The sequence below is a fragment of the Pseudonocardia sp. NPDC049154 genome (assembly GCF_040648315.1).
Lineage (GTDB): Bacteria > Actinomycetota > Actinomycetes > Mycobacteriales > Pseudonocardiaceae > Pseudonocardia.
In genome coordinates, this window is record NZ_JBEZDN010000050.1 from 1 (window position 1) to 53041 (window position 53041).

At 73.4% G+C, this 53041-nt stretch carries 60 protein-coding genes and 2 pseudogenes; 38 read left to right on the forward strand and 24 right to left on the reverse strand.

Features of this window, described 5'->3' with window-relative positions; genetic code table 11:
- Positions 1-387: 387 nt before the first annotated feature.
- Positions 388-879, forward strand: a complete 492-nt coding sequence (locus tag AB0B41_RS22635; RefSeq protein ID WP_358206384.1) for a methyltransferase domain-containing protein — start codon at positions 388-390, stop codon at positions 877-879.
- On the opposite strand, the gene AB0B41_RS22640 is transcribed toward AB0B41_RS22635, so the two are convergent.
- Positions 837-1184 (reverse strand): DUF3303 family protein, encoded by a 348-nt coding sequence (locus AB0B41_RS22640; RefSeq protein ID WP_358206386.1) that lies wholly within the window; start codon positions 1182-1184, stop codon positions 837-839. The two genes, AB0B41_RS22635 and AB0B41_RS22640, sit on opposite strands and share 43 nt — an antisense overlap.
- A gap of 121 nt (positions 1185-1305) precedes the next feature.
- Here AB0B41_RS22640 and AB0B41_RS22645 point away from each other — a divergent pair, with 121 nt between their 5' ends.
- Positions 1306-1659 (forward strand): nuclear transport factor 2 family protein, encoded by a 354-nt coding sequence (locus AB0B41_RS22645; RefSeq protein ID WP_358206388.1) that lies wholly within the window; start codon positions 1306-1308, stop codon positions 1657-1659.
- A 292-nt stretch (positions 1660-1951) separates the two neighbouring features.
- Here AB0B41_RS22645 and AB0B41_RS22650 read toward each other — a convergent pair whose 3' ends face one another.
- A complete protein-coding gene (locus AB0B41_RS22650; RefSeq protein ID WP_358206390.1) occupies positions 1952-2155 on the reverse strand; it encodes a hypothetical protein in 204 nt (67 codons plus the stop codon).
- Between the two features lie 45 nt (positions 2156-2200).
- Positions 2201-2387: pseudogene (locus AB0B41_RS22655) on the reverse strand (F420-dependent glucose-6-phosphate dehydrogenase); the annotation flags it as partial.
- Between the two features lie 114 nt (positions 2388-2501).
- On the opposite strand from AB0B41_RS22655, the gene AB0B41_RS22660 reads away from it, so the two are divergent.
- From AB0B41_RS22660 to AB0B41_RS22670, 3 genes are read left to right on the forward strand one after another with little or no spacing between them, the layout of a single operon-like run.
- Positions 2502-2789 (forward strand): hypothetical protein, encoded by a 288-nt coding sequence (locus AB0B41_RS22660; RefSeq protein ID WP_358206392.1) that lies wholly within the window; start codon positions 2502-2504, stop codon positions 2787-2789.
- Positions 2762-2908, forward strand: coding sequence for a hypothetical protein (locus tag AB0B41_RS22665; RefSeq protein ID WP_358206394.1), 147 nt, complete (start codon positions 2762-2764; stop codon positions 2906-2908). Before AB0B41_RS22660 ends, AB0B41_RS22665 begins: the two co-directional genes overlap by 28 nt.
- Positions 2908-3291, forward strand: a complete 384-nt coding sequence (locus AB0B41_RS22670) for a hypothetical protein (RefSeq protein ID WP_358206396.1) — start codon at positions 2908-2910, stop codon at positions 3289-3291. Before AB0B41_RS22665 ends, AB0B41_RS22670 begins: the two co-directional genes overlap by 1 nt.
- A gap of 295 nt (positions 3292-3586) precedes the next feature.
- Here AB0B41_RS22670 and AB0B41_RS22675 read toward each other — a convergent pair whose 3' ends face one another.
- Together AB0B41_RS22675 and AB0B41_RS22680 are read right to left on the reverse strand one after the other, a co-directional pair.
- A complete protein-coding gene (locus AB0B41_RS22675) occupies positions 3587-4993 on the reverse strand; it encodes an MFS transporter (RefSeq protein ID WP_358206397.1) in 1407 nt (468 codons plus the stop codon).
- A gap of 68 nt (positions 4994-5061) precedes the next feature.
- Complete coding sequence (locus AB0B41_RS22680; protein WP_358206399.1) at positions 5062-5232, reverse strand: hypothetical protein; 171 nt, start codon at positions 5230-5232, stop codon at positions 5062-5064.
- A 1062-nt stretch (positions 5233-6294) separates the two neighbouring features.
- Here AB0B41_RS22680 and AB0B41_RS22685 point away from each other — a divergent pair.
- From AB0B41_RS22685 to AB0B41_RS22705, 5 genes are all read left to right on the forward strand, one after another.
- The gene (locus AB0B41_RS22685) at positions 6295-7524 is read left to right on the forward strand and encodes an NAD(P)-dependent oxidoreductase (protein ID WP_358206402.1); all 1230 of its coding nucleotides are present in this window, start codon (positions 6295-6297) and stop codon (positions 7522-7524) included.
- Complete coding sequence (locus AB0B41_RS22690) at positions 7521-8648, forward strand: DUF1015 family protein (RefSeq protein ID WP_358206404.1); 1128 nt, start codon at positions 7521-7523, stop codon at positions 8646-8648. The genes AB0B41_RS22685 and AB0B41_RS22690 overlap by 4 nt, the downstream gene beginning before the upstream one ends.
- A gap of 581 nt (positions 8649-9229) precedes the next feature.
- Positions 9230-10036, forward strand: a complete 807-nt coding sequence (locus AB0B41_RS22695) for a hypothetical protein (RefSeq protein ID WP_358206406.1) — start codon at positions 9230-9232, stop codon at positions 10034-10036.
- A gap of 472 nt (positions 10037-10508) precedes the next feature.
- Positions 10509-10946 (forward strand): hypothetical protein, encoded by a 438-nt coding sequence (locus AB0B41_RS22700; protein ID WP_358206408.1) that lies wholly within the window; start codon positions 10509-10511, stop codon positions 10944-10946.
- A 9-nt stretch (positions 10947-10955) separates the two neighbouring features.
- Entirely contained in the window at positions 10956-11348 is a 393-nt protein-coding gene (locus AB0B41_RS22705; RefSeq protein ID WP_358206410.1) for a hypothetical protein, read from the forward strand.
- Between the two features lie 468 nt (positions 11349-11816).
- Here the strand turns inward: AB0B41_RS22705 and AB0B41_RS22710 are convergent, their stop codons facing one another.
- A complete protein-coding gene (locus tag AB0B41_RS22710) occupies positions 11817-12812 on the reverse strand; it encodes an HAD-IC family P-type ATPase (RefSeq protein ID WP_358206506.1) in 996 nt (331 codons plus the stop codon).
- Here AB0B41_RS22710 and AB0B41_RS22715 point away from each other — a divergent pair.
- A pseudogene (locus AB0B41_RS22715) lies at positions 12711-13139 on the forward strand (response regulator transcription factor); the annotation flags it as partial. The gene AB0B41_RS22710 and the pseudogene AB0B41_RS22715 overlap by 102 nt on opposite strands.
- Positions 13140-13145: 6 nt before the next feature.
- Here the strand turns inward: AB0B41_RS22715 and AB0B41_RS22720 are convergent.
- Positions 13146-14903 carry a GAF domain-containing protein gene (locus AB0B41_RS22720; RefSeq protein WP_358206412.1) on the reverse strand — a complete coding sequence of 586 codons (1758 nt, stop codon included), beginning with the start codon at positions 14901-14903 and terminating at the stop codon, positions 13146-13148.
- Between the two features lie 160 nt (positions 14904-15063).
- Between AB0B41_RS22720 and AB0B41_RS22725 the strand changes: the two genes are divergently transcribed.
- The 6 genes from AB0B41_RS22725 (at position 15064) to AB0B41_RS22750 (ending at position 20197) form a co-directional block, all read left to right on the forward strand.
- Entirely contained in the window at positions 15064-16068 is a 1005-nt protein-coding gene (locus tag AB0B41_RS22725) for a nitroreductase (RefSeq protein WP_358206414.1), read from the forward strand.
- Positions 16065-16925, forward strand: a complete 861-nt coding sequence (locus AB0B41_RS22730) for a universal stress protein (protein WP_358206416.1) — start codon at positions 16065-16067, stop codon at positions 16923-16925. The genes AB0B41_RS22725 and AB0B41_RS22730 overlap by 4 nt, the downstream gene beginning before the upstream one ends.
- Positions 16922-18376 carry an AAA family ATPase gene (locus AB0B41_RS22735; RefSeq protein ID WP_358206417.1) on the forward strand — a complete coding sequence of 485 codons (1455 nt, stop codon included), beginning with the start codon at positions 16922-16924 and terminating at the stop codon, positions 18374-18376. Before AB0B41_RS22730 ends, AB0B41_RS22735 begins: the two co-directional genes overlap by 4 nt.
- A 137-nt stretch (positions 18377-18513) precedes the next feature.
- Positions 18514-19512: a nitroreductase family protein gene (locus AB0B41_RS22740; protein WP_358206419.1), complete on the forward strand. Its 999-nt coding sequence runs from the start codon at positions 18514-18516 to the stop codon at positions 19510-19512.
- Positions 19509-20018, forward strand: coding sequence for a CBS domain-containing protein (locus AB0B41_RS22745; protein WP_358206421.1), 510 nt, complete (start codon positions 19509-19511; stop codon positions 20016-20018). Before AB0B41_RS22740 ends, AB0B41_RS22745 begins: the two co-directional genes overlap by 4 nt.
- Positions 20015-20197 carry a hypothetical protein gene (locus AB0B41_RS22750; RefSeq protein ID WP_358206423.1) on the forward strand — a complete coding sequence of 61 codons (183 nt, stop codon included), beginning with the start codon at positions 20015-20017 and terminating at the stop codon, positions 20195-20197. Before AB0B41_RS22745 ends, AB0B41_RS22750 begins: the two co-directional genes overlap by 4 nt.
- Before the next feature lie 15 nt (positions 20198-20212).
- Here the strand turns inward: AB0B41_RS22750 and AB0B41_RS22755 are convergent, their stop codons facing one another.
- The 4 genes from AB0B41_RS22755 to AB0B41_RS22770 all read right to left on the reverse strand — a co-directional run bounded on the left by AB0B41_RS22755 (position 20213) and on the right by AB0B41_RS22770 (position 23227).
- Positions 20213-20335, reverse strand: coding sequence for a hypothetical protein (locus AB0B41_RS22755; RefSeq protein ID WP_358206425.1), 123 nt, complete (start codon positions 20333-20335; stop codon positions 20213-20215).
- A gap of 128 nt (positions 20336-20463) precedes the next feature.
- Positions 20464-21378 (reverse strand): universal stress protein, encoded by a 915-nt coding sequence (locus AB0B41_RS22760; protein ID WP_358206427.1) that lies wholly within the window; start codon positions 21376-21378, stop codon positions 20464-20466.
- Entirely contained in the window at positions 21375-22295 is a 921-nt protein-coding gene (locus AB0B41_RS22765) for a universal stress protein (protein WP_358206429.1), read from the reverse strand. Before AB0B41_RS22765 ends, AB0B41_RS22760 begins: the two co-directional genes overlap by 4 nt.
- A gap of 41 nt (positions 22296-22336) precedes the next feature.
- Positions 22337-23227, reverse strand: a complete 891-nt coding sequence (locus tag AB0B41_RS22770; RefSeq protein ID WP_358206431.1) for a universal stress protein — start codon at positions 23225-23227, stop codon at positions 22337-22339.
- Between the two features lie 300 nt (positions 23228-23527).
- Between AB0B41_RS22770 and AB0B41_RS22775 the strand changes: the two genes are divergently transcribed.
- The 3 genes from AB0B41_RS22775 to AB0B41_RS22785 are packed head-to-tail and all read left to right on the forward strand — an operon-like array spanning position 23528 to position 26030.
- Positions 23528-23653: a hypothetical protein gene (locus tag AB0B41_RS22775; protein ID WP_358206433.1), complete on the forward strand. Its 126-nt coding sequence runs from the start codon at positions 23528-23530 to the stop codon at positions 23651-23653.
- A gap of 14 nt (positions 23654-23667) precedes the next feature.
- Positions 23668-24633, forward strand: a complete 966-nt coding sequence (locus tag AB0B41_RS22780) for an NAD(P)H nitroreductase (RefSeq protein WP_358206435.1) — start codon at positions 23668-23670, stop codon at positions 24631-24633.
- A gap of 5 nt (positions 24634-24638) precedes the next feature.
- Complete coding sequence (locus AB0B41_RS22785; RefSeq protein WP_358206436.1) at positions 24639-26030, forward strand: SulP family inorganic anion transporter; 1392 nt, start codon at positions 24639-24641, stop codon at positions 26028-26030.
- A gap of 20 nt (positions 26031-26050) precedes the next feature.
- Here AB0B41_RS22785 and AB0B41_RS22790 read toward each other — a convergent pair whose 3' ends face one another.
- Positions 26051-26920, reverse strand: a complete 870-nt coding sequence (locus tag AB0B41_RS22790; protein ID WP_358206438.1) for a universal stress protein — start codon at positions 26918-26920, stop codon at positions 26051-26053.
- A gap of 382 nt (positions 26921-27302) precedes the next feature.
- Here AB0B41_RS22790 and AB0B41_RS22795 point away from each other — a divergent pair, with 382 nt between their 5' ends.
- Positions 27303-27770, forward strand: coding sequence for an Hsp20/alpha crystallin family protein (locus AB0B41_RS22795; RefSeq protein ID WP_358206440.1), 468 nt, complete (start codon positions 27303-27305; stop codon positions 27768-27770).
- 78 nt (positions 27771-27848) lie between these two features.
- Positions 27849-28154 carry a glyceraldehyde 3-phosphate dehydrogenase NAD-binding domain-containing protein gene (locus tag AB0B41_RS22800; protein ID WP_358206442.1) on the forward strand — a complete coding sequence of 102 codons (306 nt, stop codon included), beginning with the start codon at positions 27849-27851 and terminating at the stop codon, positions 28152-28154.
- A 43-nt stretch (positions 28155-28197) separates the two neighbouring features.
- Here AB0B41_RS22800 and AB0B41_RS22805 read toward each other — a convergent pair whose 3' ends face one another.
- Genes AB0B41_RS22805 through AB0B41_RS22820 form a run of 4 tightly spaced genes read right to left on the reverse strand, consistent with a single transcriptional unit; the run spans position 28198 to position 30617 of the window.
- Positions 28198-28902 (reverse strand): CBS domain-containing protein, encoded by a 705-nt coding sequence (locus AB0B41_RS22805; RefSeq protein WP_358206444.1) that lies wholly within the window; start codon positions 28900-28902, stop codon positions 28198-28200.
- Positions 28902-29882 (reverse strand): CBS domain-containing protein, encoded by a 981-nt coding sequence (locus AB0B41_RS22810; RefSeq protein WP_358206446.1) that lies wholly within the window; start codon positions 29880-29882, stop codon positions 28902-28904. Before AB0B41_RS22810 ends, AB0B41_RS22805 begins: the two co-directional genes overlap by 1 nt.
- Positions 29879-30457, reverse strand: coding sequence for a hypothetical protein (locus tag AB0B41_RS22815; protein ID WP_358206448.1), 579 nt, complete (start codon positions 30455-30457; stop codon positions 29879-29881). The genes AB0B41_RS22810 and AB0B41_RS22815 overlap by 4 nt, the downstream gene beginning before the upstream one ends.
- Positions 30444-30617, reverse strand: coding sequence for a hypothetical protein (locus AB0B41_RS22820; RefSeq protein ID WP_358206450.1), 174 nt, complete (start codon positions 30615-30617; stop codon positions 30444-30446). Before AB0B41_RS22820 ends, AB0B41_RS22815 begins: the two co-directional genes overlap by 14 nt.
- A 427-nt stretch (positions 30618-31044) precedes the next feature.
- Here AB0B41_RS22820 and AB0B41_RS22825 point away from each other — a divergent pair, with 427 nt between their 5' ends.
- Positions 31045-31377, forward strand: a complete 333-nt coding sequence (locus tag AB0B41_RS22825) for a CBS domain-containing protein (protein ID WP_358206452.1) — start codon at positions 31045-31047, stop codon at positions 31375-31377.
- Entirely contained in the window at positions 31377-31718 is a 342-nt protein-coding gene (locus AB0B41_RS22830; RefSeq protein ID WP_358206454.1) for a BON domain-containing protein, read from the forward strand. The genes AB0B41_RS22825 and AB0B41_RS22830 overlap by 1 nt, the downstream gene beginning before the upstream one ends.
- A 16-nt stretch (positions 31719-31734) precedes the next feature.
- Here AB0B41_RS22830 and AB0B41_RS22835 read toward each other — a convergent pair whose 3' ends face one another.
- Entirely contained in the window at positions 31735-34275 is a 2541-nt protein-coding gene (locus AB0B41_RS22835) for a glycosyl hydrolase family 65 protein (RefSeq protein ID WP_358206457.1), read from the reverse strand.
- Positions 34272-35483: a site-2 protease family protein gene (locus AB0B41_RS22840; protein WP_358206459.1), complete on the reverse strand. Its 1212-nt coding sequence runs from the start codon at positions 35481-35483 to the stop codon at positions 34272-34274. The genes AB0B41_RS22835 and AB0B41_RS22840 overlap by 4 nt, the downstream gene beginning before the upstream one ends.
- Positions 35484-35830: 347 nt before the next feature.
- Between AB0B41_RS22840 and AB0B41_RS22845 the strand changes: the two genes are divergently transcribed.
- Positions 35831-36085, forward strand: a complete 255-nt coding sequence (locus AB0B41_RS22845; protein WP_358206461.1) for an acyl carrier protein — start codon at positions 35831-35833, stop codon at positions 36083-36085.
- Between the two features lie 35 nt (positions 36086-36120).
- Here the strand turns inward: AB0B41_RS22845 and AB0B41_RS22850 are convergent, their stop codons facing one another.
- Both AB0B41_RS22850 and AB0B41_RS22855 read right to left on the reverse strand, forming a co-directional pair.
- Entirely contained in the window at positions 36121-36303 is a 183-nt protein-coding gene (locus AB0B41_RS22850; protein ID WP_358206463.1) for a hypothetical protein, read from the reverse strand.
- Positions 36304-36343: 40 nt separating this feature from the next.
- A complete protein-coding gene (locus AB0B41_RS22855; protein WP_358206465.1) occupies positions 36344-37324 on the reverse strand; it encodes a universal stress protein in 981 nt (326 codons plus the stop codon).
- A gap of 200 nt (positions 37325-37524) precedes the next feature.
- On the opposite strand from AB0B41_RS22855, the gene AB0B41_RS22860 reads away from it, so the two are divergent.
- The 5 genes from AB0B41_RS22860 (at position 37525) to AB0B41_RS22880 (ending at position 42165) form a co-directional block, all read left to right on the forward strand.
- The gene (locus tag AB0B41_RS22860; protein WP_358206467.1) at positions 37525-38145 is read left to right on the forward strand and encodes a universal stress protein; all 621 of its coding nucleotides are present in this window, start codon (positions 37525-37527) and stop codon (positions 38143-38145) included.
- 60 nt (positions 38146-38205) lie between these two features.
- A complete protein-coding gene (locus AB0B41_RS22865; protein ID WP_358206469.1) occupies positions 38206-38472 on the forward strand; it encodes a metal-sensitive transcriptional regulator in 267 nt (88 codons plus the stop codon).
- A gap of 71 nt (positions 38473-38543) precedes the next feature.
- Positions 38544-39959, forward strand: a complete 1416-nt coding sequence (locus AB0B41_RS22870) for a rhodanese-like domain-containing protein (protein WP_358206471.1) — start codon at positions 38544-38546, stop codon at positions 39957-39959.
- Positions 39960-40001: 42 nt separating this feature from the next.
- Positions 40002-40622: a rhodanese-like domain-containing protein gene (locus AB0B41_RS22875; RefSeq protein WP_358206473.1), complete on the forward strand. Its 621-nt coding sequence runs from the start codon at positions 40002-40004 to the stop codon at positions 40620-40622.
- 85 nt (positions 40623-40707) lie between these two features.
- The gene (locus AB0B41_RS22880; protein ID WP_358206475.1) at positions 40708-42165 is read left to right on the forward strand and encodes a multicopper oxidase family protein; all 1458 of its coding nucleotides are present in this window, start codon (positions 40708-40710) and stop codon (positions 42163-42165) included.
- A 35-nt stretch (positions 42166-42200) separates the two neighbouring features.
- Here AB0B41_RS22880 and AB0B41_RS22885 read toward each other — a convergent pair whose 3' ends face one another.
- Complete coding sequence (locus AB0B41_RS22885) at positions 42201-42389, reverse strand: hypothetical protein (RefSeq protein ID WP_358206477.1); 189 nt, start codon at positions 42387-42389, stop codon at positions 42201-42203.
- A gap of 361 nt (positions 42390-42750) precedes the next feature.
- On the opposite strand from AB0B41_RS22885, the gene AB0B41_RS22890 reads away from it, so the two are divergent.
- From AB0B41_RS22890 to AB0B41_RS22905, 4 genes are all read left to right on the forward strand, one after another.
- On the forward strand, positions 42751-43164 hold the full coding sequence (locus AB0B41_RS22890; protein WP_358206480.1) for a carboxymuconolactone decarboxylase family protein: 414 nt from the start codon (positions 42751-42753) through the stop codon (positions 43162-43164).
- 101 nt (positions 43165-43265) lie between these two features.
- Complete coding sequence (locus AB0B41_RS22895) at positions 43266-43607, forward strand: rhodanese-like domain-containing protein (protein WP_358206482.1); 342 nt, start codon at positions 43266-43268, stop codon at positions 43605-43607.
- The gene (locus AB0B41_RS22900) at positions 43607-44479 is read left to right on the forward strand and encodes a sulfite exporter TauE/SafE family protein (protein ID WP_358206485.1); all 873 of its coding nucleotides are present in this window, start codon (positions 43607-43609) and stop codon (positions 44477-44479) included. Before AB0B41_RS22895 ends, AB0B41_RS22900 begins: the two co-directional genes overlap by 1 nt.
- Positions 44480-44668: 189 nt before the next feature.
- Positions 44669-46048: a rhodanese-like domain-containing protein gene (locus AB0B41_RS22905; RefSeq protein ID WP_358206487.1), complete on the forward strand. Its 1380-nt coding sequence runs from the start codon at positions 44669-44671 to the stop codon at positions 46046-46048.
- Positions 46049-46120: 72 nt separating this feature from the next.
- Here AB0B41_RS22905 and AB0B41_RS22910 read toward each other — a convergent pair whose 3' ends face one another.
- The gene (locus tag AB0B41_RS22910; RefSeq protein WP_358206490.1) at positions 46121-46537 is read right to left on the reverse strand and encodes a hypothetical protein; all 417 of its coding nucleotides are present in this window, start codon (positions 46535-46537) and stop codon (positions 46121-46123) included.
- A gap of 149 nt (positions 46538-46686) precedes the next feature.
- Here AB0B41_RS22910 and acsA point away from each other — a divergent pair, with 149 nt between their 5' ends.
- Genes acsA through AB0B41_RS22930 form a run of 4 tightly spaced genes read left to right on the forward strand, consistent with a single transcriptional unit; the run spans position 46687 to position 51806 of the window.
- On the forward strand, positions 46687-48477 hold the full coding sequence (gene acsA / locus AB0B41_RS22915; protein ID WP_358206492.1) for an acetate--CoA ligase: 1791 nt from the start codon (positions 46687-46689) through the stop codon (positions 48475-48477).
- Entirely contained in the window at positions 48474-49451 is a 978-nt protein-coding gene (gene pdhA, locus AB0B41_RS22920) for a pyruvate dehydrogenase (acetyl-transferring) E1 component subunit alpha (protein WP_358206494.1), read from the forward strand. The genes acsA and pdhA overlap by 4 nt, the downstream gene beginning before the upstream one ends.
- Complete coding sequence (locus tag AB0B41_RS22925; RefSeq protein ID WP_358206496.1) at positions 49448-50440, forward strand: alpha-ketoacid dehydrogenase subunit beta; 993 nt, start codon at positions 49448-49450, stop codon at positions 50438-50440. The genes pdhA and AB0B41_RS22925 overlap by 4 nt, the downstream gene beginning before the upstream one ends.
- 1 nt (position 50441) lies before the next feature.
- The gene (locus tag AB0B41_RS22930; RefSeq protein ID WP_358206499.1) at positions 50442-51806 is read left to right on the forward strand and encodes a dihydrolipoamide acetyltransferase family protein; all 1365 of its coding nucleotides are present in this window, start codon (positions 50442-50444) and stop codon (positions 51804-51806) included.
- A 25-nt stretch (positions 51807-51831) separates the two neighbouring features.
- Here AB0B41_RS22930 and AB0B41_RS22935 read toward each other — a convergent pair whose 3' ends face one another.
- Together AB0B41_RS22935 and AB0B41_RS22940 are read right to left on the reverse strand one after the other, a co-directional pair.
- Positions 51832-52098 carry a DUF1876 domain-containing protein gene (locus tag AB0B41_RS22935; RefSeq protein WP_358206501.1) on the reverse strand — a complete coding sequence of 89 codons (267 nt, stop codon included), beginning with the start codon at positions 52096-52098 and terminating at the stop codon, positions 51832-51834.
- Between the two features lie 220 nt (positions 52099-52318).
- Positions 52319-52876, reverse strand: a complete 558-nt coding sequence (locus tag AB0B41_RS22940) for a hypothetical protein (protein ID WP_358206503.1) — start codon at positions 52874-52876, stop codon at positions 52319-52321.
- Positions 52877-53041 lie beyond the last annotated feature (165 nt).

A 53041-nucleotide genomic window follows, 5' to 3' on the forward strand; every position in this document is an offset into this window, starting at 1 on the left:
GCTGTCCCCCGTGGACTACGAAGCAGCCCACACCCCGCCTGACCACGATCACTGACCCCACACCGTCAGTGTCCGGCGCAGGGGGCCAAGCTCAACACGACTGCAACCACCGTTGCGCCCCGCACGTCTGCAGACCCCTCGGCGCCTCCTACCTGCGCCAGATGCACGTGCTCCTCAACGGTCGCCTTCGCACGCGCCGTGAAGTGGCGATGGATCCGCGTCAACCCGGTGGCTCAGGCGGACGCCCGTCGCAGCCGGCGCCGGATCCGCATCCCCCGACACCCGAGCAAGCCGCGCGCATCGTCGCCCAGGCCTTCAAAGACCCGGACTGGGGGATGCTCATCTGGCCCGCTATGACAACCGGCGCCCGCCGCGGATGCCGAACGCTTGGAGCTCGCGGACGGTACTTTCGATGTCGCCCTCTCCCGCCTGGGCATCATCTACTGCCCCGATCGGGGCCAGGCACTCGCCGAGATGCGGCGCGTTCTACGGCCAGGCGGCCGGGCAGTTGTCGCTAGCTTCACCACGCCGGATCACAACCGCTTCTTCGCGATCCCGATCGGCGTCATCAGGCGTCGTGCCCACCTCCCACCACCGGCACCCGATCAGCCCGGCCCTTTCAGCTTGGGCAGCCCGGGCGTGATGGCCGAAGCGCTGCGGCAAGCCGGTCTTGATGACGTCGAGATCAGGATCGTTTCAGCCCGGTTGCGCCTCCCGTCGGCGGCAGAGTGCGTTCGGTTCCAGCGTGAGGCGTTCGGTGCGCTCAGTCAGATGCTCGCCGGTGCGTCGGATGTGGAACGAACGGCGGCATGGGCTGAGATTGAACAGGGGCTCGGTCAATCGAGGGGTCGGAGGGCCTCGTCGCGCCCTCCGAGTTGATCCTCGGGGTTGGAATCAAAGTCAGGTGACAGAGTCGACCAGGCGTATGCATTCAGTGCGATCTGCACGCGCTCACTCAATTCCACGACCGGCGTGATCTCTAGCTCGTCGTTGAGATCTTTGAACTTTGCGGAGAACTCCAGCAGGGTTGCCACGTCAACGACGACCAACAGCAGGAAGCCACCATCATCGCTCGCAGACGTCCACCCGGCCTTGCTCTCGAAGCCCTTCGACGGTGTCCACTTAGCGAAGCGCTCGTAAGCTTCGCGCCCGGCCCCACCGCCCCTGAAGCGGTACTTCATCATCACGAGCAGGCCAGCCTCCCCATTTCAACAGTCGCGCGAGACGCGGCCATGGGGCACCCTCATCTCGATCAATAGTGCCGTTACGTTGCACACTGACCGCACCGCAACCTCAGGGGACAGCGTGGACGACGAGACGACCCGCGCAACTATCGAGGCCGTCAAGCGGCTCGATGCCGCCTTTGACCGCGGTGACCTCGACGCCTTCATGGCAGCCATGACCGACGACTGCGTCTGGGAGTCCTTCGCGCCGGCCCCTGACGGGCAACGCTACGAGGGCCAGGCGGCGGTGCGGCAGGCGATGGTGAACTTTCTCGGCTCCTCCCCGGTCTTCGACGGCGAGGAGATGCTCGCCTGTGGTGATCGCGCAACGGTGCGGTGGACCTGTCGCTTCGACGGCGGACATTTCCGAGGAGTCGACGTCGTGCGAGTCCGCGACGGGAGGGTCGCCGAGATTCTCTCCTACGTGAAGGGTTGAGGCGGTGCCAGCGTCCCGCGGCGAGGGCAGGCGTCGACGGGCAAGCCAGCATCGAGATCGACACCGCGATAGGTACGCCTCGACCTGCAGCCCGAGGACGTCGCGCAGGCCAGCGCAACCTGACCGGCTGCGACAGGATGCCGCGGCCCCCGCGACGGAAGCCGGCGACGGCCGTCACGAGCATCGTCAGGAAGGGTCGTAGAGCTGGCAGCGCTATCTGCTGACCGGCAGCCGTGGTCGTGCACTGCTGGCCGTGGGTCGCGCTGCCTAGCCGAGGAGACCATGCGATTGCCTACGAGATTGCCGTGGCCGTGACTTCGAGAACTCGGATCTCGATCAGCTCGATGCCGTGGTCGGCCCGGCCTTGATGGTTGCGTCCAACGTTGGTGCGAAAGGAATCGGCGGCCTCACGGGAGGTGAAGAGCACCATGGCCGTGAGACCAAGCCGTATCTCGACGCCGGGCTCAATCACCTGGTCGTCCACGGCCCCGGCCACGACCAGGAGCGTTCCTCACCCAGTTCGCCGAGGACGCGCAACCGCCGCCTCGCCCGGGTCGCTCGCGACCCGGCGCTTGGCGACCTGCTCGATCGGTAGCTCGTCGGCCAGCCGCTCCATCGCCTCCGCCGAGTCAACCGTGTTGCTTCTGCTCGGCGGTCAGCGACAGCGGCGCCCAGGAGCGGGTGTTCTCGAGGGCCGCGTCGGCGTCGCGGTCGTGGGAGGGCTTGATAATGGGATCATCGAGCGGCTGCCGAGGTCCGTCCACTTGAGCGGCGCGCGGTCGCCGATGCCGTCGTCGCGTTGGCCTCAGCTTGCTGCTCCTCGAGTGCCGCAGCCGCGGCGGGTGCAGCTGCCCCCGCCGGGCGGCAACTACCGGCCGTCGATGCTGCCCGGTGCGCCGGGGCTCGTCGCCGCCGCCGCCGCACTGCTCGCCTTCATCGCGATCCAGGCCAAGATCGCCCACCCGATGGTGCCGCTCGGGCTGTTCGGCAGCCGCACGGTGCGGGTGGCCGTGACCATCGGCTTCGCCTTCATGATCGGCTTCTATGGCTGCCCCCTCTGTTCAGCCTCTACTTCCAGCAAGAGCGGAGGCTGTCCCCGTCGATGGCCGGAGTGGCGTTCCTGCCGATGATGGTGCTCAGCGCCGCCGTCATGCCCTTCACCGCTCGGATCGTCGAGCGGGTCGGCCCCCGGTTCCCGATCATCACCGGGCTGGTCCTGCTCGGGCCGGATCGGTCGCCCTGGCTGTGATGCCTGCTACGGCGCCGATCTGGGTCCTGGCGCTGCTGCTTATCCCGGTCGGCCTCACCGGACCGTTGATCATGCCGCCGACCTCGGCCGTGCTGCTCGACCACGCCCCCGCCGGCGGGACGGGTGTGGCCTCCGGGGTGTTCGACACCAGCCAACTCGGCGGAGCACTTGCCGTCGCGGTGTTCGGGGCGCTGACCGCCACCTCGGCCGGATGCCTGCACGGTCAGCGGATCAGCCTCATCCTCACCGCCGTCGTCGCCATGGCGACCGCCCTGGCCGCCATCGGCCTCACCGGTGCCCGTCCGGCCGCCGAAGCTGCGGTCACCGACGTCGCGCGCGACGGCGGTCAACGGCACCAAGATCGCCGACCGTCCAGCTCATGAGCGGCGTCACGGCATGTGGGCGCCCTCGAGGAGGTAGTCCGACGGACACCGGTCGAGCCGAGGTCCACGACCGTGCTGTCGAACGTGACCCCTTGGAACGGCCCGAGAACGCCCGCCCGGCACCGGTGACCTCCGCCGCCGCGCGGGCGTTCGCGCGGCAGGCTCTGGTGGCCGTCGGTGACGTGGCCGGAGAGGTGCGGGCGCAGGAGCGCGAGATGGAGCGCGACGTCTCGCTCGTCAGAGGGGCGAGCGGATCTTCAGCACGTTTCTCCGGGTGTCCACTGGCAGCGGCTGATCAGCCTGCCAGTGGCCTGCCCCCGAGCACATGGGATGATGTGGCTGACGGTTCTGCGTCGTCAAGGCTCTCCAGCTGCTGCATGCCGGTCCGCGGACCGAACACGGCGACGGTGAGAGCGACGATTACCCAGCAGCCGGCGATGTAGACGAATACCGGGCTGTAGCCGAAGGTGCCGAAGACGGCGGCGACGACCATCGGTCCGAGGATGTTGGACAGCCGGCCAATGCCGTATACCAGGCCGTTGCCGGAGCTGCGCAGCTCGGTGGGGAACAGCTCCGGGGTGTAGGCGTACAGCAGCGCGGCGAAGGTCTGCATGAGCGCGTTGACCAGGAAGCCGAAGACGACGATCGCAATCGGGTCGAACGTCAGGCCGTAGACCAGGCCGCAGGCGGCGATGCCGATGGCGATCAGCGCGATGGGCGTCTTGCGGCCGAAGCGGTCCGACAGCGGCCAGGCCAGCAGCGCTCCGGGCACGGCGCCCAAGGTGGTCAGCGCCGAGAAGGTGAGGCTGTGCACCAGGTCGAAGCCGTGCGCGGCGAGCAAGGTGGGCACCCAGGCGACGAAGCCGTAGAACCCGAGGGTCTGGAAGACCCAGACGACGGCGAGCATCAGCGTGCGGCGGCCGAGGTACCCGCGGAACAGGGCGCGGTAGTCGGCGCGCGGCGCGTGCGACGTGCACGGGGCCGCCACCTCCGGGAGCGCGGACAGCGGCGGTAGCGAGCCGGGATCGGCGACGGTGGCCTTCTCGATCCGGTCGACCGCGGCGGCGGCCCGCTCTTCCATGCCGTGCTGGTGCAGCCAGCGGGGGCTCTCCGGCAGCCGGGCGATGAGAGGCAGGGCGAGCAGCCCCAGGGCGCCGAAGACGAAGACCCAGCGCCACGTGTCGGTGCCGAGCGGGACGATCCCGCGCGCGGCGAAGGACATGAGCGGGATACCGATCAGCCCGATGGCCATCACGGCCGACTGCATCCGGCCGCGCAGCCGCGCCGGCATGACCTCGCAGAGGTACGCGAGCGCGGCGACCGCCATCGCCGCCAGCCCGATGCCGGTGAGCAGCCGCGCCACCGCGAGGGCCGGCACGGTGGACACCAGCGCGTTGAGCAGCGAGCTGACCGAGAAGAAGGCCACCGAGAACAACAGCGCGCGCCGGCGGCCGACGGCGTCGGCGAAGCGGCCTCCGACGACCGCCCCGACGAACATGCCGAGGAAGGAGGCGGAAGTGACGAAGGCGATGTCGCCCACCGTCAGGTGCAGGTGCTGCTGCAGCGCCGGCGCGGCGTAGGCGAAGGTGTTGAGGTCGCCCAACTCGAAGACGAAGGCGACGGCGAGAGCGAGCAGGACCCGGAGGTGGAACCGGCCCATCGGCAGGCGGTCCAGGCGGGCGGACAGCTGAATCGAACTCAACGTGAAACTCCTGGGGTTGGCGTCAGTGAGTGGTGAGTGCCGTCGATCACGGGCACGTCCGTCCGAGGTCATCGCCGCTCGACCTGCCAGGAGGCGGTGGGGCGCGTGTCGTCGGACCAGTGCGCGACCAGGCGGGCGCTCGAGGAGGCTGCGACGCACGGCAGGGCGTCGTCGAAGTCGCGGAGGCGACGGTCCTGAGGCTGGGTGGTCGGGACGGCGAGGGTGTCGGACATGCTCATCGCTGTTCTCCTGACGAATGGCCTGGCGTGGTCTCTGATGGGGGAACTCTGCTGCCGATCCCGGCCCCCCACCGTCGACCCGACGCCCGATACGCAGGGTGAACCGACCATCGGGCGATCGGAGGACGGGGCGTCCGGAAGCAGGGAAGCGCTCTGGCCGGCGCCCGCCAGCTTGCTCTGGGCCGCAGTCTCGTGGCCTCGCTCGAGGCGTCGACCGTGACTCCCTGATCTGCCTCGAGGTCGCGCCGTCCTTGGACCCATTCGTCGTGCTGCTCGGCCAGTCGGCGCCTCGACGTCCTTGCCCGAGCCCGCATCAGTTCGTCCCGACACCGACCCCACCGCCGACTCCGGCGCTGTGGAGGTGGTCACCACAGACACCATCCCGGCGCTCAGCGCCTGACACCGGGATGGACCTGCCAACGCGGCGAGCCGGGACGCCCACCCGTCGGCGCGGCGGGGCCTCGGCGCGGATGTAGCCGTGGTCTTCGAGCACCCGCAGAGCGGGGTCGAGGTCGGCGACCTTGCGGAACCGGGCCCGGGAGACCTGGAGAACAGCTCGCGGCGGGTGAACCGCTCGGCCCCGGTGCGCCGGATCCAGTCGAGCAGGGCGCTGGCGTCGTCGGTGACCGGACGGTGTCGGCCGGGTTGCGGGCCTGCACGTCGAGGGATCGGTGATCGTCCACGACCGGGTCGAGGATGAGCCAGGGACCCTGCCGGTCCGCGTCGTTCTCGACCTTCTACCCGACTTGCCCAAAGAAGCCCGGCGTCGACGCCCAGCCGAATCGCCTTCGATCTCCGTGACCGACCGCCGCCGGCACTCGTCGGGGGTCGGAATCGGCGCACGGCCGTGCCGGGCAAGCGCGCTCCCTCTCCTCTTGACATGGTGCTCGACCGCCGTCACCCTAACCGCGATACCCGGAACGTGGGTTCCATTATATGAAACTCATGTGGATCTCGTGTCGCCATTCATAGGGACTGGCCTTCGAGCGCGGTGCCTGTTCAGCCTTTATGGCGGCCCGATCGGGGCCCGGTTTGCGAACACGTCGTGAAGGGTGTCCGCCCATGTTTCTGCTGTTCGCCGATTCGGTGTCCGCCCAGACCATTGCCGAACTCGAGTCGCGGGGACATCGGTGTGCGCTGGAGCCTGCTTTGACCACGACGGACCTGCCGGGTCGGATCGCAGGCGTCGACGGACTGGTGGTCCGCAGCACGAAGGTCGACCGCGCGGTGTTCGAGGCCGCGGACAAGCTCGCCCTGGTGATCCGGGCCGGTGCCGGCACGAACACCATCGACATCGAGGTCGCGGCCCGCAACGGTGTTCTGGTCTGCAACGTGCCCGGCCGCAACGCGGTCGCGGTCGCCGAGCTCACGATGGGGTTGATCCTCGCGCTGGACCGCAGGATCGCCGACAACGTTGCCGACGCGCGTCAGGGCCGTTGGGCGAAATCGACCTACACCGAGGCCAACGGGCTGCTCGGCAGCACCCTGGGCATCCTCGGCCTGGGCTCGATCGGCCTCGCCGTGGCCGAGCGGGCGGCCGGGTTCGGGATGCGGATCGGCTGTCTGGACCGTCCCGGCCGCAGCCAGGCCACCCGCGACCAGCTGGCCGAGCTCGACGTCGCGTGCTACCGCTCGCTGCCGGACCTGCTCGCCGCCTCCGACGTGGTGAGCCTCCACGTACCGTTGTCGCCAGAGACCAAGAACCTCGTGGACGCCGAGTTCCTGGCCGCCATGAAACCTTGCGCGGTCCTGGTCAACACCTCACGCGGTGAGGTGGTCGACGAGGCGGCGCTGCTCGCGGCGCTGGATGCTGGCCGCGTCCGCGCAGGTCTCGACGTATTCGCCGACGAGCCCAGCTCGGGCACCGCCGAGTGGGACTCGCCGCTGGCCAGACATCCCCGGGTGGTCGCCACTCACCATATCGGCGCTTCCACCGCACAGGCCCAGGCCGCGATCGCCGCGGGGGTTGTGGAGATCGTCGACGCGTTCGCGGCCGGCGAGGCGCGCAACTGCGTCAACCTCTCATCCCGCGGACTGGGCAGCGCCACCCTCACCGTGCGTCACCTCGACAAGGTCGGCGTGCTGGCCAGCGTGCTGGAGTTGCTGCGTGAGGCGAGGCTCAACGTTGAACACATGCAGAACCGGATCTTCGCAGGCGGCGTGGCGGCCGTCGCCACCATCGATGTCGCAGGCATCGTGCCCACGGACCTGCTGGCAGGCCTCGATGCGCTCCCCGAGGTGCTGGGCAGCTCGCTGATCACCCTCGACTCCACCGGCACGGAGCTCGGATGACCCGCGGATACGCCCCAGAAGCCAGCGCAGATACGCCGGCCGCGTCAGCCGGAGGGGCGACGACCTGCGGCGCGCAGGCCGTACGCACCTTCGCGGGCTGGCTGGTCCGCGCCGAAGCCGCCGCCGACGAGGTGCGCCCGATGGTGGAGATCGCCATCGCCTCGCGGTTGGCGCCCCGCGCGGTACGCCCCGACTCCTACGAGCCGATGCCCCCGGCGCTCTACGTCTACCGGCAGAGCACGCCGCACGGCCAGCACATCGGCATCGTCTGCGACATCATGCCGGAGGCGTTCCTCGACGGCAGGGTGTTGGGTCACGAGTCGGTGCAGCCGCAGCGGGTCGATGGGCTGACACGGTACCTGGCGACAACGCCCCAACGGGTGGAGCTGGTCAGCACCCTGCACCGGGCCGGGCCGGTGGTAGAAGCGACATTGGCGCTGGCGCCCGAGCTACCGCCCGACCGCGACGTCGCCGGACCCGACGGCTCACGCCACACGGTGTGGCGAATCCCGCAAGGCCCGCAAACCGAAAAGCTGTGCCGAGAGCTGGGCGCCGCCACCCACTACATCGCCGACGGACACCACCGCGTGGCAGCCAGCCTCAATGTGCGGGCCCGCTCCGGACGGGGCTCCCGCCGCGGCGTGCTGTGCGTGGCCTACCCCCTCGACGGACTGCGGCTGGCCTCCTTCGACCGGCGGGTCGCGGGTCCCGTCGACTCCGCGCTGGTCCGCGACCTGCTCGAAGCGAGCTTCCACGTCCGCCCGGTCGCCGACCCACAGGAGGCGATGGCGGCGGGAATCGCGGTCAACCTCGACCGCCGCTGGTACGTCGCGCGCTACTCCGGCGAGCGACCGCCCGGCTCGCCCGGCCTGGACGTCTCGCTGCTCCACGACCGGGTGCTCAACGGGCTGCCTCCCGGCACCAAGATCGAGCAGACCCGCGCCCCGATCGAGGATCTCCTCACCGCATGCGAGGCCGACGGCGGCGTACTGTTCGCGCTACCGGCGCCGCAACTCGAAACCCTCACCGCGATCGCCGACGCAGGCCAGGTGGTACCGGCCAAAAGCAGCTTCTTCTCCCCCAAACCCGGCTCGGGCATCTTCCTACGCGCCCCTGCCCCCTGACCAGGTCAAGGTCGCGTCGGTGGTGCTGAAGAACCCCGCCAACCGCCACAGGACTCAGATGCCTCACGCCGGAGGAGTTCCACTACGGCTTCACCACCACGCGCACATTCGAGGAGTCGAGGCCGATCTACGACAGGCTCGCGGTGCCGGGGCTGGGGCGCCCGCTCTTCCAGGCGGCGTTCGCGAACTTCGCACCCCACGCGGTGACGAGGGTCAACCGGCGCAACTCGAGCCGCGCGCCGCTGCTGTTCCTCGCCAACGGCAAAGACCACACCGTGCCCGCGGTCTCGACCCGCGCCGCCTACAAGATCCAGAAGAAGACGGCGCGCTCACCGAACTCAAGGATTACCCCGAGCGCTCCCACTCCACCTTCTCCCAGGACGGCTGGGAAGAGGTGGCGGACTACTCGCTCGACTGGGCCATGCGCAACGCGCGGACCTAGCCGCAGCATTGAGGAAGCCATACTTTCGAGAACCGGTCCACCTCCGTGCCCCGGCATTCGCTCACACCACAGATCGACTCGGTGACCTCGGACACTGCGCTCGTCACCATCACGATTAGCGGCAACGACGCGAACTTCCTTGTCGACGCCGTGCGCCTATCGTGCGCGCACGACCCCGGGCCGGTGCAGAACGCGCCGAACCTGCCCCCGCCGTTGCGCAACCTGTTGTGCGGTCCGGTCGACCGGGGACGCCGAGCGGGCACTCGCCGAGGCCGTCGAGCCACGGCTCGGCGAGCTGATCGAAGCGGTACAGGCCCGCGCCCCGCACGCCTGCATCATCATCACCGACTACGTCGAACTCCTGCCGCGCAACGGCGCAGGCTGCGCGGTGGTCCCCCTGAACAGGCACGAGGCCCAAGTCATCATCGCTCAGCAGTTGCGCGCGAACCTGGCCATCAAGCACGCCGCCCAGCGCACCGGCGCTACCCTGCTCAGCATCTCCCGCGACAGCCGTGGGCACAACGCGTGCCCGGCGCAACCCTGGGTGAACGGCTACCAGTTCGGCGACTTCACCGTCGTGGGGCTCGACGTCTACCGCCCCCAGCTCGTGGCCCACGAAGCCATCGCCGAGCTCGCCCCGGCGACCTGCTCGCGAACGCAGCGCACGCAGACAAAGCCCGATGAAGATCGCCATCGGCCTCGACAGGCCATCGTCCTCGACGGGACGTGGAGGGACGAGGACTTCGCGTGGGCCTGGACGACAAGATCGTCGAGGCCGCCAGCGGTCAGGATGATCTTCGGACGGGTGGTTGCAGCCCGCACCCGGAGAGTGCCTCCTCGACCCGGCAGACAGGGACTTCGACACTCGCTGTCCTACCTGGTCACGAGGCACTTTCTTCTCTCGGGGTCCCGATCACCCACCACGCTCATGGAGAGCCAGGGCTAGGGCCAATCCGCTCGCAGGGCCCCAGCATTTGGCTGTGTACCTTGATCTCGAGGGGTCGGCTTTCGTGAGCGAGCCCGCTGTCGACGCGCTGCGCGCGCTCCTTACGCCTCCCTGCCGGGATCGGAGCTGGGACGACGACGGATGACCGATCGGGGGCAAGGTCGCCAACTTTGGTCGTCCTCGCGGCCGAGCTTGCCGAGCAGGTCGCCAATCCAGCCCGACGCGTCGCTGCTCGGCTTGAACGCGGTGCACTTCGGGCCGTAGATGAGCCGAGCGCCGTCTCTTGAGAGCGGCACCGTGTGTTTAGGGAGGGAGCGCCCTACCAGGTTTTGGGGGTAGGCCTCCTGGACTTGTAGGGCGTTCACCATCGCGGCGGCCGACCCTGGCCCCTCACACTCGTATGCACATGCGGGTTCATGCTGGTGTGCTCCTACCGGCGGCCGCGTTCCGATCGTCCGGGCGAGGAGTAATGGTGGCAGCCGAACGTTTCGAGATGAACGAACAGAATGCCGGAGTGGCCAACAATGTTGCCGGCAACCAGTACAACAACTATGTGCACTGGCGTAAGAGTCTCCTGCAGGATATCGCTGCCACGAAAACGAAAGGGCGCTGGCTGATCCTAGCCGGCGCCGTCACGAGCCTCGCTGGATTCGCGATGTTCGCGGCGAGCGTGCTGCGCTTCATGTCCCAGATTGCAGACGGCTTAGGGAAAGACCTGGTCAACAAGGTGCTCGTCGACCCGTTCGGCTCGGACTTGGCTGGCATCCCGTACGGGCTGCTGGGATGGGCGATCGCCATGGTCGGCGCCATCATGCTGATCGTCGGGATAGTGCTGCATGTGGTTGCCACCGCCCGCAGACGCCAGCTTGACCGAGACCTGCCACCGTGGTTCGTCCCGCCCCAATTCTGAGGAGCAGCGATGTCCTTCGTCATCAAGAACCAAACCGCCGGGGTTGTGAACAACGTCGACGGCGACATGCACGTCACCGGGGGAATGCGCGGGGTCGTAGCGACGGCTGACACCGCCCGGAGAATTCTCGACGATCTGCGAGAGGCGGTCGTGGTCGCGCCGCTGGACCCCCGCAGCGCAGGCCTCGCGAGGAGTGAGATCGCCGAAATGGATGCCGCGTTGAAGCCCGAACAGCCTGACCGTTCCCGCGTGGCCGCCGCCCTGAACCGACTGACGAAGCTGCTGTCGGCCACGGGCGCCCTGGCGCATGCGGGAGCCGCACTTGTGGCGCCGGTCCGAGAATTGGCCGGATGGCTCGGAGCGCTCGGGGCACCCGTGCTGTCAATGCTTGCCCTTGGCTGATGACCACCCAACCCACTGGTCATCCACAGCGGCTTGAGTTGATCTTTCACGCGCAAGGCAGGGTCTGGGCACCATGTATGCAGTGCGGAACGACCCGTACTTCGAAGCCGAACACCCCGCAAATCTTCGCCACCGGTAGTGACCACTACATTCAGTGGCACGAGCCCGACCTGGTTGCAAATGCAACTGCCCTGATCCTCGCCCGGATAGCTCGGTAGGAGCCCATCCCGCGCTGCGGGGCGTCCGAAGCACAGCACGTCGCGCGAGCAGGGCCGAAGCTGGGACGTGGTGGCCGGTCGAGACTGTGTGGAGCCATCAGTGGGGGCGAAACGCTGCGGAACCCTGCACCTAAAGGGCCTACCTGCAAGGGCACAGCAGTCAAAGATGCAGTAGAAGCCCTGGAGCGCCACTGCCGAACGACTTCTCGTCTCTGGGTCGCAGGTTCGAATCCTGCCGGGGGCACGCAGGTCAGAGCGTTGCAGGCTCCGAGCCAGCGGCCGGCGCGGAGCTAGTCGTGGAGCCACCAGGCGCTACGTCGGCTCCATGCCAGCTGCCAAGAGACGCCGCGCCCGCGGCGAGATCGAGCAGCTTCCGAGCGGGTCCTCTCGCATACGGGTCTATGCCGGCCTTGATCCGCTCACCCGCAAGCGCCACTACCTCGTCGAGACACTGCCCGCTGATCCCGGGGCTGCGAAGAAAGCGGAGAAGATCCGCACGCGCATGCCCAACGAAGTCGACGAGCGTCGCACCTCTCGCACCAACACGACTCTCGACGAGCTGCTCGACCGCCAGCTCGGTCTGCGTCCCGGGGCGGCGCAGGGCGCGCGAGGCATTGAGAATCACCGCGACGTCGATGCCCTCCTGCAGTAGCGCGCCCGCAGCGGGGGCGAGCATGCCGAGCGCGGCGATCACCATCGCCAGCAGCGACAGGCCCATCCCGGCCACAGCGCTCTGCACGGCGATGCGCCGGGACCGTCGGGCGATCTCCATCGCGTCGGCCAGCCGGTCCAGGCGGTCGCTGGTCAGCACGACGTCCGCGGCCTCGGACGAGGCGCTGGCACCGCGCGCGCCCATCGCCATCCCGACGGTGGCGGCGGCCAGCGCGGGCGCGTCGTTCACGCCGTCGCCCACCATCACCGTCACCGCATGCCGTTGCTCGGCGCGAACCGCCGCGACCTTGTCCGCCGGAGACTGCTCGGCAAGCACGTCGTCCAGCCCGAGGACCGCACCGATCTCGTGGGCCGGCTCGGAACGGTCACCGGTGAGCATGATCAGCCGAGCCATGCCCGCGGCGCGAAGCCGCCGCAGGGTGCGGGGGGCGTGCCGGCGCAACGGGTCACGCAGCAGGATCGCGCCGACGATATGGAGCCGGCGCCGGCCTGCCTGATGCTCACCTCGTACTCCGACGACGAGGCCCTGTTCGGTGCGATCATGGCCGGCGCCTCCGGCTACCTGCTCAAGCAGGTCGCCGGCACCGACCTCATCGGCGCGGTGCGCACCGTCGCCGCCGGTGGCTCGCTGCTCGACCCCAAGGCCACCGCCCTGGTGCTCGACCGGCTGCGGCACGGCAAGGAGGAGGACGACCCCCGCTACGCGGCCCTGTCGCCGCAGGAACGTCGCATCCTGGATCTGATCGCCGACGGCCTGACGAACCGGCAGATCGGCGCCGAGCTCTACCTCGCGGAGAAGACCGTCAAGAACTACGTCTCCTCGTTGCTGCACAAGCTCGGCTTCTCGCGCCGGACGGAGGCCGCCGTGTACGCCACGGAGCGGCGGCGCGCCTCGCGCTGAGCGGGCTCACCCGGCGCCCACAGCGCTCTCGTCGAGCTCATCGGAAAGCGGCACACGCCAGGTCAGCCGGGTGCCGCCGCCCGGGCGGCGGCGGACCTCGAGCGAACCGTCCAGCGCCTCGGCGCGATCGGCGAGATTGCGCAGCCCGCTCCGGGCGACGTCGTCGGGCATACCGGTGCCGTCGTCGACGATCTGCAGCACGAGATCGGTACCCGCCTCCAGGGTGACGGTGACTGCGCGTCCGCCGGAATGCCGCACTGCGTTGCTCGTGGCCTCGCGCACCGCCGCCAGCAGATGCGGCACCAGGTCGACCGGTACCAGGGTGTCGACGGGGCCGGAGGTGCGCACCGAGGACGCCATGCCCGAGTCCGCCATCACGTCCTCGACGGTGTCGAGCAGCCGGCGCCGGAGGCTGGCGTCGTCCTGGTCGGCGGTGTGCAGGTCGAAGATCGAGGTCCGGATCTCGCGAACGGTCTCGTCGAGCTCGACGACGGCCTGCTGGATCCGCTCCTGCACCTCCGTGCGCATCGCGCGACGGGCCGTGCTCTGCAGCTTCAGCCCCGTGGCGTACAGCCGTTGGATGACGTGGTCGTGCAGGTCCCGGGCGATCCGGTCACGATCGGCGAACACGTCGAGCTGCCGCTGCGCCCTCGACTTCTCCGCAAGGTCCAGGGCCAGTGCCGCCTGCTCTGCGAAGGACGTCAGCAGCGGGACCGCCGACGGCAGGTAGGGTTCGGCGTCCGCCGCCCGGACGGCCATCAGCACTCCGATCACCCGCTCCCCCGGGCGCATGGGCGCAGCCACGGACGGACCGAAGCTGCCGGCCACGCCGGTAGCGAGGCCGTCGAAGAAGGCCGCCGGGGACCCGGCCAACGCCGGGTTGCGGCTCTCGGCCACCTCCTCGAGGTCTGCGCCCGGGCGGAAGGGCTCCGTAGGCAGGCCGAGAGCCGAACCCGCGGTGCTCGCGAGCCGGAAGCAACCGTCCTCGTCCGGACCGAGCAGCACGATCGCCGCAGCCGACGCGGTCAGTTCCAGCGTGCGGGTCGCCACGAGCCGGAGGACCTCGGTGTCCGAGGTGCCGGCCAGCACCTCCGCCCGCACCTCGCCCAGCGCCTCGAGCCACAGCTGCCTGACCCGGCCCTGCTCGAACAGGTCGGCGTTCTGCACCGCGATACCGGCCGCAGCGGCCAGGGCCTGCAGGACCACCTCGTCGTCGGCCGTGAACTCGCCGCCGCCGACCTTCTCGGTCAGGTAGAGGTTGCCGTAGATCGAGTCCCGCACCCGCACCGGGACACCGAGGAAGCTGTGCATCGGCGGATGGTTGGCCGGGAAGCCGACCGACGCCGGGTGAGCGGCCAGGTCGGCCAGCCGCAGGGGCTCGGGATCGAGGATCAGCTGCCCGAGCAGGCCCTTCCCGGTGGGCGGTGGCCCGAGCGTCTCGCGGACCCCCGGGTGCAGGCCGACGTCGATGAAGCGCGAGATCGAGCCGTCCGGTGCCAGCACCCCGAGCGCTCCGTAGCGGGCGTCGACGAGGTCCACGGCGGACTGCACGATGCGACGCAGGGTCGTCTCCAGCTCCAGCCCCGCCGCGACCGCGAGGACGGCGTCGAGCAGACCCTGCATCCGGTCGCGGGCGGCGATGATCTGCCCCAGCCGCTCCTGCACCTCGCCGAGCAGCTCGTCGAGGCGCAGCCCTGCGAGCACACCCGAGACAGGGCTGGTCCGCATGTCCTGCTCGTCGGAGATCGCCCTCCCGTGGTCCACGTCCGGAACGATGTCACGCCGACAGCGGCCCGGCACGGATGCGCTGGTCCCGTCCGCCGAGGCCGAACACCCCCACCTGCAGGGACCTTCGTCGCTGGCCGCGCCGGCCGACCCTGCCGGAGGCTCGTTCCGGCACAGGAGGGGACGGCGGACCGTGGTGATGATCGAGACGAGTGGCGGGCTGGGCCTGACCGGGCCCGAGCTGCAGGACGTCCTGCACGCGGCGGCCCTCGCGCCCTCGCTGCACAACTCCCAGCCGTGGCGCTTCCGTATCACCGCCGACGGCCTCGAGCTGCACGCCGACCCGGAACGCCAATTGCGCGTGGCCGATCCGTCCGGACGGGAGCTGCGCCTCGCCTGTGGGGCCGTCCTGTTCAACCTCCGGCTCGCCCTGACCGGGCACGGCGTCCGGCCGCTCGTCACGGTGCTGCCGAACCCCCTGGACCCCGAGCTGATCGCCGTCGTGCGACGCGGGGGCGGCCGCCCGCCGACCCCGGCGGAGCGCAGGCTGCTGGCGGCGGTGCCCCACCGCCACACGAACCGTCGCCCCTTCACCACGTCCCCGGTCGCCGGTCCGGCCCGCCACGCCCTGCGCCGCGCCGCGCTCGACGAGGGCGCCTGGCTCGACCTCGTCACCGACCCCGGGCAGCGGGGAACGCTCAGCCGCCTCGCACGGCGCGCCCACGAACGCCAGATCGCCGATCCCGCCTTCGTCGCCGAGCTCGACCGGTGGACCGCACGCGAGCTCGGACACCCGGACGGTGTCCCCCTGTCGGCGGCCGGTGCCGTGCCCTGGCCCAACGCAGCCTGGGTCATGCGCGACTTCAGCGCCGGCACCGGTCCGGACCAGGGGTACGAGGCGGATCCGCTGATCGCGGTCCTGAGCGTGCACGGCGACGGGCCACGCGAGGAGATCCGGGCGGGCCAGGCCATGGAACGCGTGCTGCTGACCGCCACCGCCCACGGGCTCGCGTCGTCCTTCCTCTCCCAGCTCGTGGAGGTGCCCGACATCCGCGAGCAGATGCGGCGACTGATCAGCGGCGCTCGCCCGCCGCAGGTCGTCCTGCGCATCGGACACGGCTGGCCGGTGCCCGGCACCCCTCGCCGGCAGCTGCCCGAGCTGATGTTCGACGCCGAGAACCCGATCCGGGAGGACCCGTCATGACCGCCCCCACGACCGCACCGCACCCCGGCGCCGGGCCGGCGGCCGAACGGAACGGGGTGACCGTGGCCGTCGACGGCACGGACGCCGGCCTGCGAGCCGCCCGCTGGGCGGCCGACGAGGCCGCTGCCCGAGGCGGCCCGCTGACCCTGGTGCACGCTGCCCCGTACGCGGCCGGCTCCGCCGGGTCGTTGCGTGCCCATGCCTCACGGATCCTCGCCCGGGCCTACACGGTCGCCCACCGCCACGCTCCGGACGTGCCTGCGCACACCGTCCTCCTCGACCAGGACCCCCTGGCCGCACTCGTGGAGACCTCACGGGAGACGGCTCGGCTCGGCGGGCTGCTCGTTCTCGGACTCGCCGGCACCGGCCACGCCGGCGACGCGCTCGTCGGCTCGCTCGCCCTGGACCTCGTCTCCCGGGCCCACGGCCCGGTGGTCGTCGTTCCCCGCACCGGCAACCCCGGGGGGCCCGTCGTCGCGGCGGTCGGGGATCCCGTCGCGGAGCTGGGCGTGCTCACCCAGGCGCACCGTGCTGCAGCACGGCGCGGGGTCCGCCTCGAGGTCGTCCACGCGGCGCACAGCGCCTCCGAAGGGGCCGACACGCGTGACGCGCTCGAACGGGTCCTGCAGACCCTCGCGCTGGCCCGGCCCGAAGTGGTGGCCTCTGTCGAGGTGGTGCGGGAACGGCCGTACGAGGCCGTGGTGGAGCGTTCGGGCTCGGCGGGCCTGCTCGTCGTCGGGCCCGGCCGGGGGCACCGGCACCTTCTCGGCTCGATCACACGGACGGCGATCCGGTTGGCCGGGTGCCCGGTGCTCGTCGCGATTCCCGAACCCGGGTCGCCCGACGAGGCACGGTGACGTCGTCCCCCTGGCCCGGGGCCGCCGTCCGGGAGACCCACGTGGGCGTCGTCGTCCTGGTCGGCGACCGCGCCTACAAGGTGAAGAAGCCGGTGCGCACCGCCTTCTGCGACTTCTCCACCCCGAACCTGCGGCGGGCGGCGATCGTTCGCGAGCTCGAGCTGAACCGTCGCCTCGCGCCCGACGTCTACCTGGGCGCCGCTGAGCTGACCGGCTCGGGCTGCGAGGAGGCGGTCCTGGTCATGCAGCGCATGCCCGACGACCGCCGGCTCTCGGCCTTGCTCGCTCGGGGCGACCACCTCTCGGACGATCTCCGGCAGGTCGCCCGGCTGCTCGCCGTCTTCCACGCGGGCGCCCACCGGTCGGCGGCCATCGCCTCGGAGGGCGGCCGCGACGCCCTGCGGGAGCGATGGCGGCACAACCTCGACGAGATGGAGCCGTACCGGGACGCGCCGCTGCCCGGCGCCGAGCTCGATGCCGTCCGGCGGCTCGCCTTCAGCTTCCTCGCCGGGCGCGGGCCGCTGTTCGCCCGGCGCACGGACCGGATCGTCGACGGTCACGGTGACCTGATCGCCGACGACGTCTTCTGCCTCGACGACGGGCCCCGTGTCCTCGACTGCCTCGACTTCGACGACCGCCTCCGGTACGTCGACGGGCTCGACGACGCCGCGTTCCTCGCGATGGACCTCGAACGCCTCGGAGCCGGCGACGCGGCACGACGATTCCTCGCCGACTACGCCGAGTTCGCCGGCGACCCGGCCCCCGCGGCCCTCGCCCACCATTACGTCGCCTACCGGGCCGGCGTCCGGGCCAAGGTCGCCTGTCTCCGCTGGGCCCAGAACCGGAACGAGGGCACCGCCGAGGACGCTCGCGCCCACCTCGCCCTGGCCGCCGCGCACCTGCGGCGCGGTGCGCCCCGGCTCGGCCTCGTCGGCGGTCTGCCGGGTACCGGCAAGTCCACCCTGGCCGGCGCGCTGGCCGACCGGGCCGGTGCCGTGCTGCTGTCCAGCGACCGGCTGCGCAAGGAACGCGCCGGACTCGACCCCACGACGTCCGCGGCGGCGGAATTCGGTACGGGGTTGTACGACCCCACCCACAGCGCCGACGTCTACGCCGAACTGCTGCGCCGCGCGGCCGAGCTCCTGGCCCTCGGCGAGTCCGTCGTCCTCGACGCGTCGTGGACCGCCGCGGGCCCGCGGGAACGGGCCGCCGAGACCGCCCGCGCGACCGACGCCGAGACGGTCGCGCTGTGCTGCGCCGCGCCCGCGGCCGTCACGGCCGCGCGGATCCGCTCCCGCCGCAGGTCGGTCTCCGACGCGACCGTCGCCGTCGCAGAACGGATGGCCGCCGTGGCGGACCCGTGGCCGGATGCGGTGGTCGTCCGCACCGACGCGCCGCCGGCCCGCAGCCTGGCGCAGGCCGCGCGGGTGTGGGACGAGGCACCCGGGTGACCCCGGTCCGCACCGCAGGACCCGCCGGAGCGGGACCCAAGTCCCCCACGGCGACGACCAGCGACACCTGGGGCCGGCGCTCCCGCTCTGGCTGGATGGGACCAGGCGCACCCGACACCGTCGAAGGACCGATCACCATGACGACCACCCGAGTCGACCTCGGCACCGTCCGGGCGGCACTCGCACTGGCAGCCCGGGCTCCCTCCGTCCACAACTCCCAGCCCTGGCGGTGGCGGGTCGCCGACGGCCGCGTGGACCTCTACGCCGACCTGACCCGGTGGCTCCCCCTCACCGACACCGACGGCCGTGACCTCGTCGTGAGCTGCGGCGCCGCGCTGCACCACCTCCAGGTCGCGCTGCGCGGACTCGGGGTGCCGGCCACCGTGGTCCGGATGCCGGACCCCGAGCGGCCCGACCTGCTCGCGACCGTCCACCTCGGCGTGGCGGACACCGGCCGCGGGCTCGACGAGGAGTCCGAGATCAACGCGGTCGCGGCCATCACGAAGCGCCGCACCGACCGCCGCCGCTACACGGACTGGCCGGTCCCGGACGAGCACCTCGCCGACCTGGTCGCGCGCGCCGCCGAACGCGGGGCGCTGCTCCGCGTGGTGCCGGAGGGCCGGGCCCTGCACACCCTGACGCTGGCAGTGCAGACCGCCGCCACCGAGCACGCGGCGGTCCCCGGCTACGACTCCGAGCTGGCGCTGTGGTCGGGCCTGCAGAGCTCGGACGACGGCGTCCCCGCGAGCGCCGTGCCGACCCCGGAGGGCTCCGCAGGCGGCGTGCCGCCGCGGCACTTCGCCGCGGGGGCGATGCCGGAGAGCAGCGCGCCCGCCGACGGCGCCACCCTGCTCGTGCTCGGCACGTCGTCGGACGACCGGCTCTCCCAGCTGCGTGCGGGCGAGGCCATGAGCGCGGTGCTGCTGTGGGCCACCACCTTCGGGCTGGCCACCTGCCCGCTGTCCGAGCCCCTCGAACTCGCCGGCACCCGCGCACTCGTCCGCGACCAGGTCCTCGACGGCACGCTGTGCCCGCAGATCGTCCTGCGCGTCGGCTGGGCGCCGGTCGGCGAGGCCGTTCCGGAGTCGCCCCGGCGCTCGCTGGCCGATCAGGTGGAGGGTCTTGAGGACTCATGATCGAGCCCACCACCGGTGAGCGCCCCGCACCACCGGAGACCCTCGACGAGGACCCGGCGTTGCGGACCGTCATGTCGCACCGGCTCGTCGCCGTCGATCCGGCTGTCTCCCTCGCGACCGCACTGCAGCTGATGATCGCCGGGGGCGTTCGCCACCTTCCCGTCTTCGACGGCCCGAGCTGCGTCGGGATCGTCACCGAGACCGACGTGTTGAGGGGTCTGGCCGCGTGCCGCGGTCCGTACGGCTCCGCCACGCTGCCGCTCGAGGCCGTGACGCGACCCGTGCGGATCGTCGCTCCGGAGACCTCGCTGCACGCCGCCGCTGCGCTGATGGACGCGTCGAAGGTCGACGTCCTGCTCGTCGGCGACGAGACCGACGGTCCGACCGGCATCGTCACGGCCACCGACCTGATCCGTGCCCTCGGGGCGACCGCCCCCGGTGACGCCCGGGTCACCGACGTCCTCACGTCCGCGAAATCGACTCGACACCGACCGGAGCGACCATGACCACGAGCCACTCCCCCTCGACCTCGATCGTCGTCGACGACAGCGGGGTCCGTATCGGGACCGTCGACGCGGACGGGCAGGTGCGCGACTTCGCCCGCGTGCACATCGGCTCGGTCCGTGCCGACGGCGTCGCCGTCGACTTCTCCGGGATCCGTCTCGGCCACGTCGCCGGGGGCTGAGCGGCGCGCTGTTGATCAGCCGGGCAGCAGCACGGCCGCGCCCGTGATCCGGTCCGCCGCCAGGTCGGCCAGGACGCGGTCCGCCGTCGACAGCAGCCGCGGGCCGACGACGCCGGTGCACACCAGATGCCGGCGCACAGCAGGGGACGGCCGTCGCGTCGTCGAACTGCGGCGGGAGGGCGTACGCGTACGGGTGTGTCGCCGATCACGAACCGCGGCGTCCCCGTCCTCAGCGCGTCGACCCCTCTCGCTGCGGGTCGAGATGTTCATCGGGTCTTCTCGAATCCCTCCGGTCGCTCCGCCGTCGAGTCCGGCCTGACGACCGCCACCGGGCTGTGCGCGTGGTGGAGCAGGCCCCGGCTCGTCGAGCCGAGCAGGAGGCGTCCGAACCCGCCGCGGCCGAACGACCCGACGACCACGAGGCGCGCGTTCACTGAGCGTGCGACCAGCGTCTTGGCGGCCGCACCCTGGACCAGCTCCCGAGACACGCGCACGCCGGGGTACTTGACGCCCCAGCCTGCGAGCCGTTCGGCGAGCACCTCGCGCTCCTGCTGCTCGATCATGCCGAGCTCGGACAGCGTGATCCCTCCCGGGTCCTCGAGATGTTCGAGCCAGGAGTGCACTGCGACCAACGGTGCCGACCAGACATCGGCCTCGGCGAAGGCGAACGCCAAGGCGGCCTCGCCCGCCGGAGAGCCGTCCACCCCCACCACGACCGGGCGCACCCGGTCCTGGTCCGTGAGCGCGGCGTCGGACTCCACCGGGCCGCGGACCACCACGAGGGGGCACTCCGCCGACCGGGCGAGTGCGTCGCCGACCGAGCCGACGAGCAGGCCGGCGAAGCCACCCACGCCGCGGGTTCCGACCACCAGCATCCGCGACGTGGCGGACTCGGCGGTGAGGACCTCGGCCGGGTCCCCCTCGACGACGGCGTGCTCCACGGTGATCTCCGGCGCCACGCCCCGCGCCAGCCGGGACGCGAACCAGAGCTGTCGCTCGGTGTGGTGCCGCATCCGCTCCGCCGCCTCGAGCGGCGACGCGTGCGGCAGCTGGTAGGCACGGAGGAGCCGGAGCCCGCAGTGGTGCCGTGCGGCGTACGCCGCGGCCCACCGGGCGGCCTCCGCGGCGAGGTCGGATCCGTCGATACCGACCACCACGATCCCGTTGCCCGGACGGCTCATCGGGCCTTCTCCGTCCGGTCGGGGCGAGCGATCAGCACCGGGCAGTGCGAGTGGTGCAGGAGCGCATGGCTCACCGAGCCGAGCAGCAGGCCCGTGGCGTTCCCGCGTCCCCGCGACCCGACGACCACCAGCTGCGCCTGTGTCGTCTCCGCCAGCAGGGCCCGGGCCGGCCTGTCCCGCTCCACCAGCCGACGGACCTCCACGTCGGGGTACTTCTCCGACCAACCGGCCAGCCGTTGGGCGAGCAGCGCGCGTTCCTCGGTCTCCAGGGACTCCCAGTCGATCACCGGGGCAAGGGTCGGCTCGAGCATGTCGTCGAGCCAGGTGTGCACCGCCACCAGCGGCGCCCGACGGAGGGCGGCCTCCTCGAAGGCCAGCGCGACAGCGGCCTCGCTGGTCGGTGACCCGTCGACGCCGACGACGACGGGCCGTGCGTCCGTGTCCCGCGTCCCCGTGCCGGTCGGCTCGGTCCGGCTTCCCCGGACGACGAGCACCGGCGACCCGCCGCGGGACGCCAGGGCCCCTGCGACGGAACCGAGGAGCAGGCCGGTGAAGCCGCCCAGCCCCCGACTGCCCACCACCGTCAGCTGCGCGCGGTCCGACTCGTCGAGCAGCACGGGAACGGGAAATCCCTGGGACAGCTCGAACTCGACGGTCACACCCGGTGCCGCCTCCCGGGCCAGCTCGGCGGCGGCCTCCAGCACCGCGCGGGCCGCCTCGGTCATGGTGTGGCGGTAGGCGGTGCCGAGCCCCGGATTGCCGATGTGGCCGGCCGGGACCGGGGCGAAAGCGAGGACGACGCGCAGCGGCGCGCGGCGCAGGGTCGCCTCGTCGGCGGCCCAGCGCACCGCGTCGCGCGCCGACTCCGACTCGTCCACGCCGACAACGACCGGGCCGCCAGGGTGCCTCTGGTTCATCCTCTTGTCCTCTCTGGGACGTCAGCCGTGGTCAGACGTGGTCAGGCGTGGTCGGCCGTGTCGGGGCGTACCACTGCGACCGGGCACGCGGCGTGGTGCAGCACGGCCTGGCTCACCGAGCCCATCGTCAGACCACCGAGCGAGCCGAGCCCCCGGGACCCGACGACGACCAGGCCCGCCCCCTCCGAGTGGGTCACCAACTCGCGCGCGGCGCCGTCGAAGGCGACTGCGAGACGCACCTCGGTCCCCGCGTACTTGCTGCGCCACGGGGCGACCCGCTCCTCGAGCAACTGCTCCTCCTCGGCGAGGACCGCCTTGGGGTCCAGGGTCGGGACGAGGAACGGGTCGAGCACCGCACCGCTCCAGGTGTGCACCGCGACCAGCGGCGAGCCCCGCAACGCCGCCTCCTCGAAGGCGAAGTGGAGCGCCGGCTCGTCCGCCGCACCGCGGCCGTCGACCCCCACCACGACCGGCCCGTCGGGTGAGCGGGCTCCCCGCACCACGACCACCGGGCACGCCGCACCGGCCGCCACGGAGATCGCCACCGACCCGAGGAGCAGGCCGGTGAACCCTCCGCGGCCGCGGCTCCCCAGCACGACGAGGGCCGCGTGCCCCGACTCCGAGTGCAGCACCGTCCGCGCCTCACCGGCACGCACCTCCTGCTGCACGTCGACCCCGGCCGCGACGTCGCGGGCCGCCGCCGCGGCGGTGGTCAGGTGCTCCTCGGCTGCACGCTCCCACACCCGGCGCTGGTACTCCTGGCCCAGCTGCGGGACACCGATCGGGCGGAACATCGTGTGGGCGACCGCCGCGACGAGCCGGAGCCCGCAACCGCGGCGGGCCGCCTCGGCGGCCGCCCATCGTGTGGCGTCGAGCGCGGACTCCGAACCGTCCACGCCGACGACCACTGCTCGACCGACGTCACTGCTCATGGTCCCTCCTCAGGACGTCTCTCCGGACGACCCGGAGTTCCGAGCCCACGGTCCCCGCCGGATCGTGGGCCCACATCCGGCTCTCCGTCCCGGGCGGGGAGAGCCGAAGGGCCCGGCGCGACGGGAGAGGGATCCCGGCGACCGCCGCCCTCACGCCGGAACGTCGGCCGACGTCGGTGTGGGACCTGCAGTAGGGAGATCGAGGGCGGAAGGCCCGCCGGCGCCGGGTCCGCGGGCTCTCATGAGGGAGTGCCGACGAGCGCACCGTGGACACGACAACGACACGGCGAAGGAGCCGAGATGTCCACAGCAGACCCGGTCGCTCCGGCGCCGCACGCCGACATGCTCGTCGGGCAGGCGTCGACGAGCGTCGCCCGGGCTCGTTCTGTCGCGGTGACACTCCAGCCCGCCGAGCAGGCCGGTTGACGATGGCCGCCCAGGTGAGCGCCCCACTGCTCGAGAGAGCGGTCGGGCTGGCGCTCCGCGCGCCGTCGGTGCACAACAGCCAGCCCTGGCGCTGGCGACTGCGGCGGGCGGAGGTGGAGCTGCACACCGACCCCTCGCGTCACCTGCCGGAGACCGATCCCGACCGCCGGGACCTCGTCATCAGCTGCGGCGCTGCGCTGCACCACCTGCGCGTCGCGCTGGCGGGGCTGGGCGTCGCCGTCGAGGTCGACGTCGTGCCCGACGCTGAGAACTCCCGGCACCTGGCCACGGTGCGGTGCGTCGACGGACCGCCGGACCGGTCCGCCGCCGCGCTGTTCGGCCAGATCTCGCGGCGCCACACCGATCGCCGCCGCTACTCCGCCGAGCCCGTGCCCGCCGTCCGGCTGACCGGTCTCGTGACCTGGGCCCAGGGCTTCGGGGTCTCCGCACACCCGGTCACCGATCCGGGGGTTCTGCAGCGGACGAACGAGGTACTGCGGTTCGCCGCCCGCGAGCAGCGGCGCGAGCCCGGTTACCTCGCCGAACTCCTGCTCTGGACCCACCGCTACGCCGCCGCGCACGACGGCGTCCCCCCGCTCGCGGTGCCGATGCGGACCGGGCAGTGGGACGTGCCGCATCTGCAGCGATTCCCCTCCGGGACCTTGGCCCCGGGCCAGGACACCGGGCCCGACGGCGGGACGCTCGTGGCGCTCACCACGCCGGAGGACGACACCGCGGCCCGGCTCGCGGCGGGCGAGGCGACCAGCGCCGTGCTGCTCCACGCCACTCGTGTCGGGCTGGCCACCGCTCCGCTCAGCCAGGCCGTCGAGCAGCCCGTCGCCCGCAGGCGGCTGCGCGTGGCGCTGGGGGTGCCCGACCAGCCGCAGATCGTGATCCGGCTGGGGGTACCCCTGCCGGGCGCCCCGCCGCTCGCACCCACGCCACGCCGGCCTCTGGCATCGGTGCTGCTACGCCCGTGACACGGATGGCCCGGCCCACCCTGCGCCCGCCCCCGGGACTCGCGCCCGGCATCGACGCGCTGCGTCGACGCCGTTGGCCCGCCCTCCGCGGTGACCTCCTCGGCGGGCCGACGGTGGCGGCGTACCTGGTTCCGCAGGTGCTCGCCTACGCCGCGGTGGCGGGTCTCCCGCCCGTCACCGGGCTCTGGGCCGCGGGCGCCGCGCTCGCCGTGTATCCCCTGCTCGGGTCGTCGCGCCTGCTGTCGATCGGCCCCGAGTCCACCACCGCGCTGCTGACCGCCGTCGCGATCGCGCCCGTGGCCGGCGGCGACCCGGGCCGCTACGCCGCCCTCGCCGCCGGTCTGGCACCCATCGTCGGCGTCGTCTGCGTGATCGCCCGGATCGCCCGGCTCGCCTTCCTCGCCGACCTCCTGTCGCGGCCGGTCCTCGTCGGCTACCTGGCCGGCATCGCGGTCATCATGATCATCAGTCAGCTGGAGCCCCTCACCGGGGTCTCCGTCGAGGGCGACGGGGCACTGCAGGAGGTCGTCTCCTTCGCGACCGGGCTCGACCAGGTGCACCTGCCGACGCTGGCCGTCGGGCTCATAGTGCTCGCACTGCTCGGACTGGGGGCTCTCCTGACACCCCGAGCCCCGGTCCCCATGGTGGCGGTGCTGCTCGCCGCGGGCGCGGTCGCCGTGTTCGGGCTCGACGAGCGAGGGGTGGCCACGATTACCCTGCCCCGCGCCGCCCTCGGGGCCCTCGTCGTCTACGCCGCCCTGCGCCTGATCGACGTCCACGAGTTCCGCCGGATCGCCCGCTTCCGCCGCAGCGAGCTGCTGCTCGCCCTGGCCACCGTCGCCGCGGTCCTCGCCCTCGGCGTCCTGTACGGCGTGCTCGCCGCCGTCGGGCTGTCCCTGCTCGACCTGGTCCGCCGGATCGCCCGGCCGCACTCGGCCGTCCTCGGCTTCGCCCCCGGCGTTCCCGGGATGCACGACGTCGGGGACCTGCCCGGCACCGAGCAGGTCACCGGGCTGGTCGTGCGCCGCTACGACCCGCCGCTCTTCTTCGCCAACGCCGACGACTTCCGCAGCAGCGTGCTCGCCGCGAGCGAGGACACGGAGTCCGCCCGTTGGGTGCTGCTGGATCTCGAAGCGGTCACGGAGCTCGACGTGACCGCGGCCGACATGCTCTGCGGGCTCGCGCGCGAACTCACCGGACGTGGTGTCGTCGTCGCGGTCGCCCGGGCGAAACGCGAGTTGGTCGAGGACCTCGCCGCCGGCGGCGTGCTCGAGACCATCCCCAGGGAGCGGCTCTACCCGACCCTGCCGACGGCGGTGGCGGCCTACCGGGCCGCGACGGACGGGCCGGCCCGGCCCCCCGGGCCCGTCCCGCGCGAAGGTCCACCCGCGGCATGAGGCGGTCGTTCGGCAGGCGCTCAGCGGGCTTCCGCGGAGACGGCGACCGGGGCGAGCACGACCGGGCAGGGAGCGAAGCCGACGAGCCCGCGGCTGGTCGACCCGAGCAGCACGCCGTCGTCCGGCCGGGGCGCCCGGGACGCGGAGCGGGGAGCCGCGACGACCATCCGTGCGGTCTCGGCGAGGTCCAGCAGCGTGCGCAGCGCCGTGCCCTCCACCGAACGCGTCTCGACGGCGAGGCCGGGCGCACGCTCCCCGACCCGCCGCCGGGCCTCGGCCGCCACGGCCTCGCCCTGCGCGGCCAGCTCCGACCAGTCCTCCCGACGCCGATGGGCACCGCCTCCGGCACCGGCGACGACGTCGGACCACACGTGGACCGCGAGCAGGGGTGCACCGAGGTCGCGGGCGAGATCGGCGGCGAGGTCCAGGGCGTCGTCTCCGCTCCCGGTGCCGTCGACCCCGACCACGACCGGTCCGGCCGTCGGCGGGGTCCGGTCGGTCGTGCGACCGCGTACGACGGCGAGTGGGCACGGCGATGCGCCCGCGAGCCTGAGGGCGGCGGTTCCGGCCAGCAGCCCCGAGGAACTCCCCTTCCCGTAGCTGCCCACCACCAGCAGACCGGCGCCACCCGCCCGCGCCAGCAGGGCATCCGCCACCGCGTCCGGACCGCCCGGTCCCGCGACCACGTCCGTCTGCGCGCCGAGGGTCGCCGCGAGCGCGCTCAGCCAGCCGGGTACGGCGGCTCCCGGACCGACGAGCAGCAGGCGGAGCGGCACGCCGCGGGCCTCCGCGACCTCGGCCGCCCAGGTGGCGGCGTCCTGCGCCGAGGGCGTCGCGTCGACACCCACCACCACCGGACGCCCGTCCGCGCCCTTCGCGAAGTCCGCCACGGGTTCCCCCTCGTTTCCACGCCTCGCACCTCAGGCTCGCACCCAGGACCCGTTCGGGACAGGGCACGGCGGCACGGTGCCGCACCGGACGCGCGCCCGCGGACCAGGGGCGTCCGGCCCTACCGGCTGGACGTCAGCCGGTCGACGCGGTCCCGAGCAACCGGGCTCGCCCTCGGTCCCGTCCGACGCGCTGGACGTCGCGTCGACCGGGCGGGTGGGCTGCCGGCTCACCCCGGCCGACGCCAGGCCCTTCCCGGTCGGGGCGTCCGGCGTCCTGGCCCGGGACCGACGGCCCTGCGCACCGGCGCGACGCCGGCGGAGTGTCGACGGTGTCCCACCGGAGAGGACGGACACCAGGGGACCGACGAGGAGAGGATCTCCCATGAGCATGATCTCGCGCCGCGACAAGGGCACCGACATCGCACCGTTCAGCCGCATGGACCGCCTGTTCGACGAGTGGTTCAGGTCGCTGCCGATGCGCCGCCCGTTCGGGCTGGACTGGACGGGCGAGGAGCTGATCCGCGTCGACGAGTACCGCGACGGCGACACGGAGGTGATCAAGGCCGACCTCCCCGGCATCGACCCGGCCAAGGACGTCGAGATCACCGCCGCCGACGGCATGCTGCGCATCAAGGCCGAGCGCCGCATCGAGGAGGACCGCGAGGACAAGGGCTACACCCGTCACGAGATCCGCTACGGCTCGATGACGCGCACCCTCCCGCTGCCGGAGGGCGTGAGCGAGGGCGACATCACCGCGAGCTACAAGGACGGGATCCTCGAGGTCCGCGTCCCGATGCCGCCCAAGCCCGAGGCGAAGAAGCCGACCACCATCCCGGTCAGCAGCTCCTGATCGCTCCGGCCACGGGGGTGTCGCGCCCGTCGAGTGCGACACCTCCGTGGTCTGCGCTCGCTACAGGAGGGAACCGCCATGCGCGTCCGCGTGGGCATCGACGGCGCGGGCCGGCTCGGCCGGCAGCTGCTCCGCACGATCGTCCACCGGCACGAACCCGACTACGATGACGTCGCCCTGCGTGACGCCGCCCCGGCCGGCGAGATCGCTCGACGGCTGCTGCACGACTCCACGCACGGTCGGTGGGACCACCGCATCGAGGTGGCCGCCGAGCACCTGGGCGTGGACGACCGGACGATCCGCGTCCTGCACGAGGACCACCCGCACTGGGCGGCCGCCGACGTGGAGATCGGGGTCATGGCGCGCCTTCTCCCGGACCGCTGACACCAGGCCACGCCGCGGACCCCACGCGAGCCCGACGGAAACGCTAGAGGGTCTTCGGATCGACGGTGCGCTCGTCCACGTCGTGGGTGAGGTGGTCGACCACGTCGACCACGCCCTCGAGCCGGTGGGTCAGGGCGACGGCCACGACGGCGTCGGCGTGCGTCGGGACCCGCCCCCCGAGTGTCACCACCCCGCCGGAGACCGTGACGTCCACGCGGCCGGGGTCGATCAGCAGGATGCGGCCGAGGACCTGGTCACGGACCTCGCGGGCCAGGTCGTCGTCCGGACGCTCGAACACCCGCAGCAGGTCCGTGCGTCCGAGCACGCCGCAGAGTCGTACGGGTCGGCCCCCGAGGTTCCCGGTGGGCCCGTCGACCACGGGGAGCCAGCCCAACCGGTGTGCCGTCATGAGGCGCGCCGCCTCCGCCACACCGGTCTCCGGCGCAACGGCGACGACGTCCGCCGTCATCAGGTCGCGGGCGCGGGTGTGCGGCGCGATCTCCTCCCGGTGCCGCCATCGGCGCCGTCGATGGACCACGGGTTGCTCCGCGTCGTCGTGCTCCGCCAGGCGGAGCACGTCCGCCTCGGAGACGACGCCGAGCAGGTACTCCCCGTCGACCACGGGCAGGGCGCGAACGCCGCGGCGGCGGAGCGCGGCGACGATCTCGGCGACCGAGGCGTCCGGGCCGACGGCCTCCACGTCGGTGGTCATGACCTCCTCGACCACGGTCCTTCGCAGCACGGTCATCACGTCACCTCCGCGGGCACCTCGACGGACACGGGCAGCGCGGTCTCGTCGGGCCGGCCGGGTGACGGCACGACGGTGACGGTGCTGGGTGCGTGCAGGACGCAGTGCAGGCCCACCGACCCGAGCAACAGGCTCGCCCCGGCTCCGCGGCCGCGCGAGCCCACCACGAGCAGGTCCGCGCCCACCGCCGCGCCGCTCAGCACGTGCCCCGGATCCCCCGGCACGGCCCGCACCACGACCCCGGGCACCGGGCCGTCCTGCTCGGTCCGCAGCTCCTCGGCGGCCGCAGCCGCCCTGACGCCCAACTCTCGCTCGATCTCCGTCGCCAGCCCGCGGGGTGTGGGGACCTGCGGCACGCCGTAGACGACCGGCCAGGGCGCCGGGACCGTGAAGGCGGACACCACCTCGACCCCCGCTCCCCGCCGGGCCGCCTCACGCAGTGCGAACCGGAGTGCGGCGGCCGCGCCGGGCGATCCGTCGTCACCCACGACGATCCGCCCGCGCGGTGACCAGCCACGCGGGGCCGGACGCTCCGGCAGGTCACGCCGGCGGCGTACCTCCTCGACGCTGTGCTCCTCACGTGCGATGACCCGCAGGGCGTCCCGCCGGGTCACGATGCCGACCAGATCACCGTCGTCGACGATGGGCACCGACCGCACGTGCGCGCTCAGCATGAGCGACACGACGTCGGCGAGGTCGTCCTCCGGGCGCATCGCCGCCGGCGTCCCGGACATGACCTCGTCGACGACCTCGGGAGTGCGCCCCTCGGGCCACCCCGCCGGCCGGAACCGATCGCGGACCAGGTCGGCCTCGGTCACGATGCCGAGCAACCGCCCGCCCCAGTCGACCACCGGCGCCGCGGTGAAGCCGTGCGCGGCCAGCAGCGCGGCCGCCGGAGCGACCGGGGTGCCCGTCCGCACGGTGATGACCGGGCTGCTCATCACGTCGTCGGCCCGGAGCCCGCCGCCACCCGAGCTCATCGGGTGCTCCGCCAGCGCGGCTCGACCTCGGCCCACTCCCGCTCCCATTCGGCGGCGTGCAGCCGACCGACCCCGAGGAACGCCAGGTGTCCGAGCGCGGCCACCACGAACTCGCCGACCAGCAGGATGCCCCCCGCCGTCGCGGCCGTGACGAAGAAGGCCTCGGTGGCGCTCAGCGGGGCCCGCACGACCCGACCGTCGGTGGTGACCCAGGCGGCCACCGGGTCCCCGGCCTGCTTGGGGCCGTGCACCTCGACCCGCCCGACACGCTCGACCCCGTCGGGGCCGGTCCAGCGCACGTCGGCAGGGACGCGACTGCCGCCCTCGGGCAGGACGGGAACATCCTCGGCCAGGACCGCGGTGATCCGGGTGCGGTCCCGGGCCTCCGCGGTGACCCGCTCGGACAAGCCGTCGTGCACCCGCAGCCCGATCACGACCGCGGCTCCCAGCACCACCAGGACCGCGACACACACCGTCCAGGCGGTCAGGTCGGCGACGCGGTCGGACCGGCGGCGGGGAAGCCGGCGGGCGCGGGGCTCCGGCCGGGACGGGCCGGCGTGTTCATCGGCGCGCATTCCGGGCCATCCTTCCGCGCGTGACCGGCCGGTCGACGGGATCGAACCGCAGCACGTCGTCTGCGTTCTGGCTGGTCGACGCCCCGCGCACGGTCGGCTGCCTGTCGTAGCCCTCTCCCGGCCCGGCCCGCTCGGCCCGGTCGTGCAGCAGTGCGTTCATGTCGACGAGAGTCCGCCGGCGTCGATGAGTCGGGCAGGGCCCAAGGGCCGCCGACCGCACGCCGGACGCCACGGATCATGCGGGACGGCCGTGCCGTCTGCGCCGCGACGGCCCCGGTCGAAGGACCCGGTGCTCCTCGGTCCGCCAGGTCCGGAGGCCCTGGCACGCCGCGGCGCGGGTCGCTCACGCGGACCCTTGCCGGTGCACCCGCTGCTGCGGTCGTGGCAGCCGCACGTTGTCCCGTCCTCGTCGTGCAGGGGTCCGCACGCCCGAGCCTGCCGGCCCGCCCCAGGACGCGCTCGTCCCGGCTGCCGACCTGAACCGGCTCCGGGCGGCCGCTCGGCCCTCCTGCCGGCGACGAGGGGCCCTGCCTGCCCGGGACCCGCGCACCTGCTCACCGGGTCCGGAACGGGGAGATGCTCGGGTCATGAAGAACCTGACCGTCGGCGACGTCATGACGAGGGACGTGGTCACCGCCCGGCCCGCGATGCCGCTGAAGGAGGCCGCGCGTGTCCTGCACGACCGGCACGTCAGCGGGATGCCCGTGCTCGACGAGGACGACCGACTCGTCGGTGTGGTCTCGGAGCGTGACCTGCTCCTGACGCAGGCCGCGCAGCTCCCCCGGGACGCGCACTGGTGGGAGTCGCCGGCCCGTCGCGACGATCTCCGGCGCCGCGCCGGCGACACGGTCGGGCACGTGATGACCACCAAGGTGGTGACCACCGTCGCCGACGTCCCCTCGCCCGTGCCGCGCGGCTGATGACCCGGCACGGCGTCAAGCGGCTGCCTGTGCTCGACCCCGACGGCCGGCATCTGGTGGGCGTCGTCAGCCGCACCGACCTGCTGCGCGCGTTCCTGCGCTCGGACGACGACATCCGCGCGGACATCCTCGGCGAGGTCCTGGTCCGCCTGCTCTGGCAGGACCCGACGGCGGTGGCGGTCGAGGTCGTCGACGGTGTGGTGACCCTCTCGGGTGAGCTCGGCGAGCGCAGCACCGCCGAAGCGGCAGAGCGCCTCGTCCGCCGCCTCGACGGCGTGGTCGACGTGACGTCCCACCTCACCTGGCGCATCGACGACGGCGGTCTCGCCCGCCGCCGCTGACGGCCGAGGCCGTCGATCACGGACTGCGACGCATTCGTCCGGCTGCCTCCGCCCGTCCGGTCGACCGAGGCCGACCACTCCCGGCGGGCACCGTGGCGGGGTCGGGGGTGACCGGTAGGCCGGCCGCACCGGATACGGCGACGAACCGGAGCGCTTCACCGGTGCGCAGGAGCCTGACCTCCTCGCCGCACCCCACGCGAACCGGCGAACCGGGTCCCGGGGCGGCGGCGACCCGGACCTCGCGGCCGCTGACCCGGACCTCGAGTGTGACCCCTCGGTACTCCACCGAGAACTCGAGCGCCCCGAACCGCTCGGGCCAGTGCGGGTTGAACCAGAGCGCGTCGGCGCGGGTCTCCAGGCCCGCGAAGCAGCGCTGCAGCAGGTCGACCGATCCGGCCATCGCGCCCAGGTGCACACCCTCGGCGGTGGTGCCGCCCTGGACGTCGGCCAGGTCGCTCCGCAGAGCCCGCTCGAAGTGGTCGAGCGCGTCCTCGCGGTGCGCGCGGGCGAGCACCCAGGCGTGCACGAGGGCGCTCAAGGTGGAGCCGTGCACGGTGTGCGCGAGGTGGTGGTCGATGGTGCGTGGGATCGCCTCCGGCGGTAGTGCATAGCCCAACCCGCCGAGCAGCTCTCGCAGCTCGTCGGCGGACAGCAGATAGAAGAGCATGAGTGCGTCGGCCTGCTTGGTGGCCTGGTAGTCGTCGACGGAGAGGCCCTCGGCCTCCAGGATCCGGTCGAGCCGCTGCAGGTCCCCGTACCGCCGCCGGTACCCCGCCCAGTCCAGTTCCGGCAGCCGGCTCGCCCCGTGGAACTGCTCGAGGACGCCGTCGTCCCGGAAGGGCACGTACATCCGCCGGCACAGGTCCTCCCAGTGCAGCAGCTCCGCGGGGGTCAGCCCGAGGCGCTCGACGAGCTCGGCGCGCCGGGTGCTGGGCAGCACGGCGAGGGTGTCGCGGGCCCGGTGCCACAACCAGACCGCCATGACGTTGGTGTAGGCGTTGTCGTCGATGCCGGGCTCGGCCGCACCGGGATACCGGGTGGAGTACTCGTCCGGCCCCATCACGCCGCGGATCCGGTAGCGGTCCATCGCCGGGTCGTGCCGGGCGAGGTCGGCGAAGAAGCGGGCCACCTCCAGCAGCACCTCGGCGCCGTGCCCGGCGAGGAAGTCCAGGTCTCCCGTGGCCTGGTAGTACTGCCACACGTCGTAGGCCACCGCCAGGCCGACGTGCCGTTGCAGGTGGCTGGTGTCGGGCAGCCAGCGACCCGAGCGGGGGTTGAGATGGACCCGCTGGCTCTCCTCACGGCCGTCGCTGCCGGACTGCCACGGATACATCGCGCCACGGTGCCCTGCCAGCCGGGCGGCGCGGCGGGCGGCGTCGAGGCGACGGACCCGGTAATGGAGGAGCGCCCGGGTGAGCTGGGGCATCCGCAGGGTCAGCACCGGCAGCACGAACAGCTCGTCCCAGAAGACGTGGCCGCGGTAGGCCTCACCGTGCAGGCCCCGCGCAGGAATGCCGGCGTCGAGATCGAGGTCGTGCGGCGACACGGTCTGGAGCACGTGGAACAGACCGAGCCGTAGCGTGCGGAGGGTCTCGGCCGTCGCGGAACCGCGGCCGTCCGCCAGGTCGACGCGGAACCGCCGCCAGAGCTGGTCCCAGGCCAGCTCGTGGCTGGTCAGGAGGGTCTGGAAGCACGGCGCCTCGGCGAGCTGCTCCACGGCCGTCAGGGCCGGATGGGAAATCGCGACGTCCCGCGAGGTGACCAGGGCGACGATCTTCTCGACGGTCACCGCGCGGCCCTCGGCGACCTCCAGCTCGAGGTCGTGCGAGATCCGGCCGCGCTCGCGCACCGTGCGGCGGCCGGTCCCGGAATCCTCGGCGCCGTCGACCCGGGTACGGGCCGCCTCGGCCACCAGCAGCTCCGACTGCGTGGTCCGGGCGACGAGCAGCAGGGTCTCCGGGTCGACCTCGTCCGCCGTGGCCACCCGGAGGTGCCGCCCGGCCATGTCCCGGTACCGCGCCACGCCGGAGTTGATGATCCGGCCGTCGAGGCCGGACCGCACGCGTAGGCGCCCCGACCAGTTCTCGGGCGTGACGACGGTCTGCAGCCCGGCGAGGTGCCGGCAGCCCATGTGAACGAACCGGCGCTGGCGCACCGCGGTGCGGCGGCCCGCGGCGTCGGCGAACCGCAGGACCCTGCTGAGCAGCCCGCGTCGCATGTCGAGCGTGACCCGGTGTTCCAGCAGGTGCGCGGGGTCGAGCGGGTCGACCCACAGCCCGTCGACCGCCATCCGCACCACCAGCCAGTTGGGGAGGTTGACCACGCTCTCGGTCTCGACGACCGAACCGCCGACCTCGTCGCGGAGCCGGTTGAAGACGCCGGCGGCGTAGGTGCCCGGATAGTGCGCGCCACCGGCCTCGCTCTCCGGGACCGCACCCCGCACCGCCTGGTAGCCGTTGCCGAGAGTGCACAGCGCCTCGCGCCGGCCCTCGTCAGCGGGGTCGAAACCGTCGAGGACCAGCGTCCAGTCGTCCCGGGCCCGCACCGGGTCGGTCACGGCCGGTCCTGCCCGCCCAGCGCCTCCAGTTCGACGAGCCGGGCCACGTCCGCCGTGGTCACGAGCCCGGCCACCCGGCCGTGGTCGACGGCCACGCCCAGTACGTCGGTGCCCGGGACGGGGCCCTGCCCGACCAGACGCTCGAGCGGTGAGTCGACGGCGACGACGCGCTGCGGCGGCAGTGGCCGGCCCGCCTCCCGGACCCGCGTGGTGGCCCGCCGGTCCGCGCCCAGCCGGACGAGGTCGCGGACCGTCACCAGGCCCACCGGATCCCCGTCGACCCCGACGACGAGCAGGGTGGGGTCTCGGTACGGCCGTGCGCGGAGCTCGGTGGCCAGGGTCTCGGCGGACCAGCCCGCCTGGGCGACGAAGGCCGGCGGGTGCGCGACGGCGGCGACGGTCCGACCCGCGAGAGCCTTCGCCACGCGACTGCCCGCCTGCTCGGTCGCCGCGGTGCCACCGACGAACCACCCGATGCCCGCGAGCCACAGCCCGGTCCACTCCCCCCGCCACAACAGCAGGGCTCCCGAGAGGATCAGCAGCAGGCCGAGCACTCGCCCGGTGGCGGCCGCGACCTGGCGCGCCCGCTCCCGGTCGCCGGTGAGGCCCCAGACCAGGCCCTGCAGCACCCGTCCGCCGTCGAGCGGGGCGGCCGGGAGCATGTTGAACACGGCGAGGACCAGGTTCGCGGACCCCAACCAGCCGAGCACGGCGACCAGGACCGCTGCCCACCCCTCGGCCCGGCCGACCGCCGCGAGGGCGAGGAGGCCACCGCCGAGCAGGGCCGACACGGCCGGGCCGGCCAGGGCGACGACGGCGAGCGCGCGGGGCCCGCGCGGTTCCCTCGCCATCTCCGAGACCCCGCCGACCACCCACAAGGTGACCCGCCGGACGTCGACCCCGAAGCGGTGCGCCGCGACCACGTGCGCGAGCTCGTGCGCGGCGATCGTCGCCACGAACAGCACTCCGGCGGCCGTCGCGGCGAGCCAGACCACGACGGGTGGCGTCCCGGGCGCGGCCGCGGGCAGCACCCCGACGGCGAGCAGCCAGGCCAGCAGGGCGACGACGACCAGCACCGACCAGTGCAACCCGACGGGCACCCCGGCCACCCGCCCGAACGGCACGACCCCGGGAAGCGGCTCCGGCGCGGGTGGGCGCCGGGACCCGTCGTCGGGCTCCCTGTCCGTCGAGGGCGTGCTCGCGCGCATGACTCCTCCTTCGCCGTCCTCCCGACGCTAGGAGGGCCGGGAGGCGGCGATCAGGGGCGAACGTCCCCGGCCACGGGGGAGGGCCGCACCGAAGAGCCGGGACCCCGTCCGGGACCCGCTCGGCAGGCGTCGCGAGCGCGACGAGCCGGGCCAGCTCGGCGTCGGTCCCGGCTGCCAGGACGTCGAGGTCGTCGGCCGACTCGTCGCCGGTCAAACCGACCACCATGTGTCGCGGGCCTTAGGCCCTGCCGCCGGAACGCCGCGTGGAGCACAGTGGCAGGACCGGGCCCGTTACGAGGGCTGTGCGGGCCCCTTGACCGACAGATCTCGCCGAGGTGCCGATGTGATTGATCCGACCGCCACCCCGACCGAGGAAGCCGCCCGAGAGCTCGTCGTCGACGTCCTGCGCGGGATCGCCGGGCCCCGAACTCGACGGGCTCCGCCCCGCGGACGACCTGCGGGAGACACTCGGCCTCGACTCCCTGGACTTCCGGAACCTGGTCGTCGGCGTCTCCGAGCGCACAGGCCGGAGGATCGAGGAGGACGACTACGAAGGCCTGGTCGATCTGGCCGGCTGGATCCCGCTGCTCGCCGGACCGTGAGCCGCCTCTCCTAGCCGACCGGATCTCCTCCGTCGTCAGACGACGGGGATCGTCAGGCTGTCACGCACCCGGATCAGGATCTCCCGCCACTCACGGAGGTAGCTCCGGTAGCGCGGGTTGTCCGTGTCCGCGATCTCCGTCGACATCCGCCCGAGGTGAGGGCTGACGACCTCGTGGACCGTCTCCGCCTCCTCGGGCGTCACCCTGAGCCCGGCCACCTCGTGTGCTCCGTCGGATACTCGCCCGGAGCCCCGCTGCTCACCCGGTGACACCGGTCGCCCGCGGGGCGCGCGGAGTGCTCGGAGTGCTCGGGGCGGCCGTCGCCCCGGCAGTGCCCGGGCCGCGCCAGCGGGGCCCGACCACCACGACCGGGCACTGCGCCAGCAGCACGACCCGGCGAGCGACCTCGCCCATCCCGATCGAGGTGCGCTCGTGCCGACCGCACCCACCCACCACGAGGAGGTGCGCTCCCCGCGACGCCTCGGCGAGCATGGCGTCGGGCCGGTCCCGGGCGATGCTGTGCCGGACCTCCACCTCGGGGAACGCCCCCACCCACGGGGCCACCCGTTCGTCGAGCGCGGCCCGGACGTCCGGGGCGAAGGCGGCGAAGTCCACGCTCGGCGTCAGATACGGATCGAGCGGGGTGTCGCTCCAGGCGTGGACGATCTCCAGCGGAGCCGCGCGGTCGCGGGCCTCCTGCAGCGCGACACGCAACGCGGCGTCGCCGCCTGGCGACCCGTCGACCCCGACGACCACCGGGCCGTCCGGGCGGGCATGACCGACACGCTCGACGAAGACCAGCGGGCAGCTGCTGCGGGCGGCGAGCGCGAGGCCGAGCAACGTTCCGGACCACCCGCCGACCGGACCGCCGACGACCACCAGTTCCGCCTCGTCCGAGGCCCGCCCGAGCACCTCCGCCGGGGCGCCCTCGAGCACCTGCCGGATGATCCGTGCGTCGGGTACCAGGAACGCGGAGTGCTCGGCCGCCCGGTCGACGTGCCGGCGGGCCGCTTGCCGGAGCAGCGAGCGGCTGCGCCCGGCAGCATCCGCCGCCTCGGGATGGTCGGTGCGGTCCGCCTGCCACTCGACGACCTCGATCAGACGCAGCACAGCGCCTCGGCGGTCCGCCTCCCGTGCCGCCCAGGTGGCAGCACCGATCGCCAACTGCGACCCGTCGATGCCGGCGACCACCGCCGGTGCCGGGGACAGCGCGGGTTCCCGGGCTGCGCGCTCCGCCATGAGCGCCTCCCTTCCTCGCTCCCGAGCATCCAGAGCCCGTGATGACCGCGCCGCTGCGCATCGGCCCGGCGTGGCGGGGACCTTGGGCCCCGGCACGGCCGGGCGTTCCCGATCCGAGTGCACGGGTCGACCGGCCCTGACCGACTCGTGGACCGTGACGCACCCTGGGCAGGTACCTCACCGACGCACCGGAGCGCTCGATGACCGTGCTGAACTCCGTCCCCACAGGCCTGCGCACCATGACCGTGCTGCTCGCCGACGAGGTCGACCTCCCCGGGCCAGGGCTTCCCGGGTGGGTCCGGGACTGGGCCGCCCGCGCAGGGGTGGTGACGCAGGTCGCGCCGGGCGCCGCACGGGAGGTCGCGGCGTCGCGGGGGTGCCGGACCGGCCGCGGTGCGGTCCTGCTGCTGCGCGGCGACGCATCTCCGCCCCGCCGGATCGTGGCCGCGGTCCAGGAGCACGAGGCGGACCAGCCCGTCGTCGCCGCGGCGGCGTCCGCGGCGGAAGCGTGTCGCGCGCGGTTGCGGATCGTCCACGCCGTGCCACGCTCCTTCGGGGAACGCAGCATCGGCCTCGCCGAAGCGGTGGAGCGCGGGCGGCAGCTCGTGACCTCGGTCGGCGTGGCGGAGGGGCCCGGTGTGCGGGCCGATCGTGACCTCGTCCGGGCCTGGCCGCACGAGGTCCTCGACGAGACCCTCGACGCCGATCTCCTGGTCGTCGGCGGGCTGCGCCCGCACGGGCCCGACGAGCTCGGGCTGACCGCCCGCACCGCGGTCGTCCATGCGCCCTGCGCGGTGCTGGTCGTGCCGCGGGCGTCCTGAGCTGGTAGCCTCGTTCATACCCCGGGGGGTACCCGGACGAGCAGACCGAGGAGACGTGCCATGGACGTGAACGCGGCGAAGCTGACCGACGTGGTGGCACGCCTCAAGCGCGTACAGGGCCAGCTGGGCGGGATCATCCGGATGATCGAGGAGGGTCGCGACTGCAAGGACGTGGTCACTCAGCTCGCGGCGGCCTCACGTGCACTGGACAAGGCCGGCTTCAAGATCATTTCGACTGGCTTGCGCCAATGCATCACAGAAGAGGCGGACGGTTCGCAGCGAGTGAACGAGGACGAGCTGGAGCGCCTCTTCCTCTCTCTGGCCTGACCCGCCCCGCCGGACCCCGGTACCGACGCGTCCGCGCCACATACCCTACGGGGTAGGGAAGGAGCTCCTCCGTGACCGACGAGAACCGGACGACCGACCGGGCCGTGTTCCGGGTCGAGACGATCGAGACCACCAGCCTCGGCGACCGCAGCTACCTCGTCCACGACGGCGAGACCGCGGTCGTGGTGGACCCGCAGCGCGACATCGACCGGGTCACCGGGCTGCTCGACGCGGGCGGGCTGCGGCTGTCGCACGTGGTGGAGACCCACGTGCACAACGACTACGTCTCCGGCGGGCTCGAGCTGGCCCGCGCCACCGGCGCCACGTACGTGCTCGCGAGCGGGGACGACCTGCACTTCGACCACCACGCCGTCACCGACGGCGAGGTGCTCGAGGCGGGCCGCCTGCGGCTGCGTGTGCTGCACACCCCCGGACACACCCACCACCACGTCAGCTACGTCCTGCAAGACGCGGACGGACAGGTCCACGGGGTGTTCACCGGCGGCTCGATGCTCTACGGCGCCACCGGACGCACCGACCTCGTGCGCCCGGAGGACACCGCGCAGCTCACCCACGCCCAGTACCACTCGGTGCGCCGGCTGGCCGCCGAGCTGCCCGCCGACACCCCGGTGTTCCCGACCCACGGGTTCGGCAGCTTCTGCTCGGCCACCCCGACCAGCGGCGACGCCTCCACCGTCGGCGCGCAGGCCGAGGTCAACCCCGCACTGACCCTGGCCGAACAGGACTACGTCGACACCCTCATCGCCGGGCTCGGCGCGTTCCCCGCCTACTACGCCCACATGGGCCCGCTCAACCGGCACGGCCCCGACCCGGTCGACCTGTCGCTGCCCGAGCCGGTCGACCCGGCCGAGCTTCGCCGCCGACTCGAGGCCGGGGAATGGGTGGTCGACCTGCGCGAGCGCACCGCGTTCGCCGCCGGACACCTCGCCGGCTCGCTCGGCTTCGAGCTGTCCACCCACTTCCTGACCTACCTGGGCTGGCTGTACCCGTGGGGCGCCCCACTGACCCTGATCGGCGAGTCCGCCGAGCAGATCGGGCACGCCCGCCGCGAGCTCGTCCGGATCGGGATCGACCACCTCGCCGGTGTCGCCCACGGCGGGATCGACCGCCTCGCCGACGGCCGGCCGCTGCGCACCTACCCGGTCAGCGACTTCGCCGGGCTCGCCGCCGCCCTGGCCGAGCGGCCCGACGGGTTCACCGTGCTCGACGCCCGCCGCGACGACGAGCGCGCCGGCGGCGGGGTCCACGGCTCGATCCACATCCCGATCCACCAGCTCCTCGACCGGCTCGACGAGGTCCCCGAAGGCGAGGTGTGGGTCTACTGCGGCTCCGGCTACCGCGCCGCCGTCGCCGCATCGATCCTCGACCGGCCCGGCCGCGACCTCGTCCTGGTCGACGACGACTACGCCCACGCCACCGACGCCGGCCTGCACACCGAGCAGCCCGAACCCGCCCGCGCCCGGTAGGTCCGGGCGCCCGTACCCGACCGCACGACGACTGGAGGACCAGTGACCACCCTCTCCGGCGGCACCGCCGACCCCGCACCCGGCCATGGCGTCGACCCGTGGACCCTGCGGACCTGGATGGAGGCCCCCGAACGCCTCACGATCCTCGACGTCCGCAGCCCCGCCGAGTTCCAGACCGTGCACGTCCACGGCTCCTACAACATCCCGCTCCCCCTGCTCGGTGAGCACGCCGCCCACGTCGCCGACCGGATCGACCACCGGACAGTGCTGGTCTGCCAGTCCGGGGAGCGGGCCGGGGACGCCCGCCGGCGCCTGGCCGCGGTCGGCATGGGTGAGCTGCACGTCCTCGACGGTGGCCTCCCGGCCTTCGAGCGCGCCGGTGGCGAGGTCGTGCGCGGCCGCGCCCGCTGGGCACTGGAACGCCAGGTCCGCCCGGTCGCCGGCAGCCTCGTCACCGCCGGGGTCCTGGGCAGCCTGTGGAAGCGGCCCGCGATCGCGCTCGCCGGGGCCATCGGCGCCGGGCTCACCGTCTCGGCGCTCACCGACACCTGCGCCATGGCCCGGCTGCTGTCCGCGCTCCCCTACAACCGCACCGGCGAGGCCCTCGGCCCGGCCCGTGTCCTCGACGCGCTGGCCGGCGACAACCGCCGAGCGGAGCGGTAGCGGGCCACTGCTGCGGTGCAGGGGCCGTTCTCCCCTGCTCCGAGGCCCCATCCGCGGACGCCGTGGCGAGTGGAGGGAGCGTGCGATGACGCGCATCAGCCGCCGCCGGGCATTGGCGCTCGGCGGTGCGGGGCTCGCGGCCGCGATCGCCGGCGCCGCCGGCTGGGCGGCCACCGACGGCCCGATCGCCCGGGTGGGCGACCTGGACCCGGGCGGCTCCACGGACGAGGGGCTCGCCCGGCCTGCCGAGCTGGTCGCCCGCGACGGCCGGTTGGACGTCGAGCTGGTCGCCGCCGCGGGGGTGCGGGTCGCGGGCCGCGACGCCCGCGCCCTCGGGTACAACGGATCCTCACCGGGGCCGACGCTGCGCGTGCGGCCGGGCGACGAGCTGGCGGTGCGGCTGACCAACCGCCTGGACCAGCCCACCAACCTGCACACGCACGGCCTGCGGGTCTCCCCGCAGGGCAACGGTGACAACCCCTTCGTCCAGATCGAGCCGGGCGCGTCGTTCGACTACCGCTACCGCGTTCCCGCCGACCACCCACCCGGTACGCAGTGGTACCACCCGCACCACCACGGCATGGTCGCCGATCAGCTCTTCGGCGGCCTCGCCGGCGCCCTGCTCGTCGACGGCGGTCCGGCGCTCCCCGTCGCCGACGACCGGGTCCTGCTCGTCACCGACATCACACTCGATCCGGACGGCTCGGTCGCCGCCGTCGGCCCCACGGACCGGATGCGGGGGCGCGAGGGTGACCTGGTGCTGGTCAACGGGCAGCACCGGCCGATGGTGCCGGCCACGTCCGGCCACGCCCAGCGCTGGCGGATCGTCAATGCGTGCACCTCGCGGGTGTTCGCGCTGCGGTTGGAGGGCCACCCGCTCACGCGGATCGCACAGGACGGCACCTTCCTCCCGAGCCCGGTCGCGGAGAGCCAGGCGGTACTCGCGCCGGGCAACCGGACCGACGTCGTCGTCTCGCCCGTGGGAGCCGGGCGCTTCGCGCTGATCCTCGATCCCGTCGACCGTGGCGACGGCATGATGGGCGGCACCCGGTCCGGCGGACCCCTCACCCTCGCCACCCTCGTCGTCGACGGGCCGGCGGCGTCCGCGCCCGCGTTGCCGGCCACACTGCCCGCCGAGTCTGCGACCGCGGCCGCCACCGCACGGCGGTCCACGACGTTCCGGATGGGCATGGGCGGCCCCATGGGGGGCGGCGGTCAGGCGGTCATGACCATCGACGGGCGCACGTTCGACCCGGACCGTGACGACCAGATCGTGGCGGCCGGCACCGTGGAGGAGTGGACGGTCCTCAACTCCGGTCCGCTCACCCATCCGTTCCACCTGCACGTCTGGCCGTTCACGGTGGTCGCCGCCAGCGACGGCCGGCCGACGACCGGGGTCCCCGAGGACGTGACGCTCGTGCCCGCGGGCGGCTGGGTGAAGATGCGCATCGCCTTCACCACCCACACCGGCCGCAGTGTGTACCACTGCCACATCCTCGACCACGAGGACGCCGGGATGATGGCCACGGTCGTGGTCCGGTGAGACCTCGACCGGCCGGGGGCCGCGTCGGCGCAGGGTCAGAAGGGGACGGACGACGAGTGCGCCGCCCGGACCGCGGCGCCGATGCGCCACAGCAGGGACGTCCACCGGGCCGGCTCGCCGTGAGGCGGCTCCGGCTCGACGGTCCGGGGGTCGCACGGCGTGCGGTCTCGCCCCTCCGGATCGGACAGGCGAGTGGTGGTGACGGGGCGGGCGTGTGCGCGCACGGCAGGGTCCTCGGGGCTGGTCGGAACGGACGACGGGCGCCGACCCGGATCGACCGGCGGCGCTACGACTGCGGGCGACAGCGCCGGTCGTCGACCGAGAGCTGGTCCGCCGCCAGGAGGCACACGCAGAACGCGTGCGGCGTCGACCTGCCCCGGGAGCTCACCGAACCAGCACACCATCCGTCCGGCCGGGCGGCAAGGGGATGTGACGACGTGGCACCGGGGCCGGGGCCGTCCGGCGGCCGGGATGCGGGCCGAACGACGCCCGGTCGGCGTTCCTCCGACCGGAGACGGGCGCCGGCGCCCCGCACGAGACTCGACCTGACGGAAGCAGGTCCCGCCGAGGACGCGGAGGTCGGACATGGGACACCACGAGCACGGAGCGGCGGTGCGGGACGACGTGCGCGAGCTGGGTCGGGAGCTGCGTCGGGCGATCCCCGCGGTCTATCGCGGCTACGCCGGGCTGCACGAGGCCGCGCTGGCCGACGGCGCCCTGGACCGGGGCACGAAGGAGCTCATCGCGCTCGCCATCGCGGTGAGCCGGGAGTGCGACGGCTGCATCGCCGCGCACGCCCAGGGTGCGGCCGCCCACGGTGCGAGCGAGGCCCAGGTGGCCGAGGCGCTCGGCGTCGCGATCCTGATGAACGGCGGGCCGGCCACGGTCTACGCCCCGCGCGCCTTCGACGCGTTCCGCGAGTTCGCCGCGTCGACCCCGGCGGGTGGGCAGGACGCTCCGGCCTCCGGCCTCGCCGCGCGCGGCTCCCCCCAGCGGTAGCCCCTCCCGGTCGCTCGTGCGCCGTCGCTTGCCGCCCGACAAATGACCGTACATTATGGCGGCGTTCCTACCGAATGAGAAGGAGCATCGGAGGCCACCTCATGAGCGCAGCAGACCCCGTCGACCAGGTCGACCCCGCCGAGGCGCACCGACTCGCCGCGCAGGGGGCCCTCCTGCTCGACGTCCGCGAGCCCGCCGAATGGGCGGCCGGACACATCCCGGGCGCGGTCCACCTGCCGCTGCTCGCGGTCGAGCCGTCGGCCGTCCCCACGGACCGGGTCGTCGTGGCGGTGTGCCGGTCCGGACGCCGCTCCGGGGAGGCCGCGCGGCTGCTCGCCGCCGCCGGACGGGACGTGCGCAACCTCGCCGGGGGCATGCAGGCGTGGGCGGCGCAGGGCGGGGCCGTCGTCCGGGACGACGGCACGCCGGGCAGCGTGGCCTGATGATCGTCCTGGCGGCGCTGCTCGGGCTCGTCATGGGCGCCGTCATCGGGGGCCTCGGCGGCGGCGGCGGGGTCCTCACGGTGCCCGCGCTGGTCTACCTGCTGGGGCAGTCGGCCCAGGCCGCGACCACGGCCAGCGTCGTCATCGTCGGCGTCACGGCCGCCGCCGGAGTGATCGCGCGCGCCCGGTCCGGAGGCGTCGACTGGCGGACGGGCGTGATGTTCGGCCTCGTCGGGGTCCCGGCGGCCTGGCTGGGCACGGCCGTCAACCACCGCGTCGACCAACCCACGCTCATGCTCGCGTTCGCGGGTCTGACCCTGATCGCCGCGCTGGCGATGCTGCTCGACGCCCGCGGCAAGCGGGCCGCCGGACCCGCCGCCCCGGACCCGACCGGCGCCGAGCCGGACACGGACGACGGCGCCGCGCCGGCACGCGCCTCGGACGGTGCCGGGGGTGGGACGGTCCTCGCGGCGGACAGGCGATCGCGGGCGGGTCCGCTCCTCGCCTTCGCGGCCGAGGTCGCCGGGGGTGGTGCTGCGGTCGGCTTCCTCACCGGCTTCCTCGGCGTGGGCGGCGGGTTCCTCGTGGTACCGGTGCTGGTGATCATGCTCCGGATGCCGATGACCCTCGCGATCGGCACCTCGCTGCTGATCATCGCGCTGAACTCCGCCTCGTCGATGGTCTCGCGCCTCGGCGCCCTCCATCTCGACTGGCGGATCGTCGTGCCGTTCACCCTGGCCGCCGTGGTCGGCACGCTCCTCGGCAAGCGGATCTCCGACCGGCTCTCCGGGCGCACGCTCGGGATCGCGTTCGCGTGGCTGCTCGTCGGGGTCGGGTTGTTCGTCGGCATCCAGAACCTGCTGGCCCTCTGACCACCGTCGATCTGCAGTGCGGGCGACGCTCGGCAACAGCGCGAGCGCGCGACGAGCGGAGAGGGGTCGTCGGACCCGCGGGACGCCAGGCCCTTCGCCTCCGGAGAAGGGGCCGGTCACCGGGAAGGATCGGGATACCCCCGGGGGTTCCCCTCCTATCAGCACGGTCAACAGCGAGGAGCGCCGCTCATGATCTTCACGCAGTACTACCTGGACTGCCTGTCCCAGGCGTCGTACCTGGTCGGGGACGAGACGACGGGGCAGGCGGTCGTCGTCGACCCCCGTCGCGACGTGGGCGAGTACCTCGCCGACGCGCACGCGCACGGTCTGCGGATCGTCGGGGTGATCGACACCCACTTCCATGCCGACTTCCTGGCCGGGCACCTCGAGCTGGCGCAGGCCACCGGAGCGTGGATCGGGTTCGGCTCCCGGGCACGGGCCGAGTTCCCGGTCCGCCACCTCGGCGACGGTGAACGCGTTGCGCTGGGCGACGTGGTCCTCGAGGTCTGGGAGACCCCGGGGCACACCCCCGAGTCGATCAGTGTGCTCGTGTACGAACACGCCCGCGACGAGGTGCCCTACGGTGTGCTCACCGGGGACGCGCTGTTCATCGGCGACGTCGGCCGGCCGGACCTGCTCGCCTCGATCGGGCACACCGCCGACGAGCTGGGCCGGATGCTCTACGCGTCGGTACGACGGCTGATGAGGCTGCCCGACGAGGTCCGGGTCTTCCCCGCCCACGGCGCCGGCTCGGCCTGCGGGAAGAACCTGTCCACCGAGCGCTCGTCGACCATCGGCGCGCAGCGGACCGGCAACTACGCGTGCCGGGCGATGGACGAGGAGGACTTCGTCGCCCTGGTGACGGCGGGCCAACCGGCGGCACCGGACTACTTCGTCCACGACGCGGTGCTCAACCGCCGCGCCCACGAGGTGTTCGACCCCGCGCGGCACGCGCAGCCGCTCGACCTGGCCGAGGTGCTCCGGCTGCAGGAGGCCGGAGCGGTGGTGGTCGACGCCCGCGACCCTCAGGAGTTCGCCGCCGGTCACCTGGGCGGGGCGCTGAACGTCCCGGCCGACGGCCGGTTCGCCGAGACCGCAGGCACTGTCGTGCGCCCCGACGAGCAGGTCGTCGTGGTCGCCCCGCAGGACCGCGAGGAGGAGATCGTGGTTCGGCTGGCCCGCATCGGGTTCGACCGCGTCGCGGGCTACCTGCGCGAACCCGAGGGCGCGTTCCTCGGCGCACCGGAGCGGATCGCCCGCGCCGGCCGGGTGACCGCCCCGCAGCTCACCGAGCTGCTGCACGGGCCGCTGCGTCCGGTCGTGGTCGACGTCCGCAACTCCGGCGAGCTCGCCCGGGGTGCCATCCCGGGCGCCTGGCACATCCCGCCCGCGCAGCTGCCGAACCGGCTCGCCGAGATCCCGTCGGACCGGCCCGTGGTGGCCTACTGCGCCGGCGGCTACCGCTCCAGTGTGGCCGCCTCGCTGTTGCGCCGCGCCGGATTCGCCGATGTGTCCGACCTGCTCGGCGGGTACGGGGCCTGGACCGCGCTCGCCCATTCCGTGGCCTGACGACCGCGGCCGACGGTGGAGGAGACCTCCCCGCCCGCAGGCGGGCCCTGACGGGGGCGCCTTCGGGTCGCCCTACCGATCGGCCTGCAGCGCGGCGGCCAGCGCGAGCGCTGACCGGTAGGGCTCCGCAGCGGAGTCGGTGCCCGGTCGCTCCACCCCGGCTGCGAGGGCGGTGAGGAGGTCGGCCAACGGTTCGGTGACCCGCGGCTCCCCCACGTGGCCGACCCGGGTCGGCCCGGCCGCCGCGGGCTCCGCGGCGGCACGGGACGACGGGCTCGGCAGGTCCTTCGCGCTCAGCGGGTGCCCGTGTCCTTCCTCCCCGACGACCTCGGGGTCCGGATCGGCCCAGCGCCAGGGTCCCCGTGCCGCAGCCGCGCACGACGCCCGCAGCTCGGCCGCGGCCGCCCGGAGCGCCGCTCCCGCTGCCGCTCCCCCGGTGCCGGTCTCACGGTGCCGACCCTGCTCGCCGGCGGATCCGATCCGAGTCATGGCCGGGACGCTAGGGCGGTGGGACGCCAGCAGGCTCGGGTCGTCAGCCCTCGACGTCGTCCCGGTCCCGCGGGTCGGGGACGGAGGTCCCCCCGGCGCGAGGCCCCGGGCCCCTGCCCTGTCGGCGCCACCTCCACGACCCTCGTGCCATGTCCTACGGCACGATCGGCAAGCCGGACCACGTCCGGCGCGCCGCGATCATGGGTGACTACGGACGCGCCCGGCGCGAGTTCAGCTGGACGCACGCCGGGCTGGAGCTGTCGGGGCTCCCGGGCGGCGCCGGGCTCAACATCGCCCACGAGGCCGTCGATCGGCATGCCGCCCACCCCGCCCGCCGGGGCCGGGTCGCCGTGCGGTTCCTGGACCGCGACGGCGCGGTCCACGAGCTGACCTACGGTGAGCTCGCCCGGCGTAGCAACCGGTTCGCGAACGTCCTGGACACCCTCGGGGTGCGCCCCGGCGAACGCGTCTTCACCCTGCTCGGCCCGAGGCCCGAGCTCTACGTCGCCGCACTCGGGACGCTGAAGGCGCGGGCGGTGCTGGCCCCGCTGTTCTCCGCCTTCGGCCCGGAACCGGTGCGCCGCAGGATGGAACTCGGCGAGGCCGCGGTCCTGGTCACGACGTCGGCACTGTACCGGCGGACCGTCGCCCCGATCCGGGCCGCCCTGCCCGGCCTGCGCCACGTGCTGTTCGTCGGCCCGCCCGGCGAGGACGGCTGCTCGCTCGACGACCTGCTCGACACGGCGAGCCCGGAGTACCGCATCGCTCCCACCGATCCGCAGGACCCGGCGTTGCTGCACTTCACCAGCGGCACGACCGGCACCCCCAAGGGCGCCCTGCACGTGCACGAGGCCGTGGTCGCCCACCACGCCACCGCCCGTGCGGCCCTGGACCTGCGGCCCGACGACGTCTACTGGTGCACCGCCGACCCCGGGTGGGTCACCGGCACCTCCTACGGGATCGTCGCGCCGCTGGTCGTCGGGGCGACGCTGGTCGCCGACGCCCGCGAGTTCGACGTGCGCCGCTGGTACCGCGTCCTCGACGAGCAGCGCGTGACGGTCTGGTACACCGCGCCGCCCGCGCTGCGGATGTTCATGGCGGCCGGCCCGGAGGAGGCGCGGCGGCACGACCACTCGGCGTTGCGGCTGATCGCCAGTGTCGGCGAGCCGCTCAACGGCGAGGTCGTGGTGTGGGCGGACGCGGTGCTCGGCCGGCCGGTCCATGACACCTGGTGGCAGACCGAGACGGGCGCCATCATGATCGCCAACTTCGCGGGCTCGGACATCCGGCCCGGTTCCATGGGCCGGCCCGTGCCCGGGATCGGCGCCGGGCTGCTGGAGCAGGGTCCGGACGGGCGCGCGCTGGTGGCGCCCGACGGCCGGGTCAAGGTGCTGCACGGCGCGGCGGAGGGCGAGCTGGCACTGCGCGCGGGATGGCCGTCGATGTTCCGCGGATATCTGGGCGCCCCGGAGCGGTACACCGCCTGTTTCGCCGACGGTTGGTACCTCACCGGCGACATCGTGCGCCGCGACCACGACGGCTGGTACTGGTTCGTCGGCCGCGCCGACGACGTCATCAAGTCCGCCGGCCACCTGGTCGGGCCCTTCGAGGTCGAGAGCACGCTCATGCGGCACCCGGCGGTCGCGGAGGCGGGCGTGATCGGCGTTCCGGACCCGGCCGCCGGCGAGTTGGTCAAGGCGTTCGTGACGCTGCGGGCGGGCGCCGAGCCGAGTGAGGAGCTGCGCCGCGAGCTGCTCGCCTTCGTCCGCCGCGAGCTCGGCGCGGTGGCCCCGAAGTCGATCGAGTTCGCCCCGGCGCTGCCTCACACCCGCAGCGGGAAGGTGATGCGCCGGCTGCTCCGGGCCCGCGAGCTCGGGCTGCCCGAGGGCGACCTCTCCACACTGGAGAACGCCGCGACCCTGACGGCGGGCGCACCGTGAGCGGCACCGGCGCCCGCGGTCTGTTCACGACGATGCTGCGGATCCGGCGCTTCGAGGAGCGGTGCGTCGAGCTCTACAGCGCGGGTGCGATCCGCGTCTTCCTGCACCTGTGTGTCGGCGAGGAAGCGGTCGCCGCCGGTGTGCTGGCCGCGTTGAGCGCCGAGGACGCCGTCGTCTCCACCTACCGCGAGCACGGGCACCCTCTCGCGCGGGGCGTGCCGATGGAGTCGCTGCTCGCCGAGATGTTCGGCCGCGTGACCGGCTGCAGTCGCGGACGGGGCGGCTCGATGCACCTGTTCGACGCGGGCCGGCGCTTCTACGGCGGCAACGCGATCGTCGCCGGTGGCATCCCCGTGTCCGTCGGTCTGGCCCTCGCCGACCGGCTGCGCGCGCGGCCCCGGGTCACCGCCTGCCTGTTCGGCGACGGCGCGGTGGCGGAAGGCGAGTTCCACGAGTCGCTCAACCTCGCCGCGCTGTGGCACCTGCCGGTGGTGTTCTGCTGCGAGAACAACCGGTACGCGATGGGCACGGCGCTCGCCCGCAGCCACGCCGAGACCGATCTCGCGTTGCGCGCGGGGTCCTACGGGGTCCGGTCGTGGGCGGTCGACCGGATGGACGCCGTCGCGGTGCGCGAGGCCACCGCGCTCGCCGTCGACACCGCACGCGCGGGCGGCGGGCCCTGCTTCCTGGAGCTGCGCACCTACCGCTTCCGGGCGCACTCGATGTACGACGCCGACCGCTACCGGGACCGTGCCGAGGTCGAGGCCTGGCGCCTGCGGGACCCCGTGGACCTGCTGGCCGCGGCCCTCACCGCCGACGGGCTGCTGGACGACGCGGCCCGCAAGGAGCTCGATGAGGCCGTCGGCCGGGAGATCGACGAGGCCGTGCGCGCGGCCGAGGCGGCGCCCGTCGAGCCCGTCGAGGACCTCATCCGATTCGTGACCACCACGACTGACCCGGGGGTCGCCCGGTGACCGTGACCGCCGAACCCCGGACCCTCACCTTCCGCGAGGCCTTTCGCGAGGGTCTGCGCGAGGCCCTGGCCGCCGACGACCGGGTCTTCCTCATGGGCGAGGACGTCGGCCGCTACGGCGGCTGCTTCGCCGTGAGCCAGGGCCTGCTCGAGGAGTTCGGCGAGGAGCGGGTCCGGGACACGCCGCTGTCCGAGTCGGCGTTCGTCGGTGCCGGCATCGGCGCCGCGCTCGGCGACACCGTGCCGATCGTCGAGATCATGACGGTCAACTTCGCCATGATCGCGCTCGACCAGATCGTCAACAACGCCGCGACCCTGCGGCACATGTCCGGCGGGCAGCTCAACGTGCCGCTCGTCGTGCGCATCCCCACCGGGCCCGGGCGGCAGCTCGCCGCCCAGCACTCGCACACCCTGGAGGGGTGGTTCGCGCACGTCCCGGGCTTGCGGGTGGTGGCGCCCGCGACCCTGGAGGACGCCCGCGGCATGCTCGCCACCGCGCTCGCCGACCCGGATCCGGTGCTCGTCTTCGAGCAGATCGGGCTGTACGGCGTGCGCGGGGAGCTGGCCGCGTCCACCGGCCCGGTCGACCTCGACCGGGCGGTGGTGCGCCGGGCCGGGTCCGACGTCACGGTGGTGGCCTACGGCGGCACGCTGGCCCCTGCCCTCGAGACGGCCGTCGAGCTGGCGACCGGCGAGGTCTCCGCAGAGGTCGTGGACCTGCGCACGCTCCGCCCGCTCGACACCGCGACGGTGCTCGAGTCGGTCGCCCGCACCCACCGGCTCCTGGTGGTGGACAACGCGTGGCGCACCGGCGGACCCGGGGCGGAGATCGTCGCGCGGGTGGCGGAGGAGGCCCTCGACGAGCTCGACGCCCCGGTCGAACGGATCGGCGCCGTCGAGGTGCCGATCCCCTACGCCCGTCAGCTGGAGGAGGCGGCGTTGCCCTCGGTCGGGCGCATCGTCGAGGCGGCCCACCTGGCGGTCCGCTGAGATGGCCGAGTTCACGATGCCGGCCCTCGGTGCCGACATGACCGAGGGCACCGTCCTGGAGTGGCTCGTCTCACCCGGTGACGAGGTCCACCGCGGCGACGTGATCGCCGTGGTCGACACCGACAAGGCGGTCATCGACGTCGAGTGCTTCGACTCCGGGGTGGTGCAACGGCTGCTCGTCGACGTGGGGCGGAAGGTGCCGGTGGGCACGCCGCCACCCACACCGCCGGAGCCGGTGCCCCCACCCGAACCAGGGCCACCCCCCGAGCCCGGTCCCCCCGTGCCGCCGCCCGAACCCGGGCCACCACCGGAGCCCGGGCCGACGCCCGGGCCGTCGTCCGTCCCGTCCGGGCCACGGGTCGGGTCACCCCTGGTCCGGCTCCACGCGGCCGAGGCGGGGATCGACCTGAACACCGTGCCCGGCACGGGTCCCGGAGGGAGGATCACGCGAGCCGACCTGGAGCACGTCCTGCACCCGGTCGAGCGCGCGCGGCACCGGCCGAGGGTGACTCCGTACGCGCGTCGGCTGGCCGTCGAACGCGGACTGGACCTGGTGTCGATCCGCGGCTCGGGCCCGCGTGGACTCGTCCGGGCCAGAGACCTGCCGGAGCCGGCCGTGGTCCCACCGGCCCCGCGCCCCGCACGGGACCCGCGCCGCGCGACGGCCGCGCTGATGGCGCGCTCCAAACGCGAGATCCCGCACTACTACCTGGGCACCCAGGTGGACCTGGCCGCGGCGCTGGAGCGCCTGCGCGCCCACAACAGGAGCATCCCCGTCCAGGACCGCGTACTGCCGGCGGCGCTGCTCCTGCACGCCGTCGCCCTGGGCCTGCGCGCGGTTCCCGAGCTCAACGGGCATTGGATCGACGACGCCTTCCGCCCCTGCGAGAACGTCCACCTCGGCGTCGCGGTCTCGCTCCGGGGCGGCGGGCTCGCCGTACCCGTGCTGCGCGACGCGGACGCCCTCGGGCTCGACGCACTCATGCGCGCCCTCGCCGGGGCGGGGGCACGCGCCCGCGGCGGGCACCTGCGCTCGTCGGAGGCCGGCGGCGCCACGGCGACCGTCACCAACCTCGGTGAACTCGGCGTCGACAGCGTCACCGGTGTCATCTATCCGCCGCAGGTCGCGCTGATCGGTATCGGCGCCGTACGCGCCCGGCCATGGGTGGTCGAGGACGCCGTCGTCCCCCGTCCGGTCGTGGACCTCACGCTCGCGGCGGACCACCGCGCCAGTGACGGCGCCACCGGCGGACGGCTCCTGCGGGAGATCGCCCGCCTGCTCGGCCGGCCCGAGGACCTCGTCCCCGGAGCGGACGCCGGTGATGCGGACCCCGAGGAGACCGCCACCGGCGCCGGGCCCCGGTGATCACTGCTGCCGTGCCGACGCGAGATCAGCCGCCGCTCCGTGCCTGTGCATTGGCCCGTTCCAGGTCGCCCGCGGTGATGTCGAGCAGCCGGTGGGTGAGCTCCGACAGGGCCCGTGCTGCCGCGAGCTCGTCGCCGATCTCGGGCACGTCCCGGTCCGCCGGGTTCAACCGGGCCAGGCCGGTCCCCACCACGCGGTCGCTGTCCCGCGTGTGCAGTCGCGCCACCGCGCGTGTCCTGCCCTCGTACTCGTCGATGTCGATCGACACGGTCCAGCGCTTCGCCTCGTGCACGACGTCCTCCTGCGTTCGGCCGGATCTTCGAGGGACACTGCTCCGGATGTGGCCGCGGCAGGAGTGCCGTCCTCCCCGTCGGGCCCGGCCGAAGGACTTCCCGTCCTCACGAGCAGACCGTCGTGGCCCGGGCGTCGGTGCTGCACCACGACGAGTGCGGCGGGCAGGTCCGCGGCCGGCGGCCGCAGGACCCGGACCAGGCACGTCCTTCTCCGGTCCTTCACGACGCCCTCCGCTCGGAAGGCGTGCCACTGGGAAGGGGCAGGCGTCCGTCGACGAACCCGTCGCGGTCCAGTCCCTCGAGCACCACGTGGGCGACCGAGCCCCGCACGGACACGAGGCCCAGCACGCGCGTGAGCCGCGCCGCGTACCACTCGGCGCGATCGGCCCCGTCCCACTCGTAGACGCCGCGGTAGACCCGGGTCCACGGGTCGGCGAGCCAGAGCTTGGTCACGAAGCCCGGGAAGCCCGCGAACGCCGGTGTGCTGGCCGCACAGATCGAGCGGAACACGGTGTGCGCCCACCGCGCTCGGCCGACCCACCGCAGCCGGAACCGGACCACCAGCACGACCGGGTCGGCCGGACGTCGTCCCCTGACGGTCGTCTCCCGGAACACCCTCGACCGCGAGCCGTCGTCGCTCCGCACCCAGCGCCCGATCAGGCCCGCCGGCGCCGCGAGGGCACTGGTGGCGAACAATCGAGTCGCCTCCACGGTCGACCGCGTGATCGCCAGACAGATGTCCCCCATGCCCGGCCGGCTCCGAGCTCGCGCCGTCACCGGTCGCTCCGCTCCGCGTCCGCGAGCGCGGTCCGCAGCCGTTCGTGCTCGACGAGGTCGATCTCCCCCGCCGCCAGCCGCTCGTCGAGGATCCGACGGGCCCGGCCCGGGTCGCGGGCGTCGTCGCCGGCGGCGGGGAGGCCGCGCCGGGCCACGGCCACGGTG

Bases quoted from the DNA above. Each gene is read 5' to 3' on its own strand.
- AB0B41_RS22805 (WP_358206444.1), bottom strand. From the start codon at position 28,902: ATGACCGTGCTGCGAAGGACCGTGGTCGAGGAGGTCATGACCACCGAC.
- AB0B41_RS22760 (WP_358206427.1), bottom strand. From the start codon at position 21,378: ATGAGCCGTCCGGGCAACGGGATCGTGGTGGTCGGTATCGACGGATCC.
- AB0B41_RS22930 (WP_358206499.1), top strand. From the start codon at position 50,442: ATGGCCGAGTTCACGATGCCGGCCCTCGGTGCCGACATGACCGAGGGC.
- AB0B41_RS22705 (WP_358206410.1), top strand. From the start codon at position 10,956: ATGTCCTTCGTCATCAAGAACCAAACCGCCGGGGTTGTGAACAACGTC.
- AB0B41_RS22830 (WP_358206454.1), top strand. From the start codon at position 31,377: ATGACCCGGCACGGCGTCAAGCGGCTGCCTGTGCTCGACCCCGACGGC.
- AB0B41_RS22670 (WP_358206396.1), top strand. From the start codon at position 2,908: ATGCCTGCTACGGCGCCGATCTGGGTCCTGGCGCTGCTGCTTATCCCG.
- AB0B41_RS22775 (WP_358206433.1), top strand. From the start codon at position 23,528: ATGTCCACAGCAGACCCGGTCGCTCCGGCGCCGCACGCCGACATGCTC.
- AB0B41_RS22685 (WP_358206402.1), top strand. From the start codon at position 6,295: ATGTTTCTGCTGTTCGCCGATTCGGTGTCCGCCCAGACCATTGCCGAA.
- AB0B41_RS22765 (WP_358206429.1), bottom strand. From the start codon at position 22,295: ATGAACCAGAGGCACCCTGGCGGCCCGGTCGTTGTCGGCGTGGACGAG.
- AB0B41_RS22890 (WP_358206480.1), top strand. From the start codon at position 42,751: ATGGGACACCACGAGCACGGAGCGGCGGTGCGGGACGACGTGCGCGAG.
- AB0B41_RS22905 (WP_358206487.1), top strand. From the start codon at position 44,669: ATGATCTTCACGCAGTACTACCTGGACTGCCTGTCCCAGGCGTCGTAC.
- AB0B41_RS22820 (WP_358206450.1), bottom strand. From the start codon at position 30,617: ATGAACGCACTGCTGCACGACCGGGCCGAGCGGGCCGGGCCGGGAGAG.
- AB0B41_RS22725 (WP_358206414.1), top strand. From the start codon at position 15,064: ATGATCGAGACGAGTGGCGGGCTGGGCCTGACCGGGCCCGAGCTGCAG.
- AB0B41_RS22860 (WP_358206467.1), top strand. From the start codon at position 37,525: ATGACCGTGCTGAACTCCGTCCCCACAGGCCTGCGCACCATGACCGTG.
- AB0B41_RS22745 (WP_358206421.1), top strand. From the start codon at position 19,509: ATGATCGAGCCCACCACCGGTGAGCGCCCCGCACCACCGGAGACCCTC.
- AB0B41_RS22855 (WP_358206465.1), bottom strand. From the start codon at position 37,324: ATGGCGGAGCGCGCAGCCCGGGAACCCGCGCTGTCCCCGGCACCGGCG.
- AB0B41_RS22900 (WP_358206485.1), top strand. From the start codon at position 43,607: ATGATCGTCCTGGCGGCGCTGCTCGGGCTCGTCATGGGCGCCGTCATC.
- AB0B41_RS22910 (WP_358206490.1), bottom strand. From the start codon at position 46,537: ATGACTCGGATCGGATCCGCCGGCGAGCAGGGTCGGCACCGTGAGACC.
- AB0B41_RS22690 (WP_358206404.1), top strand. From the start codon at position 7,521: ATGACCCGCGGATACGCCCCAGAAGCCAGCGCAGATACGCCGGCCGCG.
- AB0B41_RS22880 (WP_358206475.1), top strand. From the start codon at position 40,708: ATGACGCGCATCAGCCGCCGCCGGGCATTGGCGCTCGGCGGTGCGGGG.
- AB0B41_RS22810 (WP_358206446.1), bottom strand. From the start codon at position 29,882: ATGAGCTCGGGTGGCGGCGGGCTCCGGGCCGACGACGTGATGAGCAGC.
- AB0B41_RS22785 (WP_358206436.1), top strand. From the start codon at position 24,639: ATGGCCCGGCCCACCCTGCGCCCGCCCCCGGGACTCGCGCCCGGCATC.
- acsA (WP_358206492.1), top strand. From the start codon at position 46,687: ATGTCCTACGGCACGATCGGCAAGCCGGACCACGTCCGGCGCGCCGCG.
- AB0B41_RS22800 (WP_358206442.1), top strand. From the start codon at position 27,849: ATGCGCGTCCGCGTGGGCATCGACGGCGCGGGCCGGCTCGGCCGGCAG.
- AB0B41_RS22640 (WP_358206386.1), bottom strand. From the start codon at position 1,184: ATGATGAAGTACCGCTTCAGGGGCGGTGGGGCCGGGCGCGAAGCTTAC.
- AB0B41_RS22740 (WP_358206419.1), top strand. From the start codon at position 18,514: ATGACGACCACCCGAGTCGACCTCGGCACCGTCCGGGCGGCACTCGCA.
- AB0B41_RS22840 (WP_358206459.1), bottom strand. From the start codon at position 35,483: ATGCGCGCGAGCACGCCCTCGACGGACAGGGAGCCCGACGACGGGTCC.
- AB0B41_RS22825 (WP_358206452.1), top strand. From the start codon at position 31,045: ATGAAGAACCTGACCGTCGGCGACGTCATGACGAGGGACGTGGTCACC.
- AB0B41_RS22770 (WP_358206431.1), bottom strand. From the start codon at position 23,227: ATGAGCAGTGACGTCGGTCGAGCAGTGGTCGTCGGCGTGGACGGTTCG.
- AB0B41_RS22680 (WP_358206399.1), bottom strand. From the start codon at position 5,232: ATGAGCATGTCCGACACCCTCGCCGTCCCGACCACCCAGCCTCAGGAC.
- AB0B41_RS22665 (WP_358206394.1), top strand. From the start codon at position 2,762: ATGGCCGGAGTGGCGTTCCTGCCGATGATGGTGCTCAGCGCCGCCGTC.
- AB0B41_RS22795 (WP_358206440.1), top strand. From the start codon at position 27,303: ATGAGCATGATCTCGCGCCGCGACAAGGGCACCGACATCGCACCGTTC.
- AB0B41_RS22815 (WP_358206448.1), bottom strand. From the start codon at position 30,457: ATGCGCGCCGATGAACACGCCGGCCCGTCCCGGCCGGAGCCCCGCGCC.
- AB0B41_RS22865 (WP_358206469.1), top strand. From the start codon at position 38,206: ATGGACGTGAACGCGGCGAAGCTGACCGACGTGGTGGCACGCCTCAAG.
- AB0B41_RS22750 (WP_358206423.1), top strand. From the start codon at position 20,015: ATGACCACGAGCCACTCCCCCTCGACCTCGATCGTCGTCGACGACAGC.
- AB0B41_RS22895 (WP_358206482.1), top strand. From the start codon at position 43,266: ATGAGCGCAGCAGACCCCGTCGACCAGGTCGACCCCGCCGAGGCGCAC.
- AB0B41_RS22730 (WP_358206416.1), top strand. From the start codon at position 16,065: ATGACCGCCCCCACGACCGCACCGCACCCCGGCGCCGGGCCGGCGGCC.